The organism is Streptomyces sp. NPDC005811, from assembly GCF_040630405.1.
Lineage (GTDB): Bacteria > Actinomycetota > Actinomycetes > Streptomycetales > Streptomycetaceae > Streptomyces.
In genome coordinates this window covers 1-44,316 of sequence record NZ_JBEXXK010000082.1, presented here as the reverse complement: position 1 = coordinate 44,316, position 44,316 = coordinate 1, and the positions used below count along the sequence as shown (strand labels likewise).

Below are 44,316 nucleotides of genomic sequence, written 5' to 3'. Positions count from 1 at the left end.
CGGCCGGGATCGCCTGGCTCTTCCCGTCGTGCAGGACGCCGCTGTGGTGTGCCTCGGCGACGGCCAGGCCCCCGAGATCGGCGGGTATCGGCATGGCTGCGTGAAGCAGCCGGCCGTCCGTGGCCGCGTCGGTGCTCCGCGTGCGTCACTCGATGCGGCGGTGGACGTTCTCCCGTTCGCTGGGTCCCGGCGTGGTGTCGGCGATCCACGGGCCGTCGCCCGAGGGGTCGACGACGCCCTCCTCCAGCCAGGTGTGGGCGCCCGCGAGGACGTCCTTGACGACCTTGCGGTCCAGGTCGTCCGTGTTGTTCCACAGGCGGGTGAAGAGTTCGTCGACGCGCAGGCGGGACTGGCGGCAGAAGGCGTCGGCGAGGCGGTAGGCCTCCCGGCCGTGTTCGCCGCGGGTGCGCAGCAGCTCGGCCCGGACGCAGGCCGCGCTCATCGCGAAGAGTTCCGCGCCGATGTCGACGATCCGGCCGAGGAAGCCCTGCTTGGTCTCCATCCGGCCCTGCCAGCGGGACATGGCGTAGAAGGTGGAGCGGGCGAGTTTGCGGGCGTGGCGTTCGACGAACCGCAGATGCGCGGAGAGGTCGACGCCGCCGTACTTGAATCCGGGGTACGACGACGGCAGCTGGCCGGGGCCCGCGACCAGTTTCGGGAGCCACTTGGCGTAGAAGACTCCGGCGTTGGCGCCCGCCCTGGCCTTGTCCTGGAGGGACTTCTCGGGGTCGATGAGGTCGCCGGCGACGGAGAGGTGGGCGTCGACGGCCTCGCGGGCGATGAGGAGATGCATGATCTCCGTGGAGCCCTCGAAGATGCGGTTGATGCGCAGGTCGCGCAGGAGCTGTTCGGCGGGGACCGCGCGCTCGCCGCGGGCCCTGAGCGAGTCGGCGGTCTCGAAGCCGCGGCCGCCGCGGATCTGGATGAGTTCGTCGGCCATCCGCCAGCCCATCTCGGAGGCGAAGAGCTTGGCCAGCGCGCCCTCGATGCGGATGTCGTTGCGGTCCTCGTCGGCCATCTGGGAGGACAGGTCGAGCACGGCCTCCAGGGCGAAGGTGGTGGCGGCGATGAAGCTGATCTTCGCGCCGACCGCCTCGTGGCTCGCGATCGGCTTGCCCCACTGCTCGCGGGCCGCCGACCACTCGCGGGCGATCTTCAGCGACCACTTGCCGGCGGCGACGCAGGACGCGGGCAGGGAGAGCCGGCCGGTGTTGAGGGTGGTGAGGGCGATCTTCAGGCCGGCGCCCTCGGGGCCGATGCGGTTCGCGGCGGGGACCCGGACCTGGTGGAAGCGGGTGACGCCGTTCTCGATGCCGCGCAGGCCCATGAAGGCGTTGCGGTTCTCCACGGTGATGCCGGGCGAGTCGCTCTCCACGACGAAGGCGGAGATGCCGCCGGGGTGGCCCTCGCTCTTGGGGACGCGGGCCATCACGACCAGGAGGTCGGCGACGACGCCGTTGGTCGTCCACAGCTTGACGCCGTCGAGGACGTAGTCGTCGCCGTCGGGTACCGCGCTGGTGGCGAGGCGGGCCGGGTCGGAGCCGACGTCCGGTTCGGTGAGCAGGAAGGCGCTGATCGCCGTGGTGGCGCAGCGCGGCAGGAAGGCCTGCTTCTGCTCGGGGGTGCCGAACATCTTCAGCGGCTGCGGGACGCCGATCGACTGGTGGGCCGAGAGCAGCACGCCGACGGCGGGGCTGGCCGAGCCGACCAGGGCCAGTGCCTTGTTGTAGTACACCTGGGTGAGGCCGAGGCCGCCGTACTTGGGGTCGATCTTCATGCCGAGGGCGCCGAGTCCCTTGAGGCCGTTCACGACCTCGTCGGGGATACGGGCCTCGCGCTCGATCAGCGCCCCGTCGATCTCCGTCTCGCAGAACGCGCGGAGCTTGGTGAGGAACTGTTCGCCGCGCCGGACGGCCTCGTCGGTGGGGAGCGGATGAGGATGGATCAGGTCGAGGCGGAACCGGCCCAGGAACAGTTCCTTGGCGAAGCTGGGCTTGCGCCAGTCCTGTTCCCGGGCGGCCTCCGCCACCTGGCGTGCCTCACGCTCGGTGACGGTGGGTTTCTTCAGGGGTGGTGCGGACATGAGGCTCACCTCGCCGCGAATCGGGATCATGGCCCACATCGGTTACCGATGGGTGTTACTCGATCGTTGGTACCCGATCCGGGACGACCCCGCCACCCTTCGCGCGCCCGTCGGGCCCGGATCAGCCGATGGTGACCGCGTAGGACGTGGTGTCCGGACGGGCTGTTCCCTTGAAGAGCTCGGTGCCGGACCCGATGCCGGAGACGTACTTGTCGCGGGAGAGGAGCTTGCGCCGTACGAGTGCCCTCTTCGACAGACGGGGACGGCGGTGCCGCATGGGGTTGCCGTACTCTCTCTTCACGTTTTCTTCGGAACTCGCTGTCGAAGCGCTTCGACAGCCTATGGACACCCACCTCCGCTGGGGCTACTGTCGAACCACCCTCACCCCCTCTTGTTCACACTGCGCACTGTCGAAGCGCTTCACAAAGCTTGGAGAGCTGGATGGTCACCCTCGCCGAGGTCGCCCAGCACGCCGGAGTCTCGGCGAGCACGGTGAGCTATGTCCTCAGTGGCAAGCGGTCCATCTCCACGACCACCCGGCAGCGGGTCGAGCAGAGCATCCGCGAGCTGGGATACCACCCGAACGCGGGCGCCCGGGCGCTGGCCAGCAGCAGGTCGAACATCATCGCGCTGATGGTCCCGCTGCGCACCGACATGTATGTGCCGGTGATGATGGAGATCGCCATCGCGGTGGCCACCACGGCCCGCACCCATGGCTACGACGTGCTGCTGCTCACCGGCGAGGAGGGTCCCGACGCGGTGCGCCGGGTCACCGGCAGCGGGCTCGCCGACGCCATGATCCTGATGGACGTCCAGCTCGACGACGAACGGCTGCCGCTGCTGCGGCAGACGGACCAGCCCTCGGTGCTCATCGGGCTCCCCGCCGACACCACCGGCCTGACCTGCGTCGATCTCGACTTCACGGCGACCGGTGCGCTGTGCGTGGAGCATCTCGCCACGCTCGGCCACCGCGACATCGCTGTCATCGGCGAGGCACCCGCGGTGTACGAACGGCACACCGGCTTCGCCGAGCGCACGCTCGACGGGCTGCGCTCCCGCGCCCGGGAGACGGGTGTACGGCTGCTGCACCGCCCCTGCGAGGGCGGGTACGACGCGATGGCCGTGACCCTCGCCCGGATCCTCGACGAACGCCCGGGCACGACCGGGTTCGTCGTGCAGAACGAGTCGGCGGTCGAACCCCTGCTCGCGCTGCTGCGCCAGCAGGGCCGGGCCGTCCCCGAGGACGTCTCCGTGGTCGCGATCTGCCCCGAGCAGGTCGCCGTCCAGGCCTCGGTGCGGCTGACCTCGGTCGCCATCCCCGCCCAGGAGATGGGCCGGCATGCCGTGGAGCGTCTCGTGGCCAAGCTCGACGGCCGGGGCACCGACGAAGTCGTGCTGATCGAACCCGGGTTGACGGTCCGGGCGAGCACCGGCCCGGCCGCGCACTGAGGTTTCCCCCGCTCTCCCCTCCCTGTTGTGCCACGCCAGGGCACCCCCATGTCCGCACTCCTCCAGGAGCACAGGAGCCCCCTCGTGAATCAGCCTGCCGAAAACCCGACCAGTCACGGCACGGTCAGCCTCGCGCAGTCCTCCCCCACCGTCGGCACCTTCCGCGAGCGGGACGGCGCGCTGGAGTGGAGCGGCCGTCAGGAGACCCTCCGGATCGAGCCGTGGGGGCCGGACGCGGTCCGGGTGCGTGCCCGGCTCGGCGGTCCCGTGCTCGACGGACTGCCGGGCGCCCTGCTGGACACGGCGCCGCCGACGCCGTACACGATCAAGACCGAGGACGGGCGGGGGGTGCTGACCGTCGGCGGGCTCACCGTCGAGGTGGACGCCGAGGGCCTGATCCGCTTTCTGCGCACCGACGACGGCGGTGAGGTGCTGGCCGAGGAGCGCGCCCACTTCTGGTGGCCCGGCCCGCGGCTCTACACGGCCGTCGGCAACGGGTACCACCGGCTGGAGCAGCGGTTCGCCGCGTACGAGGACGAGAAGCTGTACGGGCTCGGCCAGCACCAGCACGGGCGGTTCGACCAGAAGGGCCTGGTCCTGGACCTGGTCCAGCGCAACGCCGAGGTCGGCATCCCGGTGCTGTCGTCCAGCCGCGGCTACACCCTGCTCTGGAACAACCCGGCGATCGGCCGGGTGGAGCTGGCCGGGAACGGCACCCGCTGGGTGGCCGACTCCGCCCGGCAGATCGACTACTGGATCACGGCGGGCACCCCGGCCGACGGGCAGCGCCGCTACAGCGCGGTGACGGGCCGCACGCCGATGCTGCCGGAGTGGGCGGCGGGCTTCTGGCAGTGCAAGCTGCGCTACCGCACCCAGGACGAACTCCTCGCCGTGGCCCGCGAGTACAAGCGCCGGGGCCTGCCGATCTCGGCGATCGTCTGCGACTTCTTCCACTGGACGCATCTGGGGGACTGGAAGTTCGACCTGAAGGAGTGGCCCGACCCGGCCGCGCTGGTAAGGGAGTTGGCGGAACTCGGCATCAAGCTGGTGGTGAGCGTGTGGCCGTCGGTGTCGCCGCTGAGCGAGAACCACGCACTCATGGAGCAGCGCGGCCACTTCATCGGCACCCAGTACGGGCCGCTGGCACACGCCGACTGGCCGGACAAGGAGGTCGCCTCCACGGTCCAGGTGGCCTTCTATGACGCGACGAACCCCGAGGCCCGTGACTTCGTGTGGTCGCGTATCCGGGACAACTACCTGGCCCCGTACGGGATCACGGCCTTCTGGCTGGACGCCTGCGAGCCGGAGCTGAAGCCGGGCTTCCAGGAGAACCTGCGCTACTGGGCGGGCCCCGGCCTGGAGGTCGGCAACCTCTACCCGGCGGAGAACGCCCGCACCTTCTACGAGGGCCTGCGGGCCGAGGGCGAGGAGGTCGTCACCCTCAACCGCTCGGCGTGGGCGGGCAGTCAGCGATACGGCGCCGCCCTGTGGTCGGGTGACATCGGCACCGACTTCCCGACCCTGCGCCGCCAGATCGCGGCCGGCCTCAACACCGCGCTGTCCGGGATCCCGTGGTGGAACACGGACATCGGCGGCTTCCACGGCGGCGACCCGGACGACCCGGCCTACCGGGAGGTGATGGTGCGCTGGTTCCAGTTCGGCGCGCTGTCCCCGCTGATGCGGCTGCACGGCTTCCGCGACCCGGGCATGCCGCTGGGCCCGGACATGACCGGCGGCCCGAACGAGGTGTGGTCGTACGGCGAGGAGGCGGGCGCGGTCCTGGAGAAGTACCTGCGGCTGCGCGAGCGCCTCAAGCCGTACGTCCTCGACGTCATGCGGGAGGCCCACGAGGAGGGGCTGCCGCCGATGCGGCCGCTGTTCCTGGAGTTCCCCGACGACCCGGCGGCCTGGTCGGTGGCCGACTCCTACCTGTTCGGCCGTGACCTGCTGGTCGTCCCGGTGCTGGAGGCGGGGGCCAGGGAACGGACGGCGTATCTGCCGGCGGGGGCGCGCTGGACGGACGCGTGGACGGGTGCGTCGTACGAGGGCGGCGGGTCCGTGACGGTCGACGCGCCGCTGGACCGGATCCCGCTGTTCCTGCGGGACGGGGCCCGGCTGCCGGTGGCCGAATCACCGTCGTAACGCCCGAACACCCTTGTGGCAAAAGGGAGTTGGTGGGGTAGAGGGCTGGCATCCAGCTGTCCCACCCGCCCCACGGAAGGGTGTTCCCCCATGTCCGCGCCTCCCCTCGCCCTCACCCTCGCCCATCAGCTGCTGCGGCCGGGGTTCGCCTCCCGCCGCAGCCCCGACCGGGTCTTCGACCGGCTGGCCGCCTCGGCCGGGCCGGTGGACGCGGTGTTCTCCGCCGAGTTCCGGTTCCTGCTGCGCCACTGGGCCCGGGACGAGCACCTCACCCCGGTCGGCTGGTGGTCGGCCCAGGGCCATGTGCGCCGGCACCTCGCCAACCGCGCCCGGGTCCGGCGGCTGATCGCCGACCATCCGCAGATCGTCCGGGAGCCGGTCGAGCGGCCCGTGTTCGTGGTCGGGCTGCCGCGTACCGCGACCACCCTCACCCACGGCGTGCTGTCCCTCTCCGAGCAGCACCGATGTCCCCGCCTCTGGGAACTGCTCACCCCGGACCTGGAGGGGAGCGAGCGGCAGCGCAAGCGGGCGGTGGCGGCGGCGCGCGGGCTGGTCGGTGCGGTCAACCTGTTCTCGCCGCGCTACCGGGACATCCATCCGATGGCTGCCGAGGGCCCCGAGGAGTGCACCTTCGCCCTCCCGCACACGGTCATGCCGCTGTCCCAGGCCCGTATCCCCGCGTACCGGGACCGGCACTACGAGCGGGACTTCCGGCCCGACTACGCCTACCTCAAGCAGATCTACCAGGTGCTCCAGTACGGCCGTCCGCGCCGCCGCTGGGTGCTGAAGTCGCCGCTGCACACCGAGAACCTGGACGCGCTGCTGTCGGTGTTCCCGGACGCGACGATCGTGTGGACCCACCGTGATCCGGCCGCCGTGGTGCCCTCGTTCTGCAGTCTGATCGAGCACGGCATGGCGATCACCCTGCGCCCGCTGGACCTGCACGCCCTCGGCAGGACCTGGCTGGAGCTGCTGAGCCGCTCGATGACCCGGGGGCTCGCCGCCCGCTCCGTGATTCCCCGTGAGGCGCTGATCGACGTGCCCTACTCCTGGCTGGGCGCCGACCCGGCGGCGGGCGCCCCCAAGCTCTACGACGCGATCGGCGCCCGCTGGACCGACGCCGACGCGGCCCGGCTGCCCCGGGTCGCGGCCCGCCCGAAGGGCACCCGGCCGCACCGCTACGACCTGGCCCGCTACGGACTGACCCGGGACGACGTCGACGCCGCGTTCGTCGGCTACAACGCGCTGCGGGCCGAGGTCGACCGGGCGTGAGCGCCCCGGCGCCGGCCCCGGCCCGCCGGTCCGTCAGCTGCTGCTGACGGTCAGGTTGTTGGTGACGAAGTCGAGGCCGCCGGAGGACGAGGTGATCTCGTACCCGAACTGCACGTCACCGATGGTCTCGTTGCCGAACCAGCCCTTGGTGTCCTTGATCCACTTCAGGATCGGCAGGATGTTCACGGTGCCGGACGACGAGTCCGAGGTGCGCAGGAACGAGAACACCTCGTTCGAGCCGTTGTTGCCCTTGTACACGGTCCAGGTGTGGCCGCCGAGCGTGAGGGTGCCCTGGGAGGTGCCGAGCGGGCCGACGGCGCCGTTGTAGTTGACCCAGAGCATGATCTCGTAGTCGTAGTCCGTGTCCCAGATGTCGTACGACGTGTTGTACGCGCCGGACGAGGGGACCGTGACGTTGTAGCTGCTGGAGAGCGAGCCGAGCGAGGTGATCGTCTTGTTGATCACCTTCTTGGCGTTGGGGTAGGACTTGATGCCGCCGGTGTTGGGGTGGTTCGCCCAGACGCCCCAGTTGGTGCCGGAGTTGGCCCAGACGCACTGGCTGCCGGCCCCGGAGCCCCAGATGTTGTTGTAGAGCGTGTAGCCGTTCAGGGTGGTGTTGCCCCACTGGTCGCAGGAGCTCCAGACGGCGGCCGAGGCGGGGGCGGAGGCGAGGGCGACGGTCGCGCCGAGGGCCAGGGTGGGGGCGATCAGGGCCTTGACGACCCTGCCGAGCGTGCGTGTTGCCATGGTGTCCCTTCCATGGGTGGGGGGAGTGCGGGGAGTTACCACGTCCCCGTGGTGAGGACGTGTTCTCCGCCGGCGACGAGGTCGAGCGGCTTGGTGTCGCCGGCGGGAGTCCGGACGTCGATGCGGTGGGTTCGGGTGGGTCTGAGGACCGCCGTGGCGCCCTCGGGCCCCCAGGAGAGGTCGAGTGCGGCACCGAACCGGGTGCGCAGGCCCCGCAGTTCGCCCGTCGTGAGCGCGGGCGGGAGCGCGGGGAACAGCACCAGCCGGTCGGGGGTGGAGTGCACGAGGGCCTCGATCAGCACGGCGGGCAGGGTGTGCGCGGCGTCCGCGTTGTAGACGTCGCGGTGGGGGTAGTGGGCGCTCATCAGCGAGGTGTGGAAGAAGTCGCCGTCCAGGACCCGGTCGAGGGCGTGGGCGACGCTCCGGCCGTCGCGCAGCCGGGCCGCGATCAGGGCGTGGTGGAGGTGTCCGTGCGCGGAGTCGTTCTCGGCGCCGCGCAGTGCGAGCGCGCGGTGGGCGGCGGCCGCGAGCTCCGGGGTGTCGTACGGGGTGATCTCGTCGAGCGGCCAGACGCCGTAGAGGTGGCTGAGGTGGCGGTGGTCGTAGGTGTCGTCGAGGCCCGGTCTCGCCCATTCGGCGAGGGCCCCGTCGGCGTTGACGCGGTGCGCCGGGAGGCGCCCGGCCAGGGCGCGCCAGCGGTCGGCCTCGGCCGGGTGGCGGTCGGCCGCGGTGAGCAGCGCGTGCCGGGCGGCCGAGAGGTCCATGGCCGCGTCGATCGCGCCCCAGCTCGCGTTGGCGGGGCGGTTCTCGGGTGAGTAGGAGGGGACGATCACGAGGGTGCCGTCCTCGTCCTCCCGGGTCAGGAAGTCCTCGTAGAAGCGGGCGGCCTCGGCGAGGGCGGCGGTGGTGCGCGGGTCGTGGACGCCCCGGGTCTCGTCGTGGTCGACGAGGGGCTTGAGCAGCCAGTCGGCGCCGGCCGTCCACAGGTGCAGCGGGTACTCGCGGCTGAAGTGGTACGTCAGCCCGGACTCGCCGTCGGTGTGGGCGGGCGCGACCGCGCCCCGGGCGCCGAAGACCGCGCGGGCGTTCTCCCGCCAGTCGTCGAGCTGGCGGTGGACCAGGGAGGCGAGGGCGTCGGTGACTTCGGGGAGGGCGGCGGCCGCGGCGGAGGCGGTCTGGAGGTTGAGGTTGGCGTCGTTGGTGAACGCGCCGGACCAGGCGGTGTCCCAGTCTCCGGTCCACAGACCCGTCAGACGCGGCGGGTTGAGGCCGGAGGAGGACAGCAGGTGGTAGCGGCCGGCCGCGAAGAGGCGCTCCAGGAGGGCCGTGCTGCGGGGGCGTTTCAGCAGTTCGGAGCCGGGGAGGGCGCGTTCGTCCGGGTCGGCGCGCAGATCGAGGGCGACCCGTTCGTAGGCGGTGCGGTGCAGGGCGAGATGGCGGTCGAGGAGGTCCTCGTAGGAGTCGGGGAGGGCGGCCAGGGCACGCTGCTCCGCGGTGACGTCGAGGTCTCCGGTGTGGCGGCGCACCCGGGTGAGGAGGAGGACGGAGGCGGCGCCGGTGATCCGCACCCCGGGCAGGGTGAGGGAGGCGCTGCCGCCGGTGAGGGCGACGAGGGTCACCCCGGTGTACGCGCGGTCGCTGCCGGGATAGCGGGCGCGCAGGGTGAGCAGGGCGCCGTGCCGGGTGAGGGCCTCGCCGTGGCCGACGGCGAGGCCGGTGGGGGCGCCGGGGAGCCGGTGGTCGAGGGAGATGTCCAGGTCAGGGGTGGTGATGTGCTGGACGATCACGTCGTCGGCGCGGGAGACGAAGACCTTGCTGGTCCAGTCCCCGCAGGTGGCGGTGGTCTCGCCGGTCGTGAAGTCGACGGTGCGGCGGTAGCGGTGCGGTTCGGCCGGGGTGTCCCGGCGCAGCCGGATCTGGAAGGCGGGATGGAAGGGCTGGACCCACTGGAGGGGGCGGTGGTCGGTGAACGATTCGGCGGCCGTGAGGTCGCCGGCGAGCAACCGGTCCTGGAGGGCGGGGAGTTCGGCGGCCAGCTCGGGCGGGCGGGCGTGTTCGGCACCGTTGGGGCGGACCAGGGTGTGCTGGGTGACGATGACCCGGTCGTCGTTCGGATCCCCGAACGTGAGGGTGCCGTGGTGGCCGTTGCCGCTGAGGAAGGCGTCCTCCCAGCGGGCGGCGGGGGTCGGCTCCCAGGAGCCGTGCGTGACCGTCATGGGCGCAACACCACCACGCCGTGGCGGTCCAGCGAAACTCGACCGGTGATCTTGTCTCCGGTGAGCAGGTCGGTGTGGGTGCCCGGGACGTCGACGGTGACCGGCTCGCGGCCGTGGTTGAGGAGGAACAGCAGCTCACCTCGGCGTACGGCCTCGACCCGGTCCGGGAGCCCGTCGAGGACCGGACGGACCCCGGCCCCGGCGGCGATGCGGGCCGTCAGCGCGCGCAGGGCGGCGGGCTCGGGGAGGGTGGAGACGTACCAGGCGCGGTCCCGGCGCACGACGGCGGGGAGGCCGTCGAGTTCGCCGCCGGTGTAGCGGGCCTCCACCGCGTCGGGCTCGGCCTCCAGCTCCTCCGACCACAGGGTCCCGAGGAAGCCGTCGCACGCGACGGTCTCCCCCGGCTCCAGCGGCCACCACTCGTGCAGCACGCGGATGCCGAACAGGTCGCGCAGCCGGGGGTCCATGCCGCCGGGGCGGATCCGGTCGTCCTCGTCGGCGACCCCGGTGAGGAAGCCCGAGACCAGGGTGCCGCCGGCCCGGACGTAGGCGAGGAGGTTGTCGACGGCCGTGTCGGTCAGCGCGTAGAGCTGCGGCACGACCACGAGCCGGTAGCGGGTGAGGTCGTGCGCGGGGTGCGCGAAGTCGGTGGCGAACCCGGCCTCCCACAGGGCGCGGTGCCAGGCGTGCAGGACGGCCGGATGGTCGACGTGCGCGGAGGGGCGGCCGTCCTGGGCGGAGGCCCACCAGGCGTGCCAGTCGTGCAGGATCGCGATGTCGGCACTGTTCTGACGACCGGTCACCTCCGGTCCGATCCCGGCGAGTTCCGCGCCGAGCCGCTTGACCTCCTGGAAGGTGCGGCCCCGCTCCCCCGCGTGGCCGAGCATGCCGGAGTGGAACTTCTCGGCGCCCTGGCGGGACTGCCGCCACTGGAAGTAGCAGACGGCGTCCGCGCCCCGGGCCACGGCCTGGAAGGACCAGAGGCGGTTGAGGCCGCGCGGCTTGGGATGGTTCACCCCGCGCCAGTTGACGGGGCCGGCCGCCTGTTCCATCAGCATCCAGGGGCCGCGCGCCTGGGAGCGGGTGAGGTCCTGCACGAGGGCGCCGTGCTGCGGGCCGAGCGGGTCCCTGGGGTCGGGGTAGAGGTCGACGGAGACGACGTCCTCCTCCTCGGCCCAGCGCCAGCCGTCCTGGCCGAGGAACAGCGGCATGAAGTTGGTGGTGACCGGGAGGTGCGGGGTGTGCCGGGCGACGATGTCCCGCTCGGCGGTGTAACACTCCAGGAGCATGTCGGAGGTGAAGCGCCGGAAGTCCAGCACCTGGGTCGGGTTCTTCAGATAGTGCGGGGTGCGGGGCGGCAGGACGGTGTCCCAGCTGCCGTACCCCTGGCTCCAGAAGGCGGTGCCCCAGGCGGTGTTGAGCGCGTCGAGGTCGCCGTACCTCGCGCGCAGCCAGCGGCGGAAGCGGGCGGCGGCCTCGTCGCCGAAGTCGGCCGTGCAGTACTCGTTGTTGATGTGCCACATGGTCAGGGCGGGGTGACCGGCGTAGCGGGCGGCGAGGGCCTCGGTGATGGCGGCGGCGTGGCTGCGGTAGGCGGCGCTGGAGTGGGAGAAGTGCTGCCGGCCGCCCCACCACTCGGTCCGGCCGTCCTCGGTGACGGGCAGGGAGTCCGGGTGGAGCCGGCCGAGCCAGGGCGGCGGGGAGGAGGTGGGGGTGGCGAGGACGACGCCGACGCCGTGCTCGTGCAGGAGGTCCATCAGCCGGTCCAGCCAGCCGAACTCGCGTGCTCCCGGCGCGGGTTCGAGCTTCGCCCAGGAGAAGACGCCGACGGTGGCGGAGGTGACGCCGGCCTCGCGCATCAGCCGGGCGTCCTCCGGCCAGGTCTCCTCGGGCCACTGCTCGGGGTTGTAGTCGCCGCCGAAGAGGATGCGGCCCCGGGTGGCGTCGGCGAGGGTCGGCCTGCGGCCCGCGTTCATCGGACGGGCTCCCCGTACTGGATGCCGCGCCCGTTGGTCGCGAGGTAGACCCGGCCGTACACCCGCGGATCACCGACGACGATCTCGCCGGTCCAGCCCCACTGGTGGTGGTCGTCGTTGATGCGCACCCAGCTCTTCGCGCCGTCGTCGGAGCGGTGGACGGCGGTGATCGTCTCCGTCGAGCCGACCTGGTAGATCGCCGGGTAGTCGGCGCCCGGGGCGGCCTTGCCGAAGCCGAGCGTGTACGAGGCCCGGCAGCCGGCCACCTTGGTGAAGCCCGCGCCGCCGTCGGTGGACCGGTGGAGGCCGTTCTCCTTGGCGCAGAGCCAGAGGTCGCCGGACCGGCCCGGGGCCGCGACCAGCTTGAACTGGCTGTCCCCGGCGGGCAGCCCGGTAGCGCGGACCAGGAACGAGCGACCACCGTCCGTGCTGGCGAGGACGCTTCCGCCGTCGGAGTCGTACGCGTAGAAGAGCGCCGGGTCGGCCGGGTCGGCGACCGGCGTGGCGCCCTTCGGGAAGGAGGGGATCTCGGACCAGGTCGTGCCGTTGTCCGTGGAGCGGTGGGCCGGGTACTTCGTGCCGTCCCAGTGCACGAAGGACCAGAGCAGCACACTGCCGTCGGCGTTGACGGCGATCGGCCCCGGAGCGTCCTTGGCGAGGGCGGGCTGTCCCCCGAAGGGCGCCCAGGTCCGTCCGCCGTCGGTCGAGTACGCCCCGTTGCCGTGGTCGCCCCACCCGCTGCGGACCACGTACGACGGTCGGGCCGCGGCCTGCGCGAGTCCCGTCGCCGACCCGGACACGGGGTGTGTCGCCATGCCGCGCGACGGGGACGCGGTGAGCCGCTCGTGGTACATCACACCGATGTCCCGGGAGCCGCTCAGCAGGTGGGCCTCCCCGGCCGGGGGCGACACCAGCTGGACCACGGACGCCTCCTCCAGGCCGCGGACCTGCGGCGCCCAGTGGGTCAGGTCGCGGGTGCCGTAGAGGGTGGCGCCGGTGCCGTACACGATGTGCTGCGAGTCGTACGGGTCGACGGCGACGGCCTGGATCCACCAGCCGAACTTCGGCTGCTCCTCGCCCCACTTCAGGTAGGGGGTCTCGGACACGTCGAACACCGCGGTGTCCTTGAGGGACGTCCAGGTGCGGCCGCCGTCGGTGGTCCGGTACAGGGTGTCGACCGCCGCCCAGCGGTTGTTGGTGGAGACGACGAGGGTGCCGGGGCGACGGGCGTCCACGGCGACGCCCCCGTAGCCGAAGGTGTCGCCGCCGCCCGGCCGGACCGGGGTGACCTCGGTCCACGTGCCGGTCGTCGTCGCCAGCCGGTGCACGCTGCCGTCGGCCTGGCCGTTGGGACCGGGCGCGTCGGCGTACGTCACGTACAGCTCACGGGTGTGGCAGTCGTACGCGGCGCGGACCGGGACCTTGGCGGCGGTACCGGCCGGCTGCCCCGGGACGGCCTCCCAGGTGCCGCCGTCGGTGGTCCGGTAGAGGTTCGGGGACCCGGTGGTGCCGTCGGAGTCGCCCCAGCCCGCGTACAGGGTGCGCCCGGCGGCGACCAGGAGGGTCACGCCCTGGCCGGTGGCGGTGGGGGTGGCGGGGAAAGCGCCGACGGGCACCCACGTGGCGCCCCGGTCGGTCGATGTGAGCAGCCCGTCGTGCCGGGTGCCCAGCCACAGCGTGTCGCGGTCCCTCGGATCCACCAGCAGCCGCTCCCCCGTGCCCCGGCCGTCCTCGTTGGCGCCGAGCTTCACGGGCAGGTCGGTACGGGTCCAGGTGGCACCGCGGTCCTCGGAGCGCAGGAGCGCGCCGTTGCCTGCCCAGGACTGGGCGTAGGTCCCGAGGGCCAGGTAGAGGCGGTCCGGATGCCCGGGGTCCACGGCGAGGGCCTCCACGCCGAGGAGGTTCCAGTCGTCCCAGCCGAGGTGGTCGGTGAGGGGCGTCCAGCGGGCGGCCCGGTCGTCCCAGCGGTAGGCGCCGCCGATGTCCGTACGGGCGTAGGCGAGACCGCGGACGGAGGGATGGAAGAGGACGCCGGTGACGAATCCGGTACCGCCGATGACGGCGTTGCGCCAGCGGTAGGCGGGGGTGGTGCCGGTGGCTGCGGTCGCCTCCCCGGCGGGGAGGGCGGTGAGCGCGGCGGCGGCTGCGGTACCGGCGAGGACGGTGCGGCGGGTGACGTGCATGGGGGGGACCTCTGGGGAGTCGGAGGGGTGGGGGTGGGTTGCTGTGGGGGGGCCGGGAGTTTTCAGGAAGCGCAACTGCAACCCCCTGGGGGCGCGGGGAACGGCGCGATCGGCCCCCCACGCACCCGCACCCGGGACTCAGCCCTTGACCGCCCCCGTCAGCATCCCCTTCTTGAAGTGCTTCTGGACGAACGGCGACAGCACAGCCACCGGCAGCAACGCCATCACCATCACCGCCATCTGCACGGCCAGCCCCGACAGCTCACCGGTCTTGATGGCCTGCCCCAGCCCCACCGGCGCCTCCTGCTTCTGCACCAGCTGGATCATGACGTTCTGCAGCGGCATCATGTCCTGGTCGTTGAGGTACAGCGACGCGTTGAACCAGGCGCTCCAGTACCCCACCGCGTAGAACAGCGTGATGACCGCCAGCACCGCCCGCGACAGCGGCATGACGATCTGCCAGAGGATCCGGAAGTCCCCGGCCCCGTCGATCCGCGCGCTGTCGATCAGCTCCTGCGAGATGCCCATGAAGAAGCCCCGCAGGACGAGGATGTTGAAGACGCTGACCGCGCTGGGCAGGATCAGCGCGAGGTAGGTGTCGGTCAGGCCGAGCGACTGCACCAGCAGGTACGTCGGGATCAGACCGGCGCTGAAGAACATCGTGGCCAGCAGGACCAGCAGCAGCCAGCGGTGCCCCAGTGAACCGGAGCGCGAGAGGCCGTACGCGCACAGGACGGACACCGTCATCGAGAACAGCGTGCCGACCAGGGTGATGAGGACGCTGATCACCGCGGCCCGCGTCACCTGCCCGCCGCTCAGCAGCTCCCGGTAGGCGACGAAGGTGATGTCCTTGGGGATCATCACCAGCCCGCCCGCCCGGTCGATGGTCCGGCGGGAGGAGAGGCTGGTGACGACGACGATCCAGATCGGGAAGAGGATCCCGAGGCAGGCCAGCGTGAGGACGAGCCCCTTGCCGGCCAGTCCGGCCCTGCTGGGCTCCTCCTCCCAGGCCGGCCGGGGAGGGGCGGACCACGGACGGGTCTTCTCGAGCACCGTGCTCATTTCTTGTACACCCCCTGCTCGCCCATCAGATGGGCCACCTTGTTCGCGGCGAGGACCAGCCCGAGGCTGACGACGCCCTTGACGAGCCCGGCGGCGGCCGCGTAGCCGAAGTCCTGGTTGCGCACGCCGTTCCACCAGACGAAGGTGTCGAGGACCTCCGAGGCCCCGGGTCCGACGGAGTCGCGCTGGAGCAGGATCTGTTCGAAGCCCACGGTGAGCGCGTCGCCGACGCGCAGGACCAGCAGCAGGGCGATCACCGGGCGCAGCGCCGGGAGCGTCACGTGCCACATGCGGCGCCAGCGTCCGGCGCCGTCCATCGCGGCGGCCTCGTACAGGTCCGTCGGGACGGAGGACAGCGCGGCGAGGAAGACGATGATCCCCCAGCCGGCGTCCTTCCACACGCTCTGCGCGGTGATCAGGTACTTGAAGGTCTCGGGGTCGGTCATGATGTCGAGGCCGTCGTAGCCGTGCTGGCGCAGCAGCTGGGAGAGGATGCCCGCGCCGCCGAACAGCTGCTGGAAGACCGCGATGACCAGCACCCACGAGAAGAAGTGCGGCAGGTACAGGATCGCCTGGGACACCGCCCGCACCCGGGGCCTGACCACGCTGTTGATGAGCAGCGCGAGCAGGATGGGGATCGGGAAGTAGAGCACCAGCTGGAGGAAGAACAGCACGAGGGTGTTCGTGACCGCGTCCCAGAACGCCGAGTCCTCGAAGATGCGCTGGAAGTTCTCCAGGCCCACCCAGGGGCTGTGCAGCATGGAGACGATGCCGTTGTCGCTGATGTACGGGTCGTAGTCCTGGAACGCGACGATGTTGCCCAGGATCGGCACATAGCTGAAGAGCAGGACCAGCGCGACGGCCGGCAGGGTCATCAGGAGCAGGACCCGGTCGCGTCTGAACCTCAGGCGCAGGCTCGGTTTCGCCGAAGGGGGTCTGTCCGGCTCGCCCCCGGCGGGGCCGGTGGCGCCGCCGGACGCCACCGGGGTCCGGTCCGGCTCGTCTGCTGCCTCGGCCCCGCGGCGAGGCACCGTGCTGTGGGACACGGCCGTTCTCCTTGCCTCGATACCGGGTCAGCTCGCCGCCGAGCCGTTCTCGTCGAGAATCTTCTGGTACCAGTCGCGGAGCTGGTCGCCGCCCTTGCTCTTCCAGTCGGAGACGGCCTGCTGCATGTCGCTGATCTTCTTGCGGCCGCGGATGATGTCGTCCTCGAGCTGCTCGAAGTCGCTGGAGAGGTTGGCCCAGCGGGAGGGCTCGGTGATCTGCATGCCGTAGAAGGTGGACTTCTTGGTGTGGGCGCCGACCTTCTGCTGCCACTCGACCTGTCCCCGGGCGACCTCGGGGAAGTCGGGGTGGGCGAGGGTGGAGGCCGGGCTGGCGATCATCACGTACGCGTTGAGGACGTCGAGGTTGCCCTGGTCGGTCTTGACCGGGACGCCGTCCTTGAGGGTGTAGTGGGTGCCCTCCACGCCGTAGTTGGTCATCATGTACTCCTTGGTGCCGTACGGCGCCGCGGTGACGTTCGCGACGGCGAGCACGTCCTGGATGACCGACTTGGACGCCTTCTTGTTGACGAAGGCGAAGATGCCCGCCGGGTTCTTCGCCCAGAAGGTGGGGGTGCCGCCGTCATGGGCGAACAGGTCCATGCCCCAGACCTTGAAGTCGGGGTTCTGGGCGGCCTGTTCGGCGGTACGGCTGTACCACTGCGAGAGGTCGTTGTTGTAGATGAGGAACTCGCCGGCCGCGAACTTCGGGCCCGGGTCGGTGGCGCTGCTCTTGCCCAGCTTGGCGTCGGGGTGCACGAGTTCGTCGGCGAACAGCTTGCGCGTCCACTCGATCGCCTCCAGGTACTCCTGGGTCTCCATGCGGTTGATCAGCTTGCCGTCGACGAGGTGCCACATGAGGCCCTTCTCGTCGCCGGGCAGCACGCCGAAGAGGTTCCAGGCCGTCCACTTCATGTCCAGACAGGCCCACCGCTTGGCCTTGGCGTTGGTGATCTCCTTGGCCAGGGCGTGGAACTCGTCGGCGGTGGTGGGGACTTCGTACCCCTCCTTGTCGAAGATGTCCTTGCGGTAGAGGGGGACGATGTTGGAGACGTACGCCGAGGGCATCGGCAGTCCGCGCAGCTTGCCGCCGAAGATGGAGCGCTGCCAGGCGTCCGTGGGGATCGCGGCGAGGTTCGGGTAGTCCTTGACGGCGTCACCGGAGAGGTAGGGCCCGAGGTCGGCGAACTTGCTGATGATCGCGCTGGGTATCCGGCCGTTCATGTTCCAGCCGGGGACGACGACCACGTCCGGCACGTCGCTGGAGGCGAGGACGGCGCCGAGCTTCTGCTCGTAGGTGTTGCCGTCCTGGTTCTGCCAGACGACGTCGACGCCGATGAGGTCGTTCATGCCCGTGTAGTAGGCGTTGTCGGCCTTCGGCGGGGAGCCCCAGAACGGCGACATGACGGTGACCTTGCCGCCCTTGCCGAGCTTCTTCGGCACCGAGGTCTTCAGGCCGGCCATGTCGAGCTTGCTCGTGAAGCCGATCGAGGAGCCGTTCTTCGCCGGGATGTCCGGCGTCACCACATTGCCGGCGACGTAGGTCGGCAGGATCTTCTTGGCGTCCTTGCCGGAGGTGGTGCCGTCGCGCGAGCCGCTGTCCGAACCGCCGCAGGCGGAGAGCAGCGGCACCCCTCCCGCCACCGCTGCGGTGGCGACCGCCGTGGAGGCGAGGAAGCTTCTCCGGCTCGGGCCGGAGGACCCGGAAGAAGCGGAAGCGGCGTTCGGCGTCATTGCGTCAACCCTTCATGGCGCACCAGGACACCCGGCGGTGGCCGTCGGCTGCGGTGTCTCGAGTGGAACTGGCTGAGCTGAAGCGGGTCCTCCGACCACTGCCACGCAGATTTCCAGTCGAAGCGCTTCGATGTTGCTGCGAGGTTAAGTGAACACCGGGGGGTGCACAAGGGTCGCTCCCAACATTCCTCCGAGGTATCGGAGGTGACCTGTTCTTATGTCCCGCTTGAAATAAGCGTGAGGTGCCCTTGACACCCGGCGGTGCGTCGAATGAGCATCGAAGCGCTTCGAAAGCGTCTCCCCGCTCCATCGCAAAGGGATCCCCACGTGACCGCACCCACGCCGCCCACGCCGCCTTTCCGCGATCCGCACCTGCCGTTCGCGAAGCGCATCGACGATCTGCTGGCGCGTCTCACCCCGGACGAGAAGGTCGCCTTCCTGCACCAGTTCGCACCCGCCGTGGAACGGCTCGGCATCGCCGCGTTCCGCACCGGCCAGGAGGCCCTGCACGGCGTGGCCTGGATGGGACCGGCGACGGTGTTCCCGCAGGCCGTCGGACTGGGCGCGACCTGGAACCCGGATCTCGTACGACGGGTCGGCGAGGCGGTGTCGAAGGAGGCCCGCGCGATGCGCGCCCGCGACGACCGCGTGGGCCTGAACGTCTGGTCCCCCACGGTCAACCTGCTGCGCCATCCGCTGTGGGGCCGCAACGAGGAGGGCTACTCCGAGGACCCGAAGCTGACCTCGGCCATCGCCACCGCGTACACGCGCGGTCTGCGCGGCGACCATCCGACGTACTGGCGCACGGCCCCGGTCCTCAAGCACTGGCTGGCCCACAACAACGAGACGGGCCGGGACGTCACCTCCTCCTCGGTCCGCCCGCGCGTGCTGCACGAATACGATCTGCGCGCCTTCAAGGAGACCGTCGAGGCGGGCGCGGTGGCCGGGGTGATGCCGGCCTACAACCTGGTCAACGGCCGCCCGAACCATGTCTCCCCGTATCTGCGCGAGCAGCTGCGCACCTGGACGGACGAGGAGCTGCTGGTCTGCTCGGACGCGGGCGCGCCCTCCAACCTGGTCGACTCCGAGCACTATTTCGACACCCACGAGGAGGCGACGGCGGCCGCCCTGCGGGCCGGCGTGGACAGCTTCACCGACCACGGCACCGACAGCTCGAAGATCGTCGCCCGGATCCGGGGGGCGCTGGAGCGTGGCCTGCTGTCGGAGGCGGACCTCGACACCGCGATCCGCCGTCAGCTCTCGGTGCGTCTCCGGCTGGGCGAGTTCGACCCGCTGCACGACCCGCACGCGGGCGCCGGGGAGTTCGACACCCCGGCCCATCGCGAGCTCGCCCGGGAGGCCGCCGAGCAGGCGATCGTCCTGCTGCGCAACGACGGGGTGCTGCCGCTGGCGGCGGACACCCGGATCGCGGTCGTGGGCCTGCTCGCCGACGAGTGCAAGCTCGACTGGTACAGCGGCACCCTGATCCACCGCTCCACCCCGCTCGAGGGGTTGTACGAGCGGTTCGGCGCGGAGCGCGTGGAGTTCGCGGAGGGCGTGGACCGTGTCCTGCTGAAGTCCTCCGCGGGCACGTTCCTGAAGGTCCCCGCCGCGCCCGAGGCCGCCGACGAGGTGCGCGGCGCCGAGGGCGCCCTGGACCCGGCGCTGCTCGCGGGCCGCACCGATCTGCCGCCGCTGACCGTGGACGGCACCGGCACGGAACTCGCGCTCGTCGACTGGGGCGAGGGGGTGCTGACCCTGCGCGCTCCCGACGGCCGGTATGTCTCGGTGGCCGAGGACGGCCTCCTGCGGGCCTCCGCCGACCAGCCGGGCGGCTGGATCGTGCAGGAGACGTTCCGGCTGGAACCCCACGCGAACGGTCACCTCCTCCGGCACCTGGGAACGGATCGCCCCGTGTGTGTCGCCGCCGACGGCGTCCGGGTTGCCGGGGACGGGGCCGGCTCCGGGAACGACGGCGAGGTCTTCGAGGTGGTCGTCGTCGAGCGCGGCGAGGACGCGGTGGCCCGGGTCGCGGAGCGGGCGGACGTCGTCGTGGTCGTGGCGGGCAACGACCCGCACCTGAACGGCCGTGAGACCGAGGACCGTACGACCCTGGCGCTGCCCGCCCACCAGGAGCGGATCCTGGCGGCCGCCCGGGCCTCGGGCGTGCGGACGGTGCTGGCGCTGGTGTCGGCGTACCCGTACGCGGTGGAGCCGGGCCGACTGGGCGCGGTGCTGTGGACGGCGCACGGCGGACAGGCCGGCGGCACCGCCCTCGCCCGGGTGCTGGCCGGTGACGTCTCCCCCGCCGGCCGGCTCCCCCAGACCTGGTACGCCGACGACGCCGATCTCCCCGAGCTGCTGGACTACGACGTGATCGGCTCCCGCCAGACCTATCTGTACTTCGAGGGCAGGCCGCTCTTCCCCTTCGGGCACGGGCTGTCGTACGCCTCCTTCTCCTACGCCGACCTGACGGTGGAGCTGGACGAGGCGCGGGCGCGGATCGGGTTCACCGTCACCAACACCGGGAACATGGCCGCCGACGAGGTCGCCCAGCTCTACACCCGGGCCGTGGACCCGTCGGTGACCCGGCCGCGCCGCGAGCTGCTCGACCACCGCCGGATCACGCTCGCGCCCGGTGCGACGGCGGCCGTGTCCTTCGACGTCCCGCTGTCCGCGTTCGCGTTCTGGGACGTGGCACGTCGTGGCCCGCGCGTGGAGCCGGGGCCGTACGACCTGCTGGTCGGCGGCTCCAGCGAGGACGTGCGGCTGCGCAGGACGATCGTGCTCGACGGCGAGGCGGCCGTCGCCCGTCCGGCCCTGCGCAGCGGTGTCCCGGCCGCCGACTTCGACGAGCAGAGCGGTACCGAGATCGTCGATCTGACCAGGGTGGCGGGCGACGCGGTGACGCCGGTCGGCGGGGGGTCGGGCGAACTGGTCTACCGGGCCTGCGACTTCGGGACCGGGACGACGGGGGTGACGGTGACGGTGGCCGGGGAGGGCACGGTCGAGGTGTCACTGGGCGGCGCGGGGTCCGGCGCGGTGCTGACCCTCGGGACGCCCACGCCGGGGCCGTACGACTACGTCACCCTGGAGGCGCCGTTCGCCGCCGACGGCGTGCACGATCTGCACCTCGGACTGCGCGGCCCGCTGCGGCTCGCGCACGTCGGCTTCTCCGGCTGAGGGTCCGGACCAGGCCGACGGCAGGAAGGGGTCCGGCACCGGAAGGCACCGGTGCCGGACCCCTTCGGGGAGCCGGAGCCGCTACAGCGCGAGGCCCGTCAGGACCAGGACGCGCTCGTAGGTGTAGTCGTCCATCGCGAACTTCACGCCCTCGCGGCCGACGCCGGACTGCTTGGCGCCGCCGTACGGCATCTGGTCGGCGCGGTAGGACGGGACGTCGCCGATCACGACGCCGCCGACCTCCAGCGCGCGGTGGGCGCGGAAGGCGGCCTGGAGGTCGTGGGTGAACACGCCCGCCTGGAGGCCGTACTTGGAGGAGTTGACCGCCGCGAAGGCCTCGGCCTCGCCGTCCACCCTGTGCACGGTGAGGACGGGTCCGAAGACCTCCTCGCAGGCGACCTTGGTGTCGGCCGGGACGTCGGTGAGGACGGTCGGCGCGTAGGAGGCGCCGTCCCGCTTGCCGCCGGCGAGCAGGGAGGCGCCCGCGGCGACGGCCTCGTCCACCCAGGTCTCCACCCGCTTGGCCGCGTCCTCGCTCACCAGCGGGCCGACGTCGGTCGTGGCGTCGGAGGGGTCGCCGGTGACCTGGGCCTCCACGGCCGCGACGATCCGCGGGAGGAGACGGTCGTACACGGAGGCGTCGGCGATGACCCGCTGCACCGAGATGCAGGACTGGCCGCCCTGGTAGTTGGAGAAGGTGGCGATCCGGGTCGCGGCCCAGTCCAGGTCGGCGTCGGACGCGAAGTCGCCGAGGACGACCGCGGCGCCGTTGCCGCCCAGCTCCAGGGTGCAGTGCTTGCGCGGCACCGAGTCCATGATCGCGTAACCGACGGTCTCGGAGCCGGTGAAGGAGATGACCGGCAGCCGCTCGTCCTGGACGAGGGCCGGCATGCGGTCGTTGGAGACCGGCAGGATCGACCAGGAGCCGGCCGGCAGGTCCGTCTCGGCCAGCAGATCACCGATGATCAGGCCGGACAGCGGGGTCGCGGGGGCCGGCTTGAGGATGATCGGCGCACCGGCCGCGATCGCCGGGGCGATCTTGTGGGCGCACAGGTTCAGCGGGAAGTTGAACGGCGCGATGCCGAGCACGACGCCCTTCGGGAAGCGGCGGGTGAGCGCGAGCCGGCCCTGGCCGCCGAGGTCCGTGTCGAGCCGCTGGGCCTCGCCGCTGTTGAAGCGCCGGGCCTCCTCGGCCGCGAACCGGAACACGGAGACGGCCCGGCCGACCTCGCCCCGGGCCCACTTGATCGGCTTGCCGTTCTCGGCGGAGATCAACTGCGCGATCTCCTCGGTGCGCTCGGCGAGCCGCTTGCTGACGTGGTCGAGGGCGGCGGCGCGGACGTGGGCGGGGGTGGCGGCGTACTCCTCGCGCACCGCGTACGCGGCGGCCACGGCCTCCTCGACCTGGGCGTCCGTCGGCACGCCGACCTTGGCGACGAGCCGTCCGTCCCACGGGGAGGTGACGTCGAAGGTGTCCTCGCCGAAGGCCTGGCGGCCGGCGAGCCAGAAGGCGTGGGTGGCAGTCATAGTGGCGTTACCGGCCCTTCCGCATGGGGGTGCGCTGTGTGCTGGGGTGTGCGTGGTCCACGGTAGGCGGGACGGGACGCGGGAGCGCTTGTCCGAGTCGTACGGGTGAGCGGCCGGCGCACTACGGTTTGGCGGGGTCGGGAAGGTGGGCGCGGCCGGGCCGCTCGGGCGGATCGGCACGCTCGGCGCAGTCGGGCCGGTCGGGACGGTCGGGCTGGTCGGGACGGTCAGGCCGGTCAGGCCGCTCGGCGGGGTCGGGACGCTCGGCGGGGTCGGGACGGTCAGGCCGGTCGGGACGGTCAGGGCGGTCGGGACGGTCGGGACGGTCGGGACGGTCGGGACGGTCGGGACGGTCGGGACGGTCGGGACGGTCGGGACGGTCGGCGGGGTCGGCGCAGTCGGGACGGTCGGCGCAGTCGGGACGCTCGGGCGGGTCGGGCCGGTCGGCGCAGTCGGGCCGGTCAGGCCGGGCGGCGGGGGCGGGCCGGTCAGGCCGGTCGGGACGCTCGGCGCAGTCGGGACGGTCAGGCCGGGCGGCGGGGGCGGGGCTGTCGGGGTGGGACGCCGCGGGCAGGAAGAGCCCGAGCGCGCCGAGCAGCACCGTGCACAGGCACCAGCTGGCGATCACGTCCAGGGGCCAGTGGTAGCCGTGCCGGACCAGCCCGTAGGAGACGGCGAGGACGAGCAGGGCGGCCGTGGCGACCGCCAGCCGCCGGGCCAGGGCCGTCAGCAGCCACGGCAGCAGGATCATCGCCGCGCTGCCGTAGGCGACGGCGGCCGTGGCCGTGTGCCCGGACGGGTAGTAGCCGGTGGCGGGCGGCACGGCGGGCGTGCCGGGGCGCGCGGTCCACTCCTTCAGGGGGACGACGATCAGCGGCACCAGCGTCAGCAGGACGAGGGCGGCGACGGGCGGCAGCCACCAGCGCGGCCGGCCCTCCCACTGTCCGTGCAGGGCCACGTACACCGCCACCAGCACCAGGACGGGCACCGCCACCTGCACGTTCCCCAGATCGGACAGCAGCTCGGAGAAGCGGTCCGGGTGGCGCAGGGCGCCGCTGAGCCGGGCGTCGAGGGCGAGGAGGGGGCCGTCGGCGATCACCTGCCAGGTGATCAGGGCGAGGAGCAGGGCGGGGAGCGCGAGGAGGGAGACCTGCCGGCCGGGGACCCGCTGCGGGGCGGGGGCGGGTGCCGCGGGACTGACGTCCTCGGTCTGCTGCTGGGGGCTGGTGGCCATGGGGTACAGCCTCTCAGCACGCACTGCTGCGGACTGCGAAACGCTGCGGCGACCGGCGGGAAGGAGGTCGGCCACCCCGGAACAGGGGGGATGGTTCCGGGGTGGCCGTCCGGATCGGGGTGTCGCCGCCCCGGGGGGTTTGGGGCGGGCGACCGTCCGACCGGTGAGGAGATTCGGAGCCAGGGGCTCCTGTTGTGTGCGCGAGGGCACGACCAGGTCGAAGCTGGGGAGGCCCCGGCCTGGGGTTCGCCCGCAGTCACCTGCGGGCGGGTGTATCTCTCATCTGGGTAGAACGTACGGCAGTGACGGACGGTACGACAGCCGCTTGCGCGACCCGCCATGCTCCCCGCACACCTTCTTCACACGGCCTGCCGCCCTGGGGAACGGCTGTGCGTCAGAGGCCGGCCAGGCCCTGCTCGATGATGTCGAGGCCCTCGTTCAGCAGGTCCTCGCCGATGACCAGCGGAGGCAGGAAGCGCAGCACGTTGCCGTAGGTGCCGCAGGTCAGCACCAGCAGGCCCTCCTGGTGGCAGGCCTTGGCGAGGGCGCCCGTGGCCTCGGGGTTCGGCTCCTTCGTGGTCCGGTCCTTGACCAGCTCGATGGCGATCATCGCGCCGCGGCCGCGGATGTCACCGATGACCTCGTACTTCTCGGCCATGGCCGACAGCCGGGCCTTCATCGTCGCCTCGATCGCCTTCGCCCGGGCGTTGAGGTCGAGCTCCTTCATCGTCTCGATGGAGCCGAGCGCGCCCGCGCAGGCGACCGGGTTGCCGCCGTAGGTGCCGCCCAGGCCGCCCGCGTGCGCGGCGTCCATGATCTCGGCGCGGCCGGTGACGGCGGCGAGCGGCAGACCGCCCGCGATGCCCTTGGCGGTGGTGATCAGGTCCGGGACGATGCCCTCGTCCTCGCAGGCGAACCACTGGCCGGTGCGGCAGAAGCCGGACTGGATCTCGTCGGCGACGAAGACGATGCCGTTGTCGGCGGCGAACTGCCGGATCGCCGGCAGGAAGCCCTTCGCGGGCTCGATGAAGCCGCCCTCACCGAGGACGGGCTCGATGATGATCGCGGCCACGTTGTCCGGGCCGACCTGCTTGGTGATCTGGTCGATGGCCTGCGCGGCGGCCTCCGGACCGGCGTTCTCCGGGCCGGTCGGCCAGCGGTAGCCGTAGGCGACGGGGACGCGGTAGACCTCGGGCGCGAAGGGGCCGAAGCCGTGCTTGTACGGCATGTTCTTCGCCGTCAGCGCCATGGTGAGGTTGGTGCGGCCGTGGTAGCCGTGGTCGAAGACGACGACCGCCTGGCGCTTGGTGTAGGCGCGGGCGATCTTGACGGCGTTCTCGACGGCCTCGGCGCCGCTGTTGAAGAGGGCCGACTTCTTGGCGTGGTCGCCGGGGGTCAGCTCGGCCAGCGCCTCGGCGACCTCCACGTAACCCTCGTACGGGGTCACCATGAAACAGGTGTGGGTGAAGTCGGCGAGCTGCGCGGACGCGCGGCGTACGACGGCCTCGGCGGAGGCGCCGACGCTGGTCACGGCGATGCCGGAGCCGAAGTCGATCAGGCGGTTGCCGTCGACGTCCTCGATGATGCCGCCGCCCGCGCGGGCCGTGAAGACCGGCAGCACGGAGCCGACGCCCTGAGCGACCGCGGCGAGGCGGCGGGACTGCAGCTCCTGCGACTTCGGGCCGGGGATGGCGGTGACGATCCGGCGCTCCTGCGGAAGGGCGGTCATGACGGCTCCTGGGGGTTTTCACGCACGCGGTGCGCGGACGCTGTCCTTCTTCTGTTTCCTTTCTCGCAGGCTAGGGCGGGGAACGGGGGGTCGGCATGCTCCATGTGGGCGTTGTCGGCGGGGCCCGTTGTCCGCCGTGGACAGTGACGGCTCGGCGGCGATCCGTGCGGCCCGGCCCCGTATGCGGTGAACTCCCCTTGCGGGGGCGTTAGATTGACCGCTGATGGTGGACGGAGCGGCTGGTCAGGGGGCAAGGGCGATGGACAGCGACGGGATGCGGGACGCGCGCGGTACGCATGCGAATCCTGTGCCGCGCCCGGCGGGGCCTCCGGCGGTGCCGCCGCGACCCGCGGCCCCGCCGCCCGCGTCGGCCGTGGGGAGCTGGCTCGACGAGCCCCGGCCGGCCGCGAAGCCCGGCATCTGGCGGTTCGGGTACCGGCCGCCGAAGGGCGAGCGGGCGGTGGAGCGGCTGGCGCCGGTGACGGTGATCGGGATGCTGGTCCCGCTGGTGGTGGCGCTGGTGCTGTGGTCGCTGTGGCGGCGCGGCAGCCTGCCGTACCAGTTCACGCTGCTGCGGCTGTTCACGCCGGGCGACTGGTGGTGGGGCGGCACGATCGCCTCGCCGAAGACCAATGAGGGCGCCGAGGCCCGGGTGGTCTACGACGGCGTCTTCTTCGCGGTCCTCCTGTTCTCCATGGGCCGGCTGGGCGGCTGGTCGCAGGCGCTGGGGCACTTCGTGGGCCGCCGTCCGCAGCCCGTCCGCGCCCTGCTCGCCCTGCTGTGCGCGCTGGCCTCCCTCAGCTTCGTGTTCCCCGGCGCGTTCGGGGTCGGCTGGGACGCGCTGCCGGTCGTCGACCCTCTGTTCTCGCTGATCGTCCTGGTCAGCGGGAGCTACGAGCTGTTCGCCTCCGTCCTCTTCACGGACACCCTGTACACGGCCATCACCCTGCTGGTGGTGTGGCCGTTCGCCCGGGCCGGCGGCTGGCTGCCGTATCTGAAGGAACGACTCGCCGCGCGCCGTGACCCGAAGACCGCCGCGCCCGCCGTCGTCCGGCCCCCCGCCCAGTGGCCCGAGCTGCGGGACGCCGGGCAGGTCGAGGCCGCCGAGCTGCTGACCGGTGAGGTGGCCGCCGGACGGATGAACGACGTGGACTGCGCGCGGGTGCGGCGGGCGTGGACGGTGGGGCTGCCGGAGTTCCGGGAGACCGTGCTGCGGCAGGGCGGGGCCGCCTGGGTCCACCCCTCCGGCGCCCGCGACCTGCCCCGCCGCGCCGCCCGCCACGACCTGCTCGCCGGCCAGGTGCGCATCGGCCGCTGGGTGGCCGCCGAGCGCGCCCCGGCCGCCTACCACGACGCGGGCGCCGCGCTCGGCCCGGACGTGCTGGGCACCTCGCTGCTCGCGATCGGCCCGTCCGGCTCCGGCAAGACCCGCACCCTGGTCGAGCCGCTGACGGAGGCCCTGGCGCTCCAGGCGCTGACCGGCGGCTGCGCGGTGGTCGCGGTCTCCTCCCCCGGCGGCGGCCCGCTCGGCGCCGACTCCTCCTACGACGTGATCGTCCGGATCGGCGACCCGTCCTCCGTGCACGACCTGGACCCCTACGCCGAGTCCGACGACCCCGACGAGGCGGCCGGGATCCTCGCCGAGGCGCTGGTCGGCGACCTGGACACGGTGGGCGGCCAGAGCGCGGCGACCGCGCTCGCCCAGCTGCTGGGCCCCTACCGGGCCGCGCACGGCCGCTTCCCGGCCCTGGCCGACCTGCGCGAACTCCTGGAGGGCGAGCCGGGCGCGCTGGGCGCGCTGCGGGAGGCGGTGGCCGGGGACGAGGTGATGCGCCGGGAGCTGGAGGCGCGGATCCGCCAGACGGGGACACCGGGCGACCCGGGCCGCGCCCTGGCCGACCGGCTCGCGCTGCTCAACCGGCCGGTGTTCGCCGGGTTCTTCGGCGGCGGGGGCGACGACGGCCACCGCGCGTTCTCGCTGCGCGCGGTCGCCCACCATCCGCTGCGGGTCCGCGTCGACCTGCCCGAGCGGGGCCACGAGGAGGCGGGCCGGCTGATCACCCGGCTGCTCCTCGCCCAGTTCCAGGCCGTCGTACGGGAGGGGCGGCGGGCGCACTTCGCCTGTCTGGTCCTGGACGACGCGACCGGCACGGTGACCGCCGACGCGGTGCGCCGGATCCAGCGGCTGCGCTCGCAGAACGCGGGCGTGGTCCTCGCCCTGCGCTCGGTGGCGGACGTGCCGGAGGCGCTGCACGGGCCGCTGTACGGGGCGGTGGGGTGCCGGATGGCGTTCTCCGGGATCACCACCTGGGACGGCGGCCGGTTCGCGCAGACCTGGGGCACCGAGTGGGTGGAGACCACGGAGGTCGCCAAGCACACCGTCTTCGCCGACCAGCCGATGACCCGGGCCATCCACGCCCTGCGCAAGCTGGTGACCGGCAAGGCGGTGACCACGGACGCGGTGACCGTGCGCCAGGTCGAGCGGGAGCGCTGGTCGGCGTCCCAGCTGGCGCACGAGGTGCCGCCGGGTCACGCGGTGCTGTCCCTGACGGGCGTCGGCGGCGAGCACACACCTCCGCTGCTGGTGGACCTGAGGGGCTGAAGGGGCGTACGGGGGACCGTACGGTGAGGCAGAATCGGCACAGGCCCTTCATACGGAGCGGCCAAGGACCACCCCTCAGCCTCTCCCCCGTCCCCAGCTGTCTGAAGGCCCCATGCCTCCCACGCTCGCCCAGCTCGTCCACCACTCCGCGCTGAAGCTCACCGTGCGGGCGGGCGGGGACCGTCTGGACGTGCCGGTGCGCTGGGCCCATGTCAGCGAGCTCGCGGACCCCGTGCCGTACATGGAGGGCGGGGAGCTGCTGCTGATCACCGCGCTGAAGCTGGACGCGGAGGACCCCGAGGCCATGCGGCGCTATGTGAAGCGCCTGGCCGGGGCCGGGGTGGTCGGGCTCGGCTTCGCGGTCGGCGTCAACTACGACGAGGTGCCCAAGGCGCTCGTGGACGCGGCCGAGGAGGAGGGCCTGCCCTTGCTGGAGGTGCCGCGCCGTACCCCGTTCCTCGCGATCAGCAAGGCGGTGTCGGCGGCCATCGCGGCCGATCAGTACCGGGCGGTGACGGCCGGGTTCGCCGCCCAGCGGGAGCTGACGAAACAGGCGCTGACGGACGGCCCGGAGGGTCTGCTGACCGCGCTCGCCGCGCAGGTCGACGGCTGGGCGGCGCTCTACGACGCCTCGGGCGCCGTCGTCGCGGCCGCCCCGGAGTGGGCGGGCCGGCGGGCCGCGCGGCTCACGGCGGACGTGGAGCGGCTGCGGGAGCGCCCGGCGCCCGCCTCGGCGGTGGTCGGCGGAGCCGGTCCGGCCGAGGGCGGCGAGAGCGCCGAGAACACCGACCGGGTCGAGCTGCACACCCTGGGCTCCGGCCGCCGGCCGCGCGCCGCGCTCGCCGTCGGCACGGCGGCCGCCCTCGGCACCGCCGAGCGCTACGCCGTCCACTCGGCGATCGCCCTGCTCACCCTCGCCACGGAACGCTCCCGCTCCCTCCAGGCGGCCGAGCAGCGGATCGGTACGGCGGTGCTGCGGATGCTCCTGGCGGGCGAGCCGGACCACGCCCGGGCGGTCGCCGGCGAGCTGTACGGCGCGCTGCTGGACGCCCCGTTCCGGGTGATCGTGGCGGAACCCGGGCCGGCCGGGGCCGAGACGGACGGGGACGCGCTGGGCGGCCTGACCGAGGTGGTCGAGTCCGCCGCCGCCCGGTCCGGCGAGGCCGTCCTGGTGGTGCCCGAGGGCGAGCGGCTGGTGGTGCTGGCGGCGGACGGGGGCGGCGCGGTCGCGGCGGTCGACCGGTGCGCGGCGGCCCTGGAGGCGGCCCGCGCCGACGGCGGGGAACGCACGGACGAGGAACTGGTCGTCGGTCTGTCGGCGCCCGCGGGTCCGATCGCGGCCGCAGCGGCGTACCGGCAGGCCGAGCAGGCGCTGTCGGTGGCCCGGCGCCGGGGCCGGGTCCTCGTCGAGCACGAGCAGCTGGCGGCGGGTTCGGTGCTGCCGCTGCTCGCGGACGACGCGGTGAAGGCGTTCGCGGACGGTCTGCTGCGGGCGCTGCGCGAGCACGACGCGACCGGCCGCGGCGACCTCGTGGCCTCCCTGCGCGCCTGGCTGTCCCGGCACGGGCAGTGGGACGCGGCGGCGGCCGACCTGGGGGTGCACCGGCATACGCTGCGCTACCGGATGCGGCGGGTCGAGGAGATCCTCGGGCGTTCCCTGGACGATCCGGATGTACGGATGGAGCTGTGGCTGGCGTTGAAGGCGACGGCGCCGGAGTGAGAAACGGGTGCGCAGCACCGCCAAGGGGCGCGGGGAACCGCGCGACCAGCCACAGCGGCGCAGCGGCCGACCGACGACGGATCGCGGCACACGTCTAGTCGGCCAAGCCGGCGGCCGCCTCGTGCATGGCGAGTTCCAGCAAGGCCGGATCCGTCAGCGTTCCCGTGCCGTCCGGGGGGATCAGCCAGCGGACGGTGCCGGAGGAGTGGGCGGGGTGGGGGACGACGATCCAGGTGCCGGCGCCGGCCGTGCGGATGCCGGTGCCGAGCCAGTTCGCGGCCGTGCCGGGCGGTACGAAGAAGCCCATGCGGTCGTCCCCGAAGTCGACCAGCACCGGTCCGGGCCGGTCGAGGATGCGGGTGAGCACGTCGAGCGTGGGATAGCCGAGTACGCCCGGCAGGATGAGCACGTCCCAGGCCCTGCCCGCCGGCAGCAGCGCGACCCCCAGGGGGCCCCGCTCCCACTCCCAGCGGCAGGCCTCGGGATCCGGTGCGACGGATGCCAGCCACTCGGCCGCCGACTTCGCCCCAGCCATGAGAGGACCTCCCTCTGTCGTCGACGCGGTCGCGTCACGAGGGAGAGGGAGGTTCCGGCCCGGCATTACGCGGGTTCTCGCCACCCGTTGGAGTGAACCAGGTCACAGCGGCCGGGGGGCGGGGTCAGCTGTCGAAGCCGAGGCCCAGCCGGTCCATGGTCCGCAGCCACAGGTTGCGCCGCCCGCCGTGCGCGTCGGCCCGGGCCAGTGACCACTTGGTGAGGGCGATGCCGGTCCAGGCGAACGGTTCGGGCGGGAACGGCAGCGGCTTCCTGCGGACCATCTCCAGCCGGGTCCGCTCGGTGTCCTCCCCGGCCAGGAGGTCCAGCATCACCTCGGCGCCGAAGCGGGTGGCGCCGACGCCCAGGCCCGTGTACCCGGCGGCGTAGGCGACCTTCCCGTGGTGGGCCGTGCCGAAGAACGCGGAGAAGCGGGAGCAGGTGTCGATCGCGCCGCCCCAGGCGTGGGTGAAGCGGACGCCCTCCAGCTGCGGGAAGCAGGTGAAGAAGTGGCCGGCGAGCTTGGCGTACGTCTCCGGCCGGTCGTCGTACTCGGCGCGCACCCGGCCGCCGTACGGGTAGATCGCGTCGTACCCGCCCCACAGGATCCGGTTGTCGGCGGACAGCCGGAAGTAGTGGAACTGGTTGGCGGAATCACCGAGGCCCTGCCGGTTCTTCCAGCCGATCGCGCCGAGCTGCTCGGGGGTGAGCGGCTCGGTCATCAGGGCGTAGTCGTAGACGGGGACGGTGTACGCCCGCACCCGCTTGACCAGGCTCGGGAAGATGTTGGTGCCGAGGGCGACCTGCCGGGCCCGGATCCGGCCGTAGGGCGTGCGGACGGTCATCCCGGCGCCGTACGGCTTCAGGTCCAGCGCGGGGGTGTGCTCGTGGACGCGGACCCCGAGCCGGACGCACGCCTGCTTCAGGCCCCAGGCCAGCTTGGCGGGGTGGAGCATGGCCACGCCCCGCCGGTCGTACAGGCCCGCCTCGAAGGTGGGCGAGGCGACCTGTTCACGGACCTGGTCGGCGTCGAGGAACTCCAGGCCCTCGGCGAGGCCCTTGCGTTCGAGTTCCTCGTACCAGTCGCGCAGTTCCCACGCCTGGTACGTCTCGGTGGCCACGTCGATCTCGCCGGTGCGCTCGAAGTCGCAGTCGATGCCGTGCCGGGCGATGGCCGCCTCGATCTCGTCGAGGTTGCGCGCGCCCAGTTCCTGGAGGGTGCGGATCTCGTCGGGCCAGCGGGCGAGCCCGTTGGGCAGCCCGTGGGTGAGGGAGGCCGCGCAGAAGCCTCCGTTGCGGCCCGAGGCGGCCCAGCCCACCTCGCGGCCCTCCAGCAGCACCACGTCCCGGCGTGGATCGCGCTCCTTGGCGACGAGCGCGGTCCACAGTCCGCTGTAGCCGCCGCCGACGACCAGCAGGTCGCAGCTGTCGGCGCCGGTGAGCGCGGGTTCGGGGTGGGGCTTGCCGGGGTCTTCCAGCCAGTACGGCGACGGCTGGGCGTCGGAAAGAGAAGTGATCCACCGGTTCATGGCGCTTGGGGCCATGATTTCAACTCCCTCTATGCCTTCTGTTTGTTGCGGCGGTTGCCGATGACCATCGAGGTCAGGACGAGCAGGACGGCGATCAGGAACATGGCCGTACCGATGACGTTGATCTGGACGGGCGTGCCGCGCTGTGCCGAACCCCAGACGAACATGGGGAAGGTGACGGTCGAGCCCGCGTTGAAGTTGGTGATGATGAAATCGTCGAAGGAGAGCGCGAAGGCGAGCATCGCGCCGGCGGCGATGCCGGGGGCCGCGATGGGCAGGGTGACCCGCAGGAAGGTCTGCGCCGGCCCCGCGTACAGGTCCTGGGCGGCCTGTTCGAGGCGCGGGTCCATGGACAGCACGCGGGCCTTGACGGCGACCACGACGAAGCTGAGGCAGAACATGATGTGCGCGATCAGGATCGTGTAGAAGCCCAGCTGCGCGCCCAGGTTGAGGAAGAGGGTGAGCAGCGAGGCGGCCATGACGACCTCGGGCATCGCCATCGGCAGGAAGATCAGCGAGTTGACGGAGCCCCGCGCGCGGAAGCGGTAGCGGACCAGCGCGAAGGCGATCATCGTGCCGAGCAGGGTGGCGCCGATGGTCGCCCAGATCGCGATCTGGAGGCTGATCGACAGCGAGTTGCACATCCCCGCGACACCGCAGGGGTCCTTCCAGGCGTCGAGGGAGAACTGCTGCCACTCGTAGTTGAAGCGTCCCTTCGGCTTGTTGAAGGAGAACACCGTGACGACGACGTTGGGCAGCAGGAGATAGCCGAGGGTCAGCAGTCCCGCGATGACGACGAGATGGCGCTTGAGCCAGTTGAGGACAGACATTTAGACGAGATCCTCCGTCCCGGCCCGGCGGATGTAGAGGGTGACCATGAGGAGGATCGCGGCCATCAGGATGAAGGAGAGGGCCGCCGCCGTCGGATAGTCCAGCACGCGCAGGAACTGCGTCTGGATCACGTTGCCGATCATGCGGGTGTCGGTGGAGCCGAGGAGTTCGGCGTTGACGTAGTCACCGGCCGCCGGGATGAAGGTGAGCAGCGTGCCGGAGACGACTCCGGGCATCGACAGCGGGAAGGTCACCTTGCGGAAGGTGGTGAGCGGGGTGGCGTACAGGTCGCCGGCCGCCTCGTGCAGCCGTCCGTCGATGCGCTCCAGGGAGGTGTAGAGCGGCAGGATCATGAACGGCAGGAAGTTGTACGTCAGTCCGCACACCACGGCGAGCGGGGTGGCGAGGACTCTGTCGCCGGAGGTCCAGCCCAGCCAGTCGGTGACGTCCAGGACGTGCACGGTGTTGAGGAACGACACGACCGGGCCGCTGTCGGCGAGGATCGTCTTCCAGGCGAGGGTGCGGATCAGGAAGCTGGTGAAGAACGGCGCGATCACCAGGATCATGATCAGGTTCCGCCAGCGTCCGGCACGGAAGGCGATCAGGTAGGCCAGCGGGTAGCCGAGGACCAGGCACAGGACCGTCGCGGCGGTCGCGTAGAGGACCGAGCGGAGGAACTGCGGCCAGTACTCGCTCAGCGCGTCCCAGTAGGTCGCCAGGTGCCAGGTGACCTTGTAGCCCTCCTCCAGGGAGCCCGTCTGCACGGACGTGGAGGCCTGGTAGATCATCGGCAGCGCGAAGAACACGACCAGCCAGAGCAGGCCGGGCAGCAGCAGCCAGTACGGGGTCAGCCGGCCCCGCTTGCGCGGCGGCTTCTTCTGGGGTGCCGGGGTCGGCGGCGAGACGGGCGGGGGCGGCGGGGGTGCCTCGGTCAGTGTGGCCATCTCAGACCGCCGCCTGTTCGTCGATGCCGGCGTCGATGTCCTGGGCGGCGTCCAGTCCGAAGGTGTGGCCGGGGCTCCAGTGCAGGACGACGTCGGCGCCGGGGACGAGACGGGCGTCGCGGTCGATGTTCTGGGCGTAGACCTCGAACTCGGGGCAGACCGTGCTGTCGATGACGTACTGGGTGGAGACGCCGATGAACGAGGAGTGGGCGATCTTCCCGGTGATGCGGTTGCGGCCCTCGGGGATCTCGCCCGCGTCGTCGGCGTGGGTGAGGGAGATCTTCTCCGGGCGGACGCCGACCAGGACCTTGCCACCCGCGGTCGTGGGCGCCGAACAGCGCGCCTCGGGCAGGACGAGCTTGCCGCCGCCCGCCCGCAGCACGATGTCGTCGCCGCTCTTGGTGTCGACCTCGGCCTCGATGAGGTTGGAGGTGCCGAGGAAGTTGGCGACGAACGTGGTCTGCGGGTTCTCGTAGAGGTCGGTGGGCGAGCCGAGCTGCTCGACGCGGCCCGCGTTCATCACGGCGACCGTGTCGGCCATCGTCATGGCCTCCTCCTGGTCGTGCGTGACGTGCACGAAGGTGATGCCGACCTCGGTCTGGATGCGCTTGAGCTCCAGCTGCATCTGGCGGCGCAGCTTGAGGTCGAGGGCGCCGAGGGGCTCGTCGAGGAGGAGCACCTTGGGGTGGTTGATGAGGGCGCGGGCGACGGCGACGCGCTGCTGCTGGCCGCCGGAGAGCTGATGGGGCTTCTTGCGGGCCTGCTCGCCGAGCTGGACCAGTTCCAGCATGTCCTCGACCTGCTTCTTCACGGACTTGATGCCGCGCCGGCGCAGGCCGAAGGCGACGTTCTCGAAGATGTCGAGGTGCGGGAAGAGGGCGTAGGACTGGAAGACGGTGTTCACCGGGCGCTTGTACGGCGGCAGGGCGGTGACGTCCTGGTCGCCGAGGTGGACGGTGCCGCTGGTGGGCTCCTCCAGGCCGGCGATCATGCGCAGGGTGGTGGTCTTGCCGCAGCCGGAGGCGCCGAGCAGGGCGAAGAACGAGCCCTGCGGGACGGTCAGGTCGAGCGGGTGCACGGCGGTGAAGGCGCCGTAGGTCTTGCCGATGCCGGAGAGGCGGACATCGCCGCTGCTGTCCTTTGTCATGATCGTCACGCCCCTGTGAGCTTCGCGAACTTCTGCTGGTAGGCCGTCTCTTCCTTCGAGCTCAGGGAGCGGAAGGCGTGGGACTTGGCCTGCGTGGCCTTGTCCGGGAGGATCAGCGGGTTCTCCGCCGCCGACTTGTCGATCCTGGCGAGGTAGGGCTTCACGTCCGCGACCGGACTGACGTAGTTGATGTACGCGGCGAGTTCGGCGGCCGGCTCGGGCTCGTAGTAGTAGTCGATGAGCCGCTCGGCGTTCGTCTTGTGGCGCGCCTTGTTGGGGATCAGCATGTTGTCGGTGGACGTCATGTAGCCGCTGTCCGGGAGGACGTAGTCGACGTCCGGGTTGTCGGCCTGGAGCTGCACGATGTCGCCGCCCCAGGCGACACAGGCCGCGAGGTCGCCCTTGCTGAGGTCGGACGTGTAGTCGTTGCCGGTGAAGCGGCGGATCTGGCCCTTGTCGACGGCCTTCTGGAGCCGGGCGATGACCGCGTCGTAGTCGTCGTCGGTGAACTTCGCCGGGTCCAGGCCCATGTCGAGCATGGTCATGCCCACGGTGTCGCGCATCTCGGTCAGCAGGCCGACCCGGCCCTTGAGCGCCGGGTTGTCGAGCAGGTCGGAGACCGACTTCACCTCGACGCCGTCGAGCGCCTTCTTGTTGAACGCGACGACCGTCGAGATGCCCTGCCAGGGGTAGGAGTAGGCGCGGCCCGGGTCCCAGTCGGGGCTCCTGAACTGCTCCGAGAGGTTGGCGAAGGCGTGCGGCAGGTGGGAGGCGTCCAGTTTCTGGACGTACCCGAGCCGGATCATGCGGGCGGCCAGCCAGTCGGTGAGGACGATGAGATCGCGTCCGGTGTCCTGGCCGGCGGCGAGCTGCGGCTGGATCTTGCCGAAGAACTCGTCGTTGTCGTTGATGTCCTCGGTGTACTTGACCGAGATGCCGGTCCGTTTGCGGAACGCGTCCAGCGTCGGATGGCGCTTCCCGCTGTCGTCGACGTCGATGTACTCGGGCCAGTTGGAGAAGTTGACGACCTTCTCCTGCGCGGAGTGGTCGTCTGCGGACACGCCGCCCTGGCTCTTGCCGGCCGCGGGGATGCCGCAGGCGCTCAGCGCCCCGGCGCCGCCCAACGCGAGCGCGCCGCCCATCAGCGACCGGCGGGTCATGGCTAGCCGGCCACTGCGGAGACTGCGCCGCACGGCGGCCAGTTCGACCGGGGTCGGGCGATCGGGCTCGTACTGCCTCATGCGCTTGATGCCCTTTCGGGAAGCCGGCCGCGGTGAGCGGCCGGGGCTGTGACTATCGGTCCCCGAAGATCGTGCGGTGCCAGGGCTTCCGGGCCACCGCCGTGTTATCGAACATAACGTGCTTGATCTGTGTGTACTCGTCGAACGAATACGCTGACATGTCCTTGCCGAAGCCGGAGGCCTTGTAGCCGCCGTGGGGCATCTCGCTGATGATCGGGATGTGGTCGTTGATCCACACGCACCCGGCCTGGATCTCGCGTGTCGCCCGGTTGGCCCGGAAGACGTCCCGGGTCCACGCGGAGGAGGCGAGCCCGTACGGGGTGTCGTTGGCCAGCCGGATGCCCTCGTCGTCGGTGTCGAACGGCAGGACGACCAGCACCGGGCCGAAGATCTCGGACTGGACGACCTCGCTGTCCTGGGCGGCGTCCGCGACGAGCGTGGGACGGTAGTACGCGCCGTCCTTCAGCTCCCCCCGGTCGCCGTGCGGGGCCTCGCCTCCGGTCACCACGCGTGCGTAGGCGCGTGCCCGCTCCACGATCGCGGCGACGCGGTCGCGCTGGACGTGGGAGACGAGCGGGCCGATGTCCGTGCCGGCCGCGAACGGGTCGCCGACCCGGACGTCCGCCATGAGGGCGGCGGTGGCCTCGACGAACGCCTCGTAGAGGGGCCGCTGCACGTACGCGCGCGTGGCGGCCGTGCAGTCCTGCCCGGTGTTGATCAGCGCGCCCGCCACGGCGCCGTGCACGGCGGCTTCCAGATCCGCGTCGTCGAAGACCACGAAGGGGGCCTTGCCGCCCAGCTCCAGGTGGAGGCGCTTGACGGTGGCCGTGGCGATCTCGGCGACGCGCCTGCCGACGGCGGTGGAGCCGGTGAAGGAGGTCATGGCCACGTCGGGGTGGCCCACGAGGTGCTCGCCGGCCTCCTTGCCCGTCCCCGTGACGATGTTGATCACCCCGTCGGGGATACCGGCGTCGGTCGCCGCCTGCGCGAAGAGCAGCGAGGTCAGCGGGGTCAGCTCGGCGGGCTTCAGGACGATCGTGTTGCCCGCGGCGATCGCCGGGAGGATCTTCCAGGCGGCCATCTGGAGGGGGTAGTTCCAGGGCGCGATGGAGCCGACGACACCGATGGGCTCACGGCGGACGTACGAGGTGTGGTCGCCGGAGTACTCCCCGGCGGCCTGGCCCTGGAGATGACGGGCGGCGCCCGCGAAGAAGGCCGTGTTGTCGATCGTCCCCGGCACGTCGAACTCGCGCGTCAGCTTCAGCGGCTTGCCGCACTGGAGGGACTCGGCGCGGGCGAAGTCCTCGGCGCGGTCGGCGAGGACGGCGGCGAGGCGGTGCAGCGCGTCGGAGCGCTCGCCGGGCGTGGCGCCCGACCAGCCGGGGAAGGCCGCGCGGGCGGCGGCGACGGCCGCGTCCACGTCGGCTGCGGACGCCAGCTCGTACGTGTACACCTCCTCGCCGGTGGCCGGGTCGGTCACGGCGTGGGTGCGGCCCGAGGTGCCCCGGGTGAAGCGGCCCGCGATGTACTGAGCGCCGTCCGCGAAACGTTTCCGCGCGGGAAACCTGTCGGTGGTGTCCGGGGTGGCGGTGCCCGGGTTCTGCATGTCGCTCTCCTCCGCCTTCGCCCCGCCTTGCGCGGGGGCCGGTGGCGTAGCTCCAGCCTGATTTGAGTGCCGATCCTGACAGAGCAATGACACTCCAACAAGTGATTCCGTTGTTGCCTTTTGGTTACGCGACGGAATCTGTCGACCAGGTGTCGAGTCGGGACGGAAAAGGCAGGACGCAGTGTCAGTGGTGCCTGCCATGCTGGCGTGCATGGAGACGATCGATGGTCTGGACACCCTGGTCAGGGAGGTCCGGGCGGGGGCCAGGATCAAGTACCTGCACTTCTGGGGACACCGGCCGCGCCCGGACGGCCGACTGGGTTCGAGCTGTCTGAGCCAGTGGTGGCCGTCACCGTTCGTGGTGGACGGGGTCGCCTATGCGACGGCCGAGCACTGGATGATGGCGGAGAAGGCCCGTCTGTTCGGCGACGCGGAGGCGGAGCGCCGGGCGCTCGCCGCCGCGCACCCCTCCCAGGCGAAGAAGGCGGGCCGGCTGGTGCGCGGCTTCGACGAGGAGACCTGGCAGCGGGAGCGGTTCCGGATCGTCGTCGAGGGCAGCGTGCACAAGTTCGGCTCCGCCCCCGAGCTGACCGGTTTCCTCCTCGGCACCGGCGACCGCGTCCTCGTCGAGGCGAGCCCCGTGGACCGCGTCTGGGGCATAGGCCTGGCGGCCGACGACGAGGCGGCGGCCGACCCGCAGCGCTGGCGGGGGCCGAATCTGCTGGGCTTCGCGCTGATGGCGGCGCGGGAGCGGCTGCGGGAGGGGTGAGGAGCCGGGTGGCCCGCGGCAGGTGGGGGCGGCCCTAGCCGGGGATCATGAAGACCAGGGTGCCCAGGCCCGCTCCGAGGATGACGCCCGCGATGCCCAGGATGATCCCGGCCAGGGCCTGGCCCGGGTTGGTGGCCTCGCCCCGGCTCGCCTTCCGGCGGCCGATCGCGCCGAAGACCACGCCCAGGACACCGACCACGATCGCCGCCGGCCACAGACAGAAGAGCACGGCCGAGGCGATGCCCAGCACCATCGCGGTGACACCGATCCCGTTGCTCTCGACGGGCGGCATGCCGGGCCAGTGGTAGCCGGTCTGGGCCGGGAGGGGGTAGCCGTAGGCCCCGGGGTGGCCGTACGGCATCCGGCCGGGGCCGTCCGGGGAGATCGGCGGCGGGGGCACCGCCCCGGTGGGGACGAGGGGCGGCGCGAAGGGGTGGGGCGGCGGACCGGCCGCCAGCGTCGCCGGATCCGGCGGCGGGAAGGCTCCGAACGCACCGTGCGGCTGGGGGGCGACGGGGGCGGCCCAGGGCTGCGGGGCGGCGCCGCTCACCGGGGTGGAGAGGGGCGAGGGGTCGGGGGCGGAGCCCTCCGCCAGGGGCACGTCGTCCGGCCGCACCTCGTCCGGCCGCACCTCGTCCGACGGCGCACCGCCGGCACCCGCACGGTCCGACGGCGTCGCGTCCGCCCCGGTCCCCTGCGGCGCCTTGTCCAGCGGCACCCCGGGCGTCACGTCCACGGGAGCGGCCGGCTCGGCGGGGGCAGGTGCGGGCCAGGTGCCGCGACCGGCGTCACCGGCCGGAGTCGGCGCGTCGTCGGACATGCACGAGGTCCCCTCTGTCGAACGTTCCGTCATGCTACGGCCCGAGCCACAGCGCCGAGGGCCCGGCCGAAAAGCCCGCAGGCCCCCGCACCGGCCGCGCCGTCCCGTGACCGCCCTCGCCTACGATGATCCGGAGTCACCGATCAGCCGATCACCCGCGTCCCGTCCGGCCCCTCCCATGGCCGGGGACGCCGTCCCAGGGGAGGACCCCTTGACCGACCGCCTCGACGCCTCCGCCGCAGCCGCCGCGTCCGGCACGCCCGCCGGCCCCACCGCGCACGCCGGGTCCCGCGATCTGCACGCGTTCATCGCCGGGCTGCCCAAGGCCGAGCTGCACGTCCACCACGTCGGCTCCGCCTCCCCCCGGATCGTCGCCGAGCTGGCCGCCCGGCACCCCGACTCCCAGGTGCCCACCGACCCCGAGGCGCTGGCCGACTACTTCACCTTCACGGACTTCGCGCACTTCATCGACGTGTACCTGTCGGTCGTGGACCTCATCCGCACCCCGGAGGACGTCCGGCTGCTGACGTACGAGGTGGCCCGGGACCTGGCCCGCCAGCAGGTGCGGTACGCCGAGCTGACCATCACGCCGTACTCCTCGACCCGGCGCGGCATCGACGAGCGGGCCTTCATGGACGCGATCGAGGACGCCCGCAAGGCCGCCGAGGCGGAGTTCGGGACCGTGCTGCGGTGGTGCTTCGACATCCCCGGCGAGGCGGGGCTCGAGTCCGCCGAGGTGACCGCGCGGCTGGCCACCGACGACCGGCTGCGGCCGGATGGGCTGATCTCCTTCGGTCTCGGCGGGCCCGAGATCGGCGTACCGCGCCCGCAGTTCAAGCCCTACTTCGACCGGGCGATCGCCGCGGGCCTGAGGTCCGTGCCGCACGCCGGTGAGACGACCGGTCCGGAGACCGTGTGGGACGCGCTCACCCATCTGCGCGCCGAGCGCATCGGGCACGGCACCAGCTCGGCCCGGGACGAGAAGCTCCTCGCGCATCTCGCCGAGCACCGCATCGCGCTGGAGGTGTGCCCCACCTCCAACATCGCCACGCGCGCGGTCCGCACCCTCGACGAGCACCCGATCAAGGAGTTCGTGCAGGCGGGCGTGCTGGTCACGATCAACTCCGACGACCCGCCGATGTTCGGCACCGACCTGAACAACGAGTACGCGGTCGCCGCCCGGCTCCTCGGCCTCGACGAGCGGGGCGTGGCGGACCTCGCGAAGAACGCGGTCGAGGCGTCCTTCCTGGACGCGCCCGGCAAGGCGCGGATCGACGCCGAGATCGACACGTACACCGCCGCGTGGCTGTCCGCCTGAACCGGCGGCATCCGCCCCGGACACAATGGGCCCATGCAGACGCTGACTGCCGTGGCCCATCGCGGCGCCCCCTACCGCTTCCGTGAGAACACGCTCGACTCACTGCGTTCCGCGCTCGCCCTGGGCGCGGACGCCGTCGAGTTCGACGTACGCCTCACCAGGGACGGTGTGCCCGTGCTGTTGCACGACGAGACGCTGAAGCGGCTGTGGGGGGCGGACCGGCCGCTGCGATCGCTGTCGGCGGCCGAGGTGCGCGGGCTGACGGACGGCGGGGTGCCCACCCTCGCGGAGGCGCTCGCGGCGACCGGGGACGGCCGGGTGATGATCGATCTGCCGGGGACCCGGGACGTACGGCAGGCGCGGCGGGTCGTGGACGCCGTGCGCGAGGCGGGGGCGGCCGACCGCGCCTACTACTGCGCGGGCGCCGAGGAGATGCTCGCCGTCCGCGCGGCCGACCCGGCCGCCGAGATCGCCCTGACCCGCACCAGCCTGGCGCCCACGCGCCCGGTCCTGCTCGACGCGGTCAAGCCCCGCTGGCTGAACTACCGGTTCTCCCTGGTCGACCGGGCCCTGGCGGACCGGGTCCACCGGGGCGGCCATCTGTTGTCCGTGTGGACCCCGGACACCCGCCGCTCGATGCGCCGGCTGATCGCCCTGGGCGTCGACTCGATCACCACCAACCGCATCGACGTGCTGACCGGCCTCCGGGACGCCCGTCAGCCCCTCGCGTAGGCCGACGGCGGCGCGATCGCCTGGGCGTCGGCGCCCTCGCCCACCCAGAGCCGGATCAGCAGCGCCGCCGTCGCCTCCAGCAGCTGGGCCCGGTCGAGGCCGCCGGCGTCCAGCGGCGCACAGCCCAGGTCGCGCACGAGACGCCGTACGACGGACAGGGCCGCCTCGTCGTCCCCGCACAGCGGGACCGCGAGGGGGCGGCCGTCGAAGACGGGCGGGGTCAGACGCCAGACGCCGACGTGGCAGAGGTTGAACCCCTTCACCACGTGCGCGTCCGGCGCGGCGGCCGCGATGCGTTCGGCGGCCGCCGGGCCGCCCGCGGTGAGCAGGCCGAAGTCGGGGCCCACCGGGTTGGTGCAGTCGATCAGCACCCGGCCGCGCAGCACGCCGGCGAGCCCGCCGACCACGTCCACCACGGCCGCGTAGGGCACGGCGAGCAGAACGGCGTCCGTGCCGTGCTCGGCCGCCCGGCGCAGGCCCCCCGAACGACCGCCGGTCAGCACGTCGTGCCCGGCCCGCCTCCACTGCGTGCCGAGGGCGTCCGCCATACCGCCCGTGCCGAGAATTCCCACGCGCATGAAGCCTCCTTCGGTGCGAGCCACTGCCGGTGCAGGGATCCGGCACGACGGTAGGGAGCCGTTCGGGCACCATGCGGTGCGTGACCGCCGACCAGGACTTCCTCGCCGACTGCCGGACCCGGCTCGCCTTCGACCTCGTCGCCCACACCTGGGACCCGGTGGTGATCCGGGCCCTCAAGGACGCCCCGCGGCGCCCCGTCGACCTGCTCGCGCAGATCGGCGGCGTCCGCCAGAAGGTGCTGACCGAGACCCTGCGCCGGCTGGAGTTCAACGGGCTGGTGGCGCGGCGCTCCTACGGCGGGTCGCCGCCCCGGGTCGAGTACGCGCTCACCGCCCTGGGGCGGACGCTGCTCGCGCCGATCGAGGCGTTCGGTGTCTGGGCCCGTGACCACGGTGACGAGGTGCTGGACGCGCAGGACCGCTACACCGAGACGCGTGAGGCCTGAGGGACCGTCGCCGGGTCGGCCGGGGTGTCCCGGGTGAGGTACTGCGGGACCGGGGTGTCGTCGCCGCCGGTGTCGCGGACCAGCCCGTAGCGCCCCGCGCCCCCGGGCGGGCCGGTGAGGACGTCCTTCTCCACGGCGTCCCAGGTGCTGGGGAAGACGCTCACCCCGTAGTCGGCGCCGCGCTCGTTCACGGTGAGGGTGACGCTGCCGTCGACGTAGAAGTACTCGTTCTGCCACATCTGCTGGGTGCCGGCGGGCAGGACGGCGTAGCCGGTGGCGGCGCTGCCCATGCCGGTGGCGGTGGGGTCGGTGGCGCTCGTCGGGTCGTCCATGCGGCGGCCGCCGCCCGAGGCCACGTGGAACAGCCTGCCCTTCAGGCCCGTCCAGGCGGGCGGGACCAGGCTGCCGGCCCGGTACTGCGGCGAGATCTGCCAGCGCACCAGGACATAGCCCTGGCCGGTGAGGGTGACCGCGTCGCCGCGGTGGTTCATGACGGCGTGGGCGCCGCCGGTGCTGGTGACGCCGGACGCGGGCCGGTGCGGCAGGGCGCCGGGCGGGCTGCCGGGGTCCGGCGCGGTGTCCACGGCGTCGACGACACTGCCGTACCCCGTCTTCTTCGCCGTCTTCTTCTCCGTCACGGAGGGGGACGGGGAGGGTGAGGGGGACGCCGACGGTGAGGCGGACGGGCTGGCCGCGGCGGGCGGCGGTGCGGCGGCGGTGCTCGCCGCCGTGGGGGCGGTGGCGGTGCGCGGGGGCGGGTCGTCGGGTGTCTGTACGGCGACGTAGACGCCGCCCGCCGCGAGGGTGGCGCCGGCCGTCATCGCGACGGCGGGCTTGGTCAGCGCGCCCAGCACCTTCGCGGACCAGCCGACGGAGGCGGAGCCCGCCGCGGCGGCCGCGGTCTTGCCGCCGAGGGCGAGGGAGAGCGTGAAGCCGACCGGGACGGGGACCAGGGCGATGCCGACCAGCAGCCGTTCCGCCGGGACGACGCTCTCGGGGGTGTCCCCGCAGTAGCCGCAGCCCCGGATGTGGCGGGCGAGCCGTTTGCGCCAGACGGAGTCGGGGCGGCCGTTCCAGCGGGCGGTGAGCTCGCGCAGGTCGGGGCAGGCGCCGTCGAGGGCGCGCACGATGCCCCGGGAGACCTCCAGGCGTTCCTTCACCCGCTGGACGCGCACGGCGGCGTGCTGCCGGCTGATGCCGACGGCGGCGGCGAGTTCACGGCGGGTGAGTTCACCGGCGACCTCCAGCCACCACAGGGACAGCAGCTGCCGGTCCTCGCCGTCCAGCCAGCGCACCGCCTCCGCGACCTCGCGCCGCTGGCCCTCCAACTGGAGCCTGAGCACGGTGAGTTCGGCGAAGTCGGCGGCGCCTTCGGGGGCCGTGCTCTCGTCGAGGCGGGTGGCGGTCCTGCGGCGCGCCCGGTCGCGGATCTGGCGCATGGCGATGGCCACCAGCCAGGAGCGGAAGCTGTCGGGGTCGCGCAGGGAGCCGAGGTTGCCGACGGCGCGCAGCATGGTCTCCTGGACGACGTCGTCGACGTCGGCGTGGCCGTTCAGGGCCCGGCCGACGATGTTGTAGACCAGCGGCAGCCAGCCCGCGACCAGGTCGTCGAGCGCCTGCCGGTCGCCGGCCTGCGCGGCGGCGATGGTGGCCCGCCAGTGCCGCCCGGCCTCGGCGCCGGCGTCGGCGTACGTCCTCATGCCCGCACCCTCTCAGCCGGGACCCCGCTGTTGGCAATGTCGGAGATCACACCCGAGGGGACGGCCGGACCGGCCGGGGGATAACAGTTTTTCGCCACCCGTAGGGGGCGACCCCGACAACTCCCCTAGCCAGTCATCCCGAGGCCTTTCGGCCTCACCCCGGGGCCGGGAAAATGGGGCGGGGTGCCCGTCCGGAGGACGTCGTTTTTGCTTGGTGCG

31 protein-coding genes and 2 pseudogenes are annotated in these 44,316 nt (G+C 72.3%); 10 read left to right on the top strand and 23 right to left on the bottom strand.

The genetic code is table 11. The features are described from left to right. Positions 1-145 precede the first annotated feature (145 nt). Together ABZ490_RS48400 and ABZ490_RS48395 are read right to left on the bottom strand one after the other, a co-directional pair. The gene (locus tag ABZ490_RS48400; protein WP_359006078.1) at positions 146-2,083 is read right to left on the bottom strand and encodes an acyl-CoA dehydrogenase family protein; all 1,938 of its coding nucleotides are present in this window, start codon (positions 2,081-2,083) and stop codon (positions 146-148) included. A 121-nt stretch (positions 2,084-2,204) separates the two neighbouring features. Then, positions 2,205-2,384, bottom strand: coding sequence for a hypothetical protein (locus ABZ490_RS48395; RefSeq protein WP_359006075.1), 180 nt, complete (start codon positions 2,382-2,384; stop codon positions 2,205-2,207). A 140-nt stretch (positions 2,385-2,524) separates the two neighbouring features. Here ABZ490_RS48395 and ABZ490_RS48390 point away from each other — a divergent pair, with 140 nt between their 5' ends. The 3 genes from ABZ490_RS48390 (at position 2,525) to ABZ490_RS48380 (ending at position 6,946) form a co-directional block, all read left to right on the top strand. Continuing rightward, entirely contained in the window at positions 2,525-3,532 is a 1,008-nt protein-coding gene (locus ABZ490_RS48390) for a LacI family DNA-binding transcriptional regulator (protein ID WP_359006072.1), read from the top strand. Between the two features lie 84 nt (positions 3,533-3,616). After that, a complete protein-coding gene (locus tag ABZ490_RS48385; protein ID WP_359006069.1) occupies positions 3,617-5,674 on the top strand; it encodes a TIM-barrel domain-containing protein in 2,058 nt (685 codons plus the stop codon). Between the two features lie 90 nt (positions 5,675-5,764). Beyond that, a complete protein-coding gene (locus ABZ490_RS48380; RefSeq protein ID WP_359006066.1) occupies positions 5,765-6,946 on the top strand; it encodes a sulfotransferase in 1,182 nt (393 codons plus the stop codon). A 33-nt stretch (positions 6,947-6,979) separates the two neighbouring features. On the opposite strand, the gene ABZ490_RS48375 is transcribed toward ABZ490_RS48380, so the two are convergent. The 7 genes from ABZ490_RS48375 to ABZ490_RS48345 all read right to left on the bottom strand — a co-directional run bounded on the left by ABZ490_RS48375 (position 6,980) and on the right by ABZ490_RS48345 (position 17,907). Beyond that, entirely contained in the window at positions 6,980-7,693 is a 714-nt protein-coding gene (locus tag ABZ490_RS48375) for a hypothetical protein (RefSeq protein ID WP_359006063.1), read from the bottom strand. 35 nt (positions 7,694-7,728) lie between these two features. After that, a complete protein-coding gene (locus ABZ490_RS48370) occupies positions 7,729-9,909 on the bottom strand; it encodes a glycoside hydrolase N-terminal domain-containing protein (protein ID WP_359006060.1) in 2,181 nt (726 codons plus the stop codon). Next, entirely contained in the window at positions 9,906-11,885 is a 1,980-nt protein-coding gene (locus tag ABZ490_RS48365) for a beta-galactosidase (protein ID WP_359006057.1), read from the bottom strand. Before ABZ490_RS48365 ends, ABZ490_RS48370 begins: the two co-directional genes overlap by 4 nt. Continuing rightward, on the bottom strand, positions 11,882-14,068 hold the full coding sequence (locus ABZ490_RS48360; RefSeq protein WP_359006054.1) for a 1,4-beta-glucanase: 2,187 nt from the start codon (positions 14,066-14,068) through the stop codon (positions 11,882-11,884). The genes ABZ490_RS48365 and ABZ490_RS48360 overlap by 4 nt, the downstream gene beginning before the upstream one ends. A gap of 138 nt (positions 14,069-14,206) precedes the next feature. Further along, entirely contained in the window at positions 14,207-15,130 is a 924-nt protein-coding gene (locus ABZ490_RS48355) for a carbohydrate ABC transporter permease (protein ID WP_359006051.1), read from the bottom strand. Further along, positions 15,127-16,176 carry an ABC transporter permease subunit gene (locus ABZ490_RS48350; RefSeq protein WP_359006048.1) on the bottom strand — a complete coding sequence of 350 codons (1,050 nt, stop codon included), beginning with the start codon at positions 16,174-16,176 and terminating at the stop codon, positions 15,127-15,129. Before ABZ490_RS48350 ends, ABZ490_RS48355 begins: the two co-directional genes overlap by 4 nt. Positions 16,177-16,203: 27 nt before the next feature. After that, positions 16,204-17,907: an extracellular solute-binding protein gene (locus ABZ490_RS48345; RefSeq protein ID WP_359006045.1), complete on the bottom strand. Its 1,704-nt coding sequence runs from the start codon at positions 17,905-17,907 to the stop codon at positions 16,204-16,206. 327 nt (positions 17,908-18,234) lie between these two features. Here ABZ490_RS48345 and ABZ490_RS48340 point away from each other — a divergent pair, with 327 nt between their 5' ends. After that, the gene (locus tag ABZ490_RS48340; protein ID WP_359006041.1) at positions 18,235-21,090 is read left to right on the top strand and encodes a glycoside hydrolase family 3 C-terminal domain-containing protein; all 2,856 of its coding nucleotides are present in this window, start codon (positions 18,235-18,237) and stop codon (positions 21,088-21,090) included. 81 nt (positions 21,091-21,171) lie between these two features. On the opposite strand, the gene ABZ490_RS48335 is transcribed toward ABZ490_RS48340, so the two are convergent. From ABZ490_RS48335 to gabT, 4 genes and pseudogenes are all read right to left on the bottom strand, one after another. Beyond that, complete coding sequence (locus ABZ490_RS48335; RefSeq protein WP_359006039.1) at positions 21,172-22,617, bottom strand: aldehyde dehydrogenase family protein; 1,446 nt, start codon at positions 22,615-22,617, stop codon at positions 21,172-21,174. Between the two features lie 592 nt (positions 22,618-23,209). Beyond that, positions 23,210-23,851: pseudogene (locus tag ABZ490_RS48330) on the bottom strand (phosphatase PAP2 family protein); the annotation flags it as partial. Positions 23,852-23,919: 68 nt separating this feature from the next. After that, positions 23,920-24,107, bottom strand: a pseudogene (locus ABZ490_RS48325) (phosphoesterase); the annotation flags it as partial. A gap of 138 nt (positions 24,108-24,245) precedes the next feature. Beyond that, complete coding sequence (gabT, locus tag ABZ490_RS48320; protein ID WP_067257590.1) at positions 24,246-25,580, bottom strand: 4-aminobutyrate--2-oxoglutarate transaminase; 1,335 nt, start codon at positions 25,578-25,580, stop codon at positions 24,246-24,248. 259 nt (positions 25,581-25,839) lie between these two features. On the opposite strand from gabT, the gene ABZ490_RS48315 reads away from it, so the two are divergent. Next, a complete protein-coding gene (locus tag ABZ490_RS48315; protein ID WP_359006035.1) occupies positions 25,840-28,182 on the top strand; it encodes an ATP/GTP-binding protein in 2,343 nt (780 codons plus the stop codon). A gap of 112 nt (positions 28,183-28,294) precedes the next feature. Beyond that, positions 28,295-29,902 carry a PucR family transcriptional regulator gene (locus ABZ490_RS48310; RefSeq protein ID WP_359006032.1) on the top strand — a complete coding sequence of 536 codons (1,608 nt, stop codon included), beginning with the start codon at positions 28,295-28,297 and terminating at the stop codon, positions 29,900-29,902. Between the two features lie 94 nt (positions 29,903-29,996). Here the strand turns inward: ABZ490_RS48310 and ABZ490_RS48305 are convergent, their stop codons facing one another. From ABZ490_RS48305 to ABZ490_RS48275, 7 genes are all read right to left on the bottom strand, one after another. Then, entirely contained in the window at positions 29,997-30,437 is a 441-nt protein-coding gene (locus ABZ490_RS48305) for a hypothetical protein (protein ID WP_359006030.1), read from the bottom strand. Positions 30,438-30,561: 124 nt separating this feature from the next. Further along, positions 30,562-31,980, bottom strand: a complete 1,419-nt coding sequence (locus ABZ490_RS48300; protein WP_359006027.1) for an FAD-dependent oxidoreductase — start codon at positions 31,978-31,980, stop codon at positions 30,562-30,564. 14 nt (positions 31,981-31,994) lie between these two features. Next, the gene (locus ABZ490_RS48295) at positions 31,995-32,795 is read right to left on the bottom strand and encodes an ABC transporter permease (protein ID WP_359006024.1); all 801 of its coding nucleotides are present in this window, start codon (positions 32,793-32,795) and stop codon (positions 31,995-31,997) included. Continuing rightward, positions 32,796-33,740 carry an ABC transporter permease gene (locus ABZ490_RS48290; RefSeq protein ID WP_359006021.1) on the bottom strand — a complete coding sequence of 315 codons (945 nt, stop codon included), beginning with the start codon at positions 33,738-33,740 and terminating at the stop codon, positions 32,796-32,798. It lies immediately after the preceding gene. A gap of 1 nt (position 33,741) precedes the next feature. Next, complete coding sequence (locus tag ABZ490_RS48285) at positions 33,742-34,887, bottom strand: ABC transporter ATP-binding protein (RefSeq protein WP_359006081.1); 1,146 nt, start codon at positions 34,885-34,887, stop codon at positions 33,742-33,744. A gap of 5 nt (positions 34,888-34,892) precedes the next feature. After that, on the bottom strand, positions 34,893-36,128 hold the full coding sequence (locus ABZ490_RS48280) for a spermidine/putrescine ABC transporter substrate-binding protein (protein WP_359006018.1): 1,236 nt from the start codon (positions 36,126-36,128) through the stop codon (positions 34,893-34,895). 52 nt (positions 36,129-36,180) lie between these two features. Then, entirely contained in the window at positions 36,181-37,734 is a 1,554-nt protein-coding gene (locus tag ABZ490_RS48275) for a gamma-aminobutyraldehyde dehydrogenase (protein ID WP_359006015.1), read from the bottom strand. 211 nt (positions 37,735-37,945) lie between these two features. Here ABZ490_RS48275 and ABZ490_RS48270 point away from each other — a divergent pair, with 211 nt between their 5' ends. After that, on the top strand, positions 37,946-38,503 hold the full coding sequence (locus tag ABZ490_RS48270) for an NADAR family protein (protein WP_359006012.1): 558 nt from the start codon (positions 37,946-37,948) through the stop codon (positions 38,501-38,503). A 34-nt stretch (positions 38,504-38,537) separates the two neighbouring features. Here ABZ490_RS48270 and ABZ490_RS48265 read toward each other — a convergent pair whose 3' ends face one another. Then, complete coding sequence (locus tag ABZ490_RS48265; RefSeq protein ID WP_359006009.1) at positions 38,538-39,323, bottom strand: DUF4190 domain-containing protein; 786 nt, start codon at positions 39,321-39,323, stop codon at positions 38,538-38,540. Positions 39,324-39,501: 178 nt separating this feature from the next. On the opposite strand from ABZ490_RS48265, the gene ABZ490_RS48260 reads away from it, so the two are divergent. Both ABZ490_RS48260 and ABZ490_RS48255 read left to right on the top strand, forming a co-directional pair. Beyond that, on the top strand, positions 39,502-40,641 hold the full coding sequence (locus ABZ490_RS48260) for an adenosine deaminase (RefSeq protein WP_359006006.1): 1,140 nt from the start codon (positions 39,502-39,504) through the stop codon (positions 40,639-40,641). 33 nt (positions 40,642-40,674) lie between these two features. Beyond that, positions 40,675-41,373 carry a glycerophosphodiester phosphodiesterase gene (locus ABZ490_RS48255; RefSeq protein WP_359006003.1) on the top strand — a complete coding sequence of 233 codons (699 nt, stop codon included), beginning with the start codon at positions 40,675-40,677 and terminating at the stop codon, positions 41,371-41,373. On the opposite strand, the gene ABZ490_RS48250 is transcribed toward ABZ490_RS48255, so the two are convergent. Further along, complete coding sequence (locus tag ABZ490_RS48250; protein ID WP_359006000.1) at positions 41,358-41,951, bottom strand: NADP oxidoreductase; 594 nt, start codon at positions 41,949-41,951, stop codon at positions 41,358-41,360. The two genes, ABZ490_RS48255 and ABZ490_RS48250, sit on opposite strands and share 16 nt — an antisense overlap. 80 nt (positions 41,952-42,031) lie before the next feature. Between ABZ490_RS48250 and ABZ490_RS48245 the strand changes: the two genes are divergently transcribed. Next, positions 42,032-42,397, top strand: coding sequence for a helix-turn-helix domain-containing protein (locus ABZ490_RS48245; RefSeq protein WP_359005997.1), 366 nt, complete (start codon positions 42,032-42,034; stop codon positions 42,395-42,397). Here ABZ490_RS48245 and ABZ490_RS48240 read toward each other — a convergent pair. Then, positions 42,373-44,097, bottom strand: a complete 1,725-nt coding sequence (locus ABZ490_RS48240) for a sigma-70 family RNA polymerase sigma factor (protein WP_359005994.1) — start codon at positions 44,095-44,097, stop codon at positions 42,373-42,375. The genes ABZ490_RS48245 and ABZ490_RS48240 overlap by 25 nt on opposite strands. Positions 44,098-44,316: the final 219 nt, after the last annotated feature.

Excerpts from the sequence above, each read along its gene's own strand:
- ABZ490_RS48260 (WP_359006006.1), top strand. The coding sequence starts at position 39,502 with ATGGCCGGGGACGCCGTCCCAGGGGAGGACCCCTTGACCGACCGCCTC.
- ABZ490_RS48370 (WP_359006060.1), bottom strand. The coding sequence starts at position 9,909 with ATGACGGTCACGCACGGCTCCTGGGAGCCGACCCCCGCCGCCCGCTGG.
- ABZ490_RS48265 (WP_359006009.1), bottom strand. The coding sequence starts at position 39,323 with ATGTCCGACGACGCGCCGACTCCGGCCGGTGACGCCGGTCGCGGCACC.
- ABZ490_RS48315 (WP_359006035.1), top strand. The coding sequence starts at position 25,840 with ATGGACAGCGACGGGATGCGGGACGCGCGCGGTACGCATGCGAATCCT.
- ABZ490_RS48355 (WP_359006051.1), bottom strand. The coding sequence starts at position 15,130 with ATGAGCACGGTGCTCGAGAAGACCCGTCCGTGGTCCGCCCCTCCCCGG.
- ABZ490_RS48345 (WP_359006045.1), bottom strand. The coding sequence starts at position 17,907 with ATGACGCCGAACGCCGCTTCCGCTTCTTCCGGGTCCTCCGGCCCGAGC.
- ABZ490_RS48240 (WP_359005994.1), bottom strand. The coding sequence starts at position 44,097 with ATGAGGACGTACGCCGACGCCGGCGCCGAGGCCGGGCGGCACTGGCGG.
- ABZ490_RS48365 (WP_359006057.1), bottom strand. The coding sequence starts at position 11,885 with ATGAACGCGGGCCGCAGGCCGACCCTCGCCGACGCCACCCGGGGCCGC.
- ABZ490_RS48295 (WP_359006024.1), bottom strand. The coding sequence starts at position 32,795 with ATGTCTGTCCTCAACTGGCTCAAGCGCCATCTCGTCGTCATCGCGGGA.
- ABZ490_RS48280 (WP_359006018.1), bottom strand. The coding sequence starts at position 36,128 with ATGAGGCAGTACGAGCCCGATCGCCCGACCCCGGTCGAACTGGCCGCC.
- ABZ490_RS48285 (WP_359006081.1), bottom strand. The coding sequence starts at position 34,887 with ATGACAAAGGACAGCAGCGGCGATGTCCGCCTCTCCGGCATCGGCAAG.
- ABZ490_RS48270 (WP_359006012.1), top strand. The coding sequence starts at position 37,946 with ATGGAGACGATCGATGGTCTGGACACCCTGGTCAGGGAGGTCCGGGCG.
- ABZ490_RS48290 (WP_359006021.1), bottom strand. The coding sequence starts at position 33,740 with ATGGCCACACTGACCGAGGCACCCCCGCCGCCCCCGCCCGTCTCGCCG.
- ABZ490_RS48375 (WP_359006063.1), bottom strand. The coding sequence starts at position 7,693 with ATGGCAACACGCACGCTCGGCAGGGTCGTCAAGGCCCTGATCGCCCCC.
- ABZ490_RS48400 (WP_359006078.1), bottom strand. The coding sequence starts at position 2,083 with ATGTCCGCACCACCCCTGAAGAAACCCACCGTCACCGAGCGTGAGGCA.
- ABZ490_RS48380 (WP_359006066.1), top strand. The coding sequence starts at position 5,765 with ATGTCCGCGCCTCCCCTCGCCCTCACCCTCGCCCATCAGCTGCTGCGG.
- ABZ490_RS48335 (WP_359006039.1), bottom strand. The coding sequence starts at position 22,617 with ATGACTGCCACCCACGCCTTCTGGCTCGCCGGCCGCCAGGCCTTCGGC.
- ABZ490_RS48275 (WP_359006015.1), bottom strand. The coding sequence starts at position 37,734 with ATGCAGAACCCGGGCACCGCCACCCCGGACACCACCGACAGGTTTCCC.
- ABZ490_RS48300 (WP_359006027.1), bottom strand. The coding sequence starts at position 31,980 with ATGGCCCCAAGCGCCATGAACCGGTGGATCACTTCTCTTTCCGACGCC.
- ABZ490_RS48250 (WP_359006000.1), bottom strand. The coding sequence starts at position 41,951 with ATGCGCGTGGGAATTCTCGGCACGGGCGGTATGGCGGACGCCCTCGGC.
- ABZ490_RS48360 (WP_359006054.1), bottom strand. The coding sequence starts at position 14,068 with ATGCACGTCACCCGCCGCACCGTCCTCGCCGGTACCGCAGCCGCCGCC.
- ABZ490_RS48390 (WP_359006072.1), top strand. The coding sequence starts at position 2,525 with ATGGTCACCCTCGCCGAGGTCGCCCAGCACGCCGGAGTCTCGGCGAGC.
- ABZ490_RS48310 (WP_359006032.1), top strand. The coding sequence starts at position 28,295 with ATGCCTCCCACGCTCGCCCAGCTCGTCCACCACTCCGCGCTGAAGCTC.
- ABZ490_RS48305 (WP_359006030.1), bottom strand. The coding sequence starts at position 30,437 with ATGGCTGGGGCGAAGTCGGCGGCCGAGTGGCTGGCATCCGTCGCACCG.
- gabT (WP_067257590.1), bottom strand. The coding sequence starts at position 25,580 with ATGACCGCCCTTCCGCAGGAGCGCCGGATCGTCACCGCCATCCCCGGC.
- ABZ490_RS48255 (WP_359006003.1), top strand. The coding sequence starts at position 40,675 with ATGCAGACGCTGACTGCCGTGGCCCATCGCGGCGCCCCCTACCGCTTC.